Genomic DNA, 57671 nt, shown 5'->3' with positions numbered 1-57671 from the left:
CCGATGGTTCCGTTGGGGAAGGCCTGGCTGGGATCATACTCTTGTTTGATCGCGGTGGGGCCATTGCCATCTCTATTATTGCCGGTATAGGCCTTCCAGTGGACCAGGGTGCCGTCGGAGAAATTGATATTGACCGGACAGGACTGGGGTTGTCCTGCCGATGGCAGCACAGGGATCGTGGCTAAAACCAGCAACCATAAAGTCATTCCCGGCCGGGTCATAGCAGTATTTGGTTATTGCTTATAATATTATGGTAAAGGAAACGAAAAAAATGAGGTCGGGGTCGAGGGGATACCCGCAATTTTTTTTAAATATAAGTTTTTTTGGGTTTGACGTAGCAATGCAGTAGTCCTTCTTTTGGTGGAAGAGGCCCGTCACGATTACTTTGGCGGCTTCTTCATTAACTAACCGAAAACTAAATGCTTGTTGTATGAAAGTAAAGCTTCGACTTCGTGAGCTGCTATTTCTCCCACTCCTCTTTTTGTCCACCCTTGCCGTATTCGGCCAGGAACGGACCATCACCGGTAATATCAGTAACAAATCAACGGGCCAGCCCCTTCCCGGGGCTACCGTGATCGTCAAAGGCACCCGCACGGCCGTCACCACGGACGATGCCGGCAACTTCCGGATCGCGGTTCCCGCCGAGGCTAAAATGCTGGTGATCAGCCATATTGGTATGGTCACGCAGGAACTGGCCATCCCGATGTCCGGAAGCCTTTCGGTTCAGCTGGTCCAATCGGCGGGTTCGCAAATGGATGAGGTCGTCGTGGTGGGCTATGGGACCCAGCGAAAAAGCGTCGTAACGGGAGCCATTTCCAGCGTACACGCTTCCGATCTTGAGAATCAACCGGTGGTTCGGGTCGAGCAGGCTCTCCAGGGTAGGACCTCCGGCCTGACTATTTCCTCGCAGACCGGCGCACCGGGTTCGGCGGCGACGGTTCGGTTGCGGGGTTTCACCTCTTTTGGTAACGGCAAGAACGACCCGCTTTGGGTCATCGACGGGGTTGTTATCGACGCCGGCGGCATCGGCTATCTCAACCAGGACGACATCGAATCGATCGAGGTTTTGAAAGACGCGGCTTCCGCGGCGATCTACGGCACCCGTGCCGCCGCCGGGGTTATTCTCATTACCACCAAGAAAGGAAAGGCGGGCGCTCCGCGGATCAGTTACAACGGCTATTATGGCTGGCAGGAGCCTGCCAAAAAGCTGCACCTGATGGACGCCACGCAGTATGCCACGATGCGCAATCAGGCGGCAACCGCGGCGGGCAATGCGGCGCCTTTCGCCGATCCCAATTCCTTTGGAAAGGGTACGGATTGGCAGAAGACGATCTTCAACTACAAGGCGCCCAAGATGAACCATGAGCTGAGCATCAGCGGCGGCAATGAGAAGAGCACCTATTTCACCTCCTTCGGGTATACCGACATTCAGGGTCAGATCGCGACACCGGTGTCCCGCTACACCCGGATGAACTACCGGATCAACACCAACTTCCGGCCGGCGAAGTGGATCAGCTTTGGGGAGAACCTCGGCTTTGAACACGGCAAGACGAGGGGGCCCGGCGAGATCAACCGTGAGTATGGCGGGGTGATCAGTTCGGCGCTGAACCTCGATCCGATCACTCCGGCAATCGTCTATGACTCGATCGGGCAAAAGCAATTTGTCGCGCAGACGCCGCAGCAGGTAGCTGCCGCCACGCGGTCGCCTCGGGGTTACTACTACGGGATCTCGCCGTATGTCGGCCAGGAAATGAAAAACCCGCTGGCTTCGATACAGAATCGTCGCGGCAATTATAGCTGGGACAACAACCTCGTCGGCAATGCCTATATCGACCTCTCTCCCGTCAAGGGCCTGGTCATCCATTCGAGCCTGGGAACGAAGATGGCGTTCTATGGTTCGGAGAACTTTACCCCCAGCGTATTCTATAATACGTCCACGTCGATCGGGCCGACCTCCCTGTCGCGTAACCAGAACTGGACCATCAACTGGAACGTAGAAAATACTGTTTCTTATAACCGCGGCTTTGGCCGTCACAACGTCACCCTGCTCGGCGGGTGGGGCGAATACAAGGACGGGAATGCCCGTGGTTCGACGGTTGTCTATAATAATGTCGTCGCCACCAATTTTGACAACGCGTCCTTTATCAATGGAGTGCTGCCGACCGACCGTCAGAACAGCACGGCCAGCGATGGCACCGACCACCGCATCAACTCCCTGTTTTCACGGGTGCAATACAACTTCGGCGAAAAATACCTGCTGACGGCCCTGATCCGGCGGGATGGCAGTTCGCGGTTTGGGACGAACAATAAATTCGGTTACTTTCCTTCGGTGTCCGTGGGCTGGGTGCCAACGCTTGAAAACTTCTTCCCGGCATCAAACGTGATCAATACCCTGAAGGTCCGCGGCAGCTATGGGGTGACGGGTAATGACGGGATCGGCGATTTCGCGTATATCCCGACGGTAGGCTCGGGCGGTCAGCGGAACTATCAGTTCGGCGATACCCTGCATATCGGTTATAGTCCCAACGCACCGGCCAACCCGGATCTGAAATGGGAACAGACCTCTCAGCTGGACATCGGTCTGGACGCCGTGCTCTTCAAAACCCTGACCTTTACGGTCGACATCTACAAGAAGAAGACCACGGGTATCCTTCAGACGCCGGCGATCCCCGCCTATGCCGGTTACGGCAGCTTTGCGCAAAACTTCGACGACCTCGAGAACAAGGGGATCGAATTCGAAGCCGGCTACCGGAAAAAGCTGGGTGAGATCACGCTTGGGGTCAACGGGAACATCTCCTTCTATCAGAACAAGGTCACCAGGATCCTTCCCGGGACGACCTTCTTCGAAGACAACAGCGCGAGCTTCCAGACCCTGGGCAATATCACGCGCAGCACGTTGAATCAACCATATCAGCGGTACTTCGGCTACAAGATACTGGGCATCTTCCAGAATCAGGCGGACATCGACTCTTATGTCGGTTCCGACAAGGCCACCAAACTGCAGCCCAAGGCCAAGCCCGGCGATCTCAAATTTGCCAATCTGCAGAACGATAATATCATCGACGGCAATGACCGGACGTATCTCGGCAACCCGAACCCGACCGTCAGTTTCGGTCTGACCATCAACCTGGCCTATAAGCAATTCGACTTTACGATGTTCGGCGGAGGTTCCGGCGGTAACAAGGTCTTCCAGGGACTGCGCAGGCTGGACATCGGTACGGCCAACTATCTCGCGAAATATCAGAATGCCTGGACACCGGGCCATACCAATACCAACCTGCCCCGGATCGTCGATGGCGATCCCAACCAGAACTACTCCAAGATGACGTCGCTTTACCTGGAGAACGGCGACTACTTCAAGCTGCGCACGGTCCAGGTGGGATACAACCTGCCGAAGAGCATGCTGAACCGATGGGGCTGCCAGCGTCTTCGGGTATATGCGCTCGTGGAAAATCTTTTCACGATCACCAGGTACTCGGGATTCGACCCTGAACTCGGGGTGAGCCCGGATGCCGGCGGCGGCGCCCAGTATGGGATCGACCGCGGCGCGTATGTTCCGGCCCGTTCGCTGTTGGTAGGTGTCAATGTTGGATTTTAATCATCACTCCCTCTATAAGTCAAATATATCGTTATATGAAAAAGAACCTGGTATACATTGCAGTGATCGCCCTGGGAACCCAATTGCTGGGGGCCTGCAAGAGAGAACTGAACGTGAACCGACAGGGGCGCATCACGCTCGATTCCTATTATAAAACTCCCGGCGACGCTTACAACGCGCTGGTGTCCATCTATGACCGCTTTGGTTTCCAAACCGGCGGGCTGTACGACAAGTTATCCATCTTCGATGTGGGCAGCGACGATCAAATGGCCGGCGGCGGCAGCCCGACCGACATCAACGACCTGCAGATGATGCAGCTCTATACCTACAGCGCTCAGTCCGGTCCGGAAAGCTATCTGTGGAGCAGGAGCTACAGCGGCATCTACCGGGCCAACGTCCTTCTTGAACAGATCGACGGATGCAAGCTCGACGCCAATACCAAGGCCCGCTATATTGCCGAGACCAGGGCCATGCGCGGCGCCTTTTACTTCGACCTGGTGAACTTCTTCAAGAACGTTCCCCTGCTGACGGGAACTCTTCCCGTCGACAGTCTCTACGATGTCGTACAGGCCGATCCCGCGGCTGTATGGGCCTATGCGGAAAATGACCTGCTGGCCGCCATTCCCAACCTGCCCACTACGCTCACCAATGTAAAATCGGAAGGGGGAAGGCTTACCCAGGGCAGCGCCAAGGCCATGCTCGGCAAAATGTACCTCTATGAAAAGAAGTGGGACCAGGCCGCGCAGATGCTTGCCGATGTCAACGGGACGATGAGCGGAACGACCTTTTCCTCTAAATATGGTTACAAGCTGCTGGCCAACTACGGCGACCTCTGGCTCTCGAAGAACAAATTCAACTCCGAGGCCGTGGTGGAATTTGTACACTCCGCCATCTCCAACGGCGGCTGGGGCGATGCAGGCGCGAGTGACGGCAACCTGATCTGTATTACGACGGGGCCCCGCGGCTATTCGCAAAAGAACGGAACCGCGCCGGATTATTTCTCCGGCTATAGCTTCCTGGTCTTTACCAAGGACTTTGCGCAGAAGGTGATGTATGGCGATCCCCGCTACAATACGACGATTGCCAACCTGGACAGTCTGAAGAGCGCGGGCGCCGCTACATATACCGCCGGCAATAACAACACCGGCTACTTCCTCGGTAAATACATCGGCCGCGTTTCCGATAAGGCAGCGGCGACACCCGAGCTCAACTTCGGACAGGATGAATATGAGATCCGGCTTGCCGATACCTACCTGATGGAAGCCGAAGCGCTGATGAACTCGGGCCAGTCGGTGGCTCCGGCCAGTCGGGCGTACAATCTGTTTAATGCCGTTCGCGCCCGTGTGGGGCTTGGAGCGATTGCCCTTACCCAGGATGCGCTGGAAAAAGAAAGAAGACTGGAATTTGCGGGCGAAGGCCTTCGCTGGCCCGATCTGGTCCGTTGGGGCAAGGCCGGCACCGTCCTTGCTTCAAAGGGCTTCGTCACCGGCCGCCACGAAATTTTCCCGATACCCCAGGGTGAGCTGAACAATACCAAGTTGCTGCAAAGCAAGGAATGGGGTGGGACAAAATAATGGTAATGCGGTATCGTAAGGTTGCTTATCTCACTGGTGTCGTTGCTGTCCTTGTCGTATTTTTCTCCCGGTGCTTCCACGGAAGCACCGGGGGCAGCAACGACTTTCGTGGCCCGCAATATGCAGGATCGCAGGCTTGTGTCAGCTGTCATCAAGCCGTTGTCAATTCCTATTCCCACAACAATCATTTCAAAACCTCGTCACCGGTTGAGGCTGGTTCGCTGAAGAGGATGACCGGTGGTGCGGAAGGGCCGGTCTTTTTTCTTGATTCGACCCGGCTGCGGATCGAGGAACGGAACCATTCGCTTTATCAGCGGCTGGCGCCGGGCGGCCGGGCCGGGAAATTCGATATCGCCTTTGGGTCGGACGTACACGCCCAGACCTATGGCTATTGGAAAGCAGGCAGGCTGTATCAATTGCCGCTTACCTGGTTCAACCCGCTTTCCGCCTGGGTCAACAGTCCGGGATTCCCGGCTTCCCATGCGCGTTTCGACCGCGCGATCACCAGCCGATGCTTTGAATGTCATGCCTCCTATGTTAAAAGGGATTTTGAACAATCGGCGCCGCTGGCCGTCAATGAGGTACTGGACTCCGGCAGCATTATTTATGGCATCGACTGCGAACGGTGTCATGGCCCTGCGCTGGAGCATGTGCGGTTTCACCAGGAGAACCCCACCGTCGAAGCGGCAACTTTTATCACGCGGATCAGCACGCTTACCCGTCAACAGAAGCTGGACCTGTGCTCCACGTGCCATTCCGGGAATGACCGCGAGGCCCGGCGAAGCATTTTTGGTTTTGTTCCCGGGGATACCCTGGCCCATTTTTATTATCCCGGTTTTGGTGAGCCCGTCGCCGAACCCGACGTGCATGGCCAGCAGCTTCAGATGCTTCGGCTAAGCAAGTGCTTTAAGGGATCGGAGCTCACCTGCTTCACCTGCCATTCGGTTCATAACGATGGTGGGGTGGTGGCAGTGGCTGTCGCGCAATGCGTCAATTGTCATCAGGGGTCCGCTCATGCCGTTGCTATCATGAAAGAGACGGAGCAGCGAAAAAGGGATTTCAACCTGACCAGCACCACCTGCATCGACTGTCATATGCCGTTGGTCACCTCGAAAACGATCATCCTCAACAATGGCGCGGGATCAAAAACTATCCCTTACCCGTTGCGGACCCATAAGATTGCGATATACCCATAGATTAATATATTATTTTTGTGCCATTTGCCGGCATGAGAACATTACTTGTCATATCATCCCTGTTACTATCCGTTTGTTCCGTACTGGCACAGAACGGCGTACTGATCCCAGAGATCATCAATTTCTCCAAGAAGGTGTACCAATCGGGTAACCAGAACAGAGGCATCGAACAAGACCCCCGTGGCCTGCTTTATTTTGCCAACGACGATGGTCTTCTCGTTTTTGACGGCACGTACTGGCACACCTATGCGCTGCCCAACCGGAGCATCGTCCGGTCCCTTGTCGTAGACAGCAACCGAATATTCGTCGGCGGTCAGCAGGAGATCGGCTATTTCTATTTTGACGCGAAAGGCGTTCTCACCTATCAGTCGTTGCGGCAGCTGATACCTCCCGGTGAAACGGACTTTACGGATGTGTGGCATGTCGTGCGCTTCCGGCATGACATCTTCTTTCAGTCCAATAAAAGGATATTCCGGTTCCATGACGGCAAGATCACCGCCTTCAGAAGCATCAACTGGTCTTTTCTCGGCGCCTGCCGGGACCTGTTGATTGCCCAGGAGTACGATCACGGCCTGATGTGCTTTATCAACGGCGCCTGGCAGCCGCTGGCGACAAAGGACAATTTTTCAAAAGATAAAGTAGCTGTAAGAAGCCTTACCGGCTTTGGTACGGACAAGATCTTCCTGACTACGGTAAAGGCGGGTGTCTTCCTTATCGATAAAGGGACCGTCACAAAATGGGAAACTCCGGCGATAGCGGCCATTATCCGGGATTTCATCCATTATTCCTGTGCGATCGACACGACGCTGATCGCCATCGCGACCCGCCTGGGGGGATATTATATCATCAATACCCGTGGGGAGATCGTACAGCATGTGACCAAGTTGCAGGGCCTGCAGTCCAATACCATCAATAACGTGTATGCAGACAAGGAAAAAAATCTGTGGCTGGCCCTGAACAACGGGATCGACCTCGTGATCTTCAACAGCCCGATCTCCCATATCACCCCCGACAACGCGAACAAGAGCCCCGGCTATTCCGCCGCCGTGTATCATGACCGGTTATATATCGGCACGGGTATCGGATTGTACAATGTAGCGATCCCCCCGGACTACCATCTGGGTAAGATTGCAGGCAGCTTCATCCCGGTGCCGAACGGCAACGGCATCATCTGGGGGCTATCGGTCGTCAACGGTCAGCTGCTGATGGGCCGGAATGACGGCGCTTATATTGTCGAAAAGGACAGCTGTGTCCCGCTTGACCTGTCCACGGGCTTTTGGTCCTTTCAGCCCCTGACCTCCCAACAACCCTGTCCCCGCATCATCGGAGGAGCCTATAATGGCGTCAACATCTATACCTATCCGGGTAATAAATTTGTCAACCCCCGGCTACATACCTCCTTTGAGTCGGCCAAAAACATCGTTGTAAAAGACAGTGATATCTGGGTGGCGCATCCTTATCAGGGTTTGTACAAGATCAGCTTCAACGACACCGGCGCACCGGTCAGCAAGCATTATAAGGACATCCATCATATCCTGTCTTCCGGTCACAACCATTTGTTCATGATCCGTGGGAAGATCGTACTGGTCACGGGGAACGGGATATTCGAATACGACCCCGTCACCCGGGATTTCAAACCGTCGGCCTTTTTTTCAGCATTATTCGGCTCGCTGCCCATTTCCTATCTGCGGGAAGATGCGCAGGGTAATATCTGGTTCATCGCGGAAAAAAAACCCGGCGTGATCGACATGTCCTCACCCGGTAACCCCGTCATGACCTGGTTTCCCGAACTGAATAACCTGGTGCTGGGTAACGACGAAGAATTCATTTATCCGATCAACAAAGATAATGTGCTGCTGGCGGGGGAGGTCGGCTTTTACCATCTCGATTATGACCGGTACAGGACAACCAGTCACCGGATGAAGGTATTGCTCCGGTCGATCACGGTGACTTACAAAAAGGACAGCGTCCTGTTTGGAGGATATCTTTTTGACAACGGCTGGAATCCGGCCGATAATTATGTCTTCGGCAAGAGGATCGGGCATAAATGGAACTCCATCCATTTTGAATTCTCCACGCCCTATTTCAGTACGACGGTGGAATACAGCTGTCGCCTGGGGGGATACGAAAAAGAGTGGACGCCCTGGTCAAAAAGAACCGAACGCACCTTCACCAACCTGCCGGCCGGAGATTATGTTTTCGAATGTGTCGCGAGGAACAGTTCGGGATTTACTTCCGCCGTCAGTCAGTTTACGTTTACCATCTCCCCGCCCTGGTACAATTCCTATCTTGCCTGGGTGGTCTATGTGCTTGCCGTTATTTGGGGCGTGTACTATTTCTATAAGCGGCAGCAGAAGAAATATCTGGTGCAACATGCCGACCGGCTCCGAAAGCAGCGCGAAAAATTCGGTGAAGAGCAGCGGCGTCTGCAGTACCTCCATCAGCTCGAGATCGAGAAAAATGAAAAGGAGATCATCCGGCTGGAGAATATCCGGCTGGAGGCGGAGGCTGAGCACAACGAGGCGCAGCTGGCCTCCAATACCATGAACCTCCTGCAAAAAAGAGAGTTGCTCAATAAGATCAAGGACGAAATAATAAAAGCGCAGGAGGAGGCGGAGCCGGATCGCCGGGCAAAGAATATCCGGCGGATCATCAAGATCATCAACGACGAGCTCGAAGTGGCGGACGACTGGCAGCGGTTTTCGGTATACTTCGACAAGGCCAACAACGACTTCCTCAAGACCCTGAAGGAGACGTTTCCGCTGCTGACGCCGACGGATCTCAAGCTCTGTGCCTATCTCCGGCTAAACCTTTCCACGAAAGCCATCGCCGATCTCCTGAACCTTTCCACCAGGGGCGTGGAAAGCAGCAGATACCGGCTGCGGAAGAAACTCGACCTGGCAGGGGAGGTTTCGCTCGCCGATTTCCTGAGTTCCGTAGGTTCAAAAATAAAAAGCAATCAATCGTGAGAAAACGAATTTTTGGTTTCAGTGTCATTTTGTTGTTTATGATGGTTCGGTTGGGGGCTCAGCCGATGGCGGCGGCCGGCGCGGACGTACAGCCGCTGAGCGGGATATTGACCGCCAGGGGTAAGCTGATCGTCGACGGCAACGAGCGTTCGGTCATCCTGCGGGGCATGGGTCTTGGCGGATGGATGCTCCAGGAAAGCTATATGTTCCGGTTGAGCGGACTCGGGCCGCAATTCCGGATCCGGCAGAAGATCGCCGATCTCGTGGGTGAGCAGCAGGCCGCCCGGTTTTACGACGGTTGGCTGAAAAATCACACGACGAAGGCCGACATCGATTCCCTTGCCGCCTGGGGCTTCAATTCGATAAGGCTGCCCATGCATTACCGGCTGTATACGCTTTCGGTGGATGAGGAGCCGGTAGCCGGTAAAAATACCTGGCTGCAAAAAGGGTTCGAGCTCACCGACAGCCTGCTCGCCTGGTGCAGAGCCGATCACCTGTACCTGATCCTCGATCTTCATGCCGCGCCCGGCGGGCAGGGCAATGACCTCAACATTTCCGACCGCGATCCGGACAAGCCGTCTTTGTGGCAGAGTTCCGCCTGCCGGGAGAAGACCGTCGCCTTGTGGCGAAAGCTGGCCCAACGGTACGCCGGGGATCCGGCAATCGGCGGGTATGATATCCTCAACGAGCCCAACTGGGGCTTCGAAGACCCCAAAGATATCCGCGGCACGCGGGAAACGGGCAACCAGCCTTTGCGGCAGCTCATGATGGAGATTTCTGCCGCTATCCGGGAAGTGGATCCCGCGCATCTGATCATCATCGAAGGCAATGGTTTCGGCAACAACTACAATGGGATCTTCCCGCTTTGGGACAGTAATATGGTTGTCAGCTTTCATAAATACGGCAACTTCAATACGGCCGCCAGTATCCGGAAATATCTCGACCTGCAGGATAAATATCAGATGCCGCTCTGGCTCGGCGAATCCGGCGAGAATTCCAATACCTGGTTTACCGAAGCCATCGGCCTTGTTGAATCCTACAACATCGGCTGGTGCTGGTGGCAGCAGAAAAAGATGGGGATCAACAACCCGTTGGAGATCCGCGCCTCGCCTTCCTACCAGATGCTGCTGGACTACTGGCTGAAGAATGGCCGCAAGCCGGGCGCGGAAGAAGCCCGGGTCGCGCTGAAGGAATGGCTGGAGAATATCCGGATCGGCCGCAATGTTTATCATAAGGATGTGACGGACGCGATGTTCCGCCAGGTGGGCTCGGTATCGACGCTGCCGTTTGTTCCGCATCGGATCGGCAATGGAGCGAGTATTAAAGCGGTTGACTATGACCTGGGCCGGTGCGGGTATGCCTATCAGGACAATGACACCGCCCGCTATCAATATGCGTCGCCACCGCAGCCGTCCGCGGGTAACCGGGGGTGGATGTATCGGAATGACGGAGTGGATATCGCGGCGGGTGATGCCGGGGATTATTATGTGTTCGATACGGAGGATGGGGAATGGTTGCAATATACGGTCGATGTTGTCGAGCCGGGCGTTTATACGCTTGTCTTTACCATGGCCACGGGTTCCGACAGCAGCCGATTCACGGTAATGTGCGATGGCCGGCCGTTGGCGGCGCCGGTTGCGGTTGGCAATACGGGAGGGCCTGCCAGCTGGCGGAATTTCGAAATAAAGAACATCCGCTTGCGCAAGGGAGAGTGCCGGCTGAGGGTGGTGGTGGAGAAAGGAGGGTTCAACTTCAGCCGGATGGAATTCCGGCGCTGAGTAGCGGCCTTGAAATTCTCCATTTTCGATAGGTCCCGCCGCCCGGCCGGACATTAGCTTTGTGGCTATTAAACAATAATCGAAAACATGAAAAATGCGGATTTTACTACCACCATCCTGGTAGACCAATCACCAACGGAAGTCTTTAATGGCGTCACCGATCCCCGGGGTTGGTGGTCGGAAGAAATAAAAGGCCCCACCGGGCAGGTTAATGACGAGTTCGACTACCACTACAGGGACGTACATTCCTGCAAAATGAGACTGATCGAGGTTGTTCCCGGTCAGAAAGTGGTATGGCTGGTGCTGGACAACTATTTCAAGTTTACAAAAGACAAAAGGGAGTGGCTGGATACGAAAGTCATTTTTGAGATCTCTAAAAAGGGTGCCAAAACACAACTTGCCTTTACCCATCTGGGGTTGGTTCCGGAATATGAATGTTATGAGATTTGCGAAGGTGCATGGACAAAATATGTCCAGCAAAGCTTGTATAGCCTGATCACCACGGGCAAGGGGCAACCCAATCCAAAAGAATAAAAAAAACCCCCGGCATTCCGGGGGCATTTTTTTTGTGGTTATGGTTTATCCCACCACACGCGGCCGTTGAGATCATCTTTCCCGCCAAAACCGGCTTGCGCCTGTACGGCGGCCTTGTAATTGTTGGTGTTGATGTTCGGTTCGCTGCTGGGATATCCCTGTCTCCTGGGAATGGGAATATTGTTATTGTTGGGTGCCGGGGTGAGCACAGGGTAACCCGTACGTCGCCATTCCGCCCAAGCTTCATAGCCGTTCATATAAAGGTGGACCCATCGCTGGTAGGCGATCTGTTTGAGGGCATTTGCGGGATCGTAGGCGATTTCCGGCCGGGCCAGGTAGGCGCCGAGACCCGTGGTGTCGCCTTCGTCGGCAGGATCGTAGGAGGTCTTTTCCACGTCATCCACCACGCCGCCTTTAAAGCTGTTCCGCACCCATTGACGGACGGAGGCTTCGATGGCGGCCTTGTATTTCAGCGCCGCATCGCCGTCGCCGCCGGGCAGCCAGCCCAGTTTATCGGCCTCGGCCTGTGCGAGCAGGAGTTCGGCATAGGTGGAGATAAAACAGGGGGCGTTCTGGGCCCGGACATGTTCGCCCATCCAGGAGACCTTGGATGTGGAGACCTTGGCGATGGCGTCACCGTCCAGGCCGTAGGGCACACCCGCGTAGGCGCCAGTCGAGGAGGCGGGATCTGCGAATATGGGCAGGCGTGGGTCCTGGAGGGGGTTCATATAATCGGTTAGCGTCTGGCTGATCCAGTACCACTGCCGGTTCTGGACATCCGCGACATAGTACCAGTAGTTTTGGTTGACGGGGTCGGCCAGGTGGACATAGACGGCATTGTCGCTGTTATCCGTAAAAACGCCGCCTGCTATTGCATCCGCAAACTCCGTCTTGCCGGTGGCCGGATCGATCTTCGAGAGGCGCAGCGCCATCAGCGCCCGCAGGGAATTGGCGAATTTTTTCCATTGCCCCATGTCCCCGCCGTACAGCAGATCACCGCCCACACCGGCGCCGTCGTCTATCTGCGCGGCGGCTTCTTTCAATTCTTTCAGCAGACCGGCATAAATATCCTTCTGTGCGTCGTATTTGGGCGCGAGATTTCCGTTGCCCTTCAGCGCGTCCGAATAGGGGATATCGCCCCAGCGGTCCGTCATCTGCCAGAAGAACCAGGCCCGTAAGATCCGGGCGGCAGCCAGCTGGTTGTTTTTTGAGCCCTCGTTACTATTAAAGGTCTTGTTGGCGAGTATCGTCTGGAGGTTTTCCAGCGGGCCGGCATAGATGCCGGAGAAATCGAAGTTGACGGTAATATACCGGGAGTCGTCGGTATAGGGTTTCTCCGCCCATTGCTGCGTGTACATCGCCCCGGAGATGCCTTCGATGACGACGGGCATATAGCTGATGGCGGAGGTGAGCAACTGGGTATTGGAGGCGGCGGTAGGGCTATTGGGACTGACGTTGATACCGGCGGCGAATTTTTTACATCCCGGTGCAGCTACCGATGCTATCAATGCTGCTATGATGACGAATTTTGTTTGCATGGTAGTGGTTTTTAAAAGGAGATAGTCAGGTTTAGGCCGTAGGAGCGGGCTGTGGCCAGCTGACCGGTCTCCAGCCAGTTGAGCGAGGACGAGCCGGTAGCCAGTTCGGCGGGGTTGACGCCCTTCGGCGCTTTCTGCCAGATCATCCAGGGATTACGGGCGATGAACGCGATGTTCAGGCTTTGGAAGGGGAAGGAGGGAATGGCAGTTTTTGAGAAGGTATATCCCAGTCTTGCTTCCCGCAGGCGGATATAGCTGGCGTCCTCTGTCCAGGGATCGTAGATCTTGGAGCCAAGCACATTCCGGTAGTAGGCCCTTGCCGCCACGTAGGCCGTGACGGGCTTTCCGGTGACCGAAGAGATGCCCGAGATCTTAACGCCTCCGCCGGTGGCCGGATCGTCCCGGACATTCTTGCCTTTATCATTGGTTGCCGCTGTCTCGGCCGCCTGGCCGCTCTTTACGGCCAGCATCTTTGTCCAGCTGAGGAATTTGCCGCCGCTTTGGAAATCGATGGTCGCCGACAGGTCGAAGTTCATGCAGGTGATCGTGTTCACCCAGCCGCCGGTATACTTCGGCAGCACGTTGCCCAGCTTGTGGCCCGACTCGTACATCGGCAGGTTGCTGCCGTCGAGCAGGATCTGCCCTGTTTTGGGGTCCCGTTGATAGCCGTTGCCCACGATGGTGCCGAAGGCCTCGCCTTCATTTGCCAGGAGGAACATGTCCACGCTGGCGTAGCGGTTGTAGTCCAGTTGGTAGGAGTGAAGTCCGGGATACAATGAAATGATCTTGCTCGTGTTGTGACTGACATTGAAAGTGCTGGTCCAGCTGAAATGCTTCGTAAGCACGGGGGTGCCGCCGACCGTCAGTTCGATGCCATGGTTTTCGATGTTTCCGGCATTGATGACAGAGGTCGTATAACCGCTGGTTCCCGACACATCGAGGGGCAGGACGGCATTCTTGTTGTTTTGGCGGTAGAGGGTGGCGCTTAGATTCAGGCGGTTCTGGAAGAATTTCAGATCGAGGCCGGCCTCGTAGGAGGTACCGAGTGAAGGCTTCAGATTGGGATTGTTCAGGGTATCCGGCACATCCATGGGGAAGGTGCTGCCATAGGGCTGGCCCAGGTTATAGTAGCCGGTGGTCAGGTAAGGGGCGATGTCCGCGCCGGCCTGTGCAAAGCTGAGGCGGGCCTTTGCAAAGGATAAGGGCTGCCATCGCAGCAGTTCGCTGAATACGACGCTGGCGGATACGGAGGGATACAGATATGAGTTGTTGTTTTGCGGCAGCGTGGAGGAGATATCATTCCGCAGGCTGGCATCCAGGAAATAGGTATTCTTATACCCGAGCGTTGCCGACCCGTAGGCGCTTCTGACCTCTTTTCTTCGTTCGTAGTTGACCACGGCGGGTCGTTCCAGGGAGTTGGCGATATTATAAAACCCGGGGGTGACGAAACCGCCCGACGTCTCTTCCTGAAGATAATCATACCGCTGGGTAAGGATATTGCCGCCGAGGTTGGCGTTCAGGGAGAAGTCACCGAATCCCTTGTTGTATTGGGCGAGGAACTCATAGTTCATTTCTTTTGACTGGTATTTGCCGATCCAGAATGCCGGGGTGCCCCTTCCCCCAGGTGCATTACGGCCATCCAGGTTTTGGGTAAAGCCGTCTTGTCTTACGAAACCGCTGACCGACAGGCCGGACAAGGGGGTCCAGCGGAGTCCGACGTCTCCAAAGAACCGGTCGCGCGAGTCATGGGCCGGATTCTCATAGGCGTCGAAGTAGGGGTTGTTCCAGTCGATGGGTGTCGCATCATCGTATACGCCCTCCGAATTGGGATCATTTACATTCCATTGGTAAAAAGTGCCATCCGGATATTTATACTGCTTCAGCTTCTGCATATCCAGGTTTCGTTCAAACCACTGGTACATGTTGCGGGACCCCAGGGCCTGATACCCCTGTGAAGGGCGTTGCCCTTTGTTCTGCGCATAGTTCAGATCGGTGGTCGCCACCAGGGTGGGCGTGATGTTCAGCGATCCGCTGAAGGAGAGATTATTTCTTTTGAGGTAGGTATTCGGTTCGATGCCTTTGATGTCGGTATTGTTGTACGAGAGCCGGAAGGTGGTGTTCTGGCCGCCGCCCGTCATCGACACGCTGTTGTTCAGGGTGCGCCCGGTGACAAAATACTCTTTGATGTTGTTGGGATGCGGCACAAAGGGGGTCGCCTTGCCGAAGTCCGGGTCTGCCCGGTAAAAGCTATACTGTTGCCGTACCGGGGTGCCGTCCATTTTCGGGCCCCAGCTTTCGTCCCAGGTGCCATCGACATATTTGGTGTCGACGCCATTGATGGTGACGGTTTCGAAGTTGAGCGTGGAGCCGGCGCCATAAATATTTTGCAGGGGCATAAAATTGCCTGCTTTTTCTACCGAGGCGGCGGAACTGAAGGTCACGGTCGGCTTGCTGTTCTTACTGCCTTTTTTTGTGGTGATCAGGATGACGCCAAACTGTCCCCGCAGGCCATAGAGGGCGGATGCCGCCGGTCCTTTCAGGACGTTTACGGACTCGATGTCTTCGGGGTTGATATCCTGTGCCAGGTTACCGTAGTCCCGGCCGTTCTTGTCGGCGTAGTTGGTGTTGGTGATGGGGATATTGTCAACGACGACCAGGGGCTCCCCGTCACCGGTGACGGAGTTGACACCGCGGATCTGGATTTTTTGTGTTCCGCCCATGCTGGCTGATGAGGACCCGGAGACCTGTACGCCGGCGATCTTCCCGCCCAGGGAACCCAGGACGTTTTGCTCTTTGGCGACGGTAAGACTGGCGCCGCTGATCTGTTGGGTGGAGTAGCCTACGGATCGTTGCTTCCGGGTGATGCCGAGGGCGGTGACGACGACCTCGTCCATCTTGCCGCTGCCTTCCTTGAGGACGAAGTCAAGGTTGCCGACTTCGTTGTCGCGGATGGCGATGTCTTTCACCGTTGCTTCATAGCCGACCGCGGAGATCCTTACTTTATAGCTGCCGGCCTTCAGGCCCGTGATCGTGAACATGCCGTTGTTGTCCGCGGCGACGGCCCTGTTGGGGCCCTGGATGGTAATCGTCGCGCCCGGCACGGGTTCCCCTTTATCGTTCGTCACCCTGCCTTTGACGCCGCCGTCGAATGGGGTGGGGCCTTGCACTTCGGGCTTTGGGGCAGTCCTGACCTTTTTGATGATGATATTGCTGTTCACCTGTTCGTATCCCAGGCCGGTGTTGAGCAGCAGCATATCCAGCGCGCGGGCGACGGAGATATCGGTGCCCTCGCAGCTGACATCCTTATAGGCTGCGATGTCGCTCGTCTTGTAGGTAAAAGGCAGGCTGGTAAGCGCCTCGACCCGGCGTAATGCCTGTTTGAGAGAGACGTTTTTCAGTTGTATGGACACGGTCATTTTATTCAGATCCTGGCCGCGGCTATCCCTCGCCAACAGTAATCCGCCTGAAAGGAGCAACATACCCAGGAAAAATGCACGCATAAGCATATTTTGTTGAGTTTGGTTTTATTGGATGATATACCAGCCGTCGGATTGCCGGAGCATCGTGTCCGTCAGTTTGCACAATACCTGCAAGGCCTGTTCGATCCCTATTTCCCGTCTGAAGGAAGTCGACACCTTGAGCGTCTTTATTGCCTCGTTACGGATCGCGATCTTTACATTGTACAGCCTTTCGAGGTCGGCGATGATATCCTCCATTGCCTCGTCGTCGTAGGACATTTTGCCCTGTTGCCATGCGGCCACCTCAGCCGGCGCGATCTTTTTTTCCTCGACGGTATTGAACCGGCTGTTGACCTTTATCTGCTGGCCTTTGACAAGGGTCGCCAGGGGTATATTGTTATAGCTGACCTTTACTTTTCCGGTGCTCACCGAGACGATGATGTGCTGGCGGTCGGGATAGGCCTTTATATTAAAGGAGGTACCCAGCACGGTGGTGGCGATGTTCCCGGTGTGGATCACAAAGGGGACCTGGTCGGCGTGCCGGACGTCGAAGTAGGCTTCGCCGGAGAGGGTGACCTCTCTTTTGTTCTTTGTGAAATGTTCGGGGAATTCCAGGGTGCTGGACGCGTTGAGCCACACCTGGGTACTGTCGGGCAGGAGCAGGTATTTGTATTCCGAGGCTTCCGTTGTCTTTTTTTTGACGGTGGCGGTGAGGACCGCTACCGGGTGGTGTTTGAACCTGCCCAGCCAGAGGACGGGGGTGGCGGCGATCACCAGCAGGAGGGTGGCGACCACCAGCGGTCTGCGGGTTCGGTTGCGGGGTTGCGGAATTTTTGCCGGGACCTTGGCCTTTTCGTTGAGGACGAGCGTTCCATGCTCATTTACATAGGTTTGTATGGCCGGGGTGGATGGCGTCTCCGCGTATACCTGTTTGATCAGGCTTCTGAGTGTCTCGTCGTGAGTGGAGGCGCGGACATAGGAAAAAAGCTCTTCCAGCTCCTGGCGGGAGCATTTATTCTCGAGATATTGCCGGAAAAGGTATCGTACTCTTTCTTCCACTATAAGGAATGACGAAGCTGCGAAGAGGTATTCCTATCGGGTGGGAAAATTTTTTTTACAGGAAGAAGAACCTGGCGTTTCGGGCGACGAAGTTGCGGATGGACTGGAGGGCTGCGGAGAGCTGGTTTTTGACGGTATGGCGGGAGATGGACAGCTCTTCGGCGATGCGGGCGTGGTCGAGGCCTTCTTTCTTGTGGAGGCAGTAGATGCGGCGGCGCTGGGGCGGCAGGTGGTCGATGGCCTGCTGGATGATCCGGTTGTATTCTTTTGCTTCGAGCCATTCATCCGTCTCGTTGCGGGCCTGGGAGATATTGTTCCAAATGGCTTCTTTCAGCCGGTTGTCGGCGGCGGCCTTGCGGAGGAAGTCGATGACCTTGTTCTCCATGACGCGGTAGAGCCAGGCTTCCATATTGTGGATATCCTGCAGGTGATGGCGGTGTTCCCAGAGTTTGAGGAACACGTCCTGGATGATGTCTTTGACGTGTTGTTCGGATTTGACCAGGCAGAGGGCGAGGGTGTACAGCCTGTGCTCATGCTGTTGGAAGACGTCTGCGAAGAGGACTTCCAGGGCATGCTCGTCGCCGTTGCCGGCGGGGGGATGCAGGTAGCTGGTCATGATTAAAAATAATGAAAAATTAAGATTCCGAAAACGGGAGTTATCCCCGAGACCGGACCAGCACCTTTTTTCGCAGCCATTCCCGGACGGGTGCGTCGTAAAGGCGCAGATAGCCGTAAGCGAGGGTGACGCTGGCGGCGACGACTCCGGCGCCGACGACCCATGCTTTTGGCCCGAAGGGGATCTTATTCCGGGTGATCCATGCCGTATAGGTATAGATAATTGGATAATGGCTGATGTATAAGGGATAGGAGATGTCACCGAGAAATTTACAGAAGCGGGCGGACCGGGGGTGATGGATGACGCCGCCCGCGCCCATGGAGACGATGACGGGGAAGACCCCGATGACGATGACCGCCTCATACAGCCCGTTCATCCATAAGGAATGTTCGTCGCCGATCCTCGGGATGCTGAGCACGACGATCATGATGAGGCTGCACCAGCCGAATGCATGCGGTATCCGGATGAGCTTGCCGATACGGCAAAGCAGGACCCCCGCGCAAAAAGGGTAGAGCACGCGGGTAAAGCCGATGAACAGCTGGTCGCCGGTCAGGGACCAGCCGCCGATCAGGTCGCCCTCGTTGCCGAACAGCAGGTAGCCCGCGAGCAGGGCGGCTGCCAGGACAACGACGACGGACAGCAGGGTCCTGGAAAAACGGCGAAGGAGGGTGGCGTATAATATATTGGCGATATACTCATAAAACAGCGACCAGGCGGGGCCGTCGAGGGGATGCATCTCCTGCCAGCCGCGGATATCCATGGAGACGGGAACGGGCAGAAGTGTGGCGCCAATGATCATCAGCAGCAATACCTTCCAAACCGGGGTGCCTGCCACCAATGGAAACATCGGGCTTGCCTGAAAATAGAACAGCAGCGCCCCCACCACCGATCCAATGACCACCATCGGCTGCAACCGCACCAGGCGGCGTTTATAAAACTCCCACTGGGTCATCTTTGACCAACGATCGTCATAGGCATAAGCGACGACAAACCCCGACAGGGCGAAGAAGAAATCGACGGCAAGATAAGCGTGGTTGATCATCAGCTTGAAGCGACTGCCGTCGTCGAAGACTTCGTTGGTGTGCATCAGAACGACCATCACGGCGGCAACGCCACGCAGGCCGTCCAATATAGGGTAATGTTGTTTGGTGTCCAGGTTAGGGGATGATGACAAGCTCATTCTATAAATATAGTGGAATTTATTTATGGTGTGATTTAACGGTTTATAACGGGAAAAACTTCTGAGGCTGTTTATTTGTCCTTGCTCCGGCGGTTAATGGCATGTTTTTAGTTAAGTGACGGCAAAGCCGGATATAATGGCGACATTATATCAATTTCAAAAAACGTCCAATAATGAAAACATGGAATCCAGTATTACCCGTATGTGGGCTTATGCTGCTCGTTAATGCCTGTACAAAACAACAAGACCTCACCACCACACAAGATCCCAACACTTCAGCAGTCAAAGATGTAACTACCGCGTCCACCTCTTCGGTCTCCACAAGGATCGAGGCGGAGGACTATACCACCATGAGCGGTATTGAAGTGGAGGACTGCCGCGAAGGCGGAAAAGATGTTGGTTACATTTCGGTGGGAGATTGGATGGACTACACCATTAATGTAAACACAACAGGAAGCCACACGATCAGCTTTAGGGTTGCGGGACCCAAAAGCACGTTACAAGTTCAAAAACCCGATGGAACCGTACTGGCCAACGTCACCCTGCCGGGCACTACAAGCGGCCAGGTGTACACCACGGTCTCGAGTACGGTGCAGTTGAGCGCAGGCAAGCAAATCATCCGGATCTATGCGAACTCTGCCGCCTGGAATTTTAACTGGTGGGAGTATTCGGATGCCGCCGGGAGCATTGTAAAGCCGGACAGCACCACGACCAACACCGGGCAGAATCTGACGCTTTACTCTGCTTTTGAAAGCACCGCCGACTTCAGCAAGTGGAGCGAGGAGATCTGCCGGCCGACGGCGCTTACCATCAGCAGCGAGATCCCGGCGAGGAAAGGAAAGACCTCCGCCCGCTTCGAATTTGCGAAGAGCGACGTAACCAGTTATAATGGTTATGTACGCGCGGAGATCCACCAGGACAGTCCGCCGGATGCGGAAAACTGGTATGGCTTCAGCAGCTATCTGCCGACTGATTTTGTCAAAGACCCGATGGCAGAGAAGATTGCCCAATGGCATGAGATCCCTGACTGGGACCTTGGTGAGAACTGGCGTTCACCGCCCATTTCCCTCGGCATTCAAAATGACCGGTACACCCTGCAGATCCTATGGGCAGCGGCGAAGGTCAACACCAATGACACGAAGGACGGTGAAAAGGATATCGACCTGGGACCGGTGGACAAGGGCAAATGGAATGACTTTGTATTTCACATCAAGTTCTCCTACAAATCGGATGGCATCCTGGAGATCTACAAGAACAAGGTGAAAATATTCAGTCTCTATGGGCCCAACTCATTTAACGATGAGAACTATCCTTATTTCAAGGTTGGCATTTACAAATGGACCTGGAACGGCTGGGCCAGCTATTCTCCCGAAAGTAAACGTGTATTGTATGTAGACGAGGTTAGGATCGGCAACTCTAAGTCTAACCTCAATGAGGTATCACCACAATAAGAACAAGGAATTTAATTATATCCGGCATCGAGAAGGGCCCTGACGAGTTACCGTCGGGGCTTTTTTATTCCCTGGGCAAAACTGGGCAATAACGACGGGATTTAAGTTTTTACTTTTAGTTCCCGTTCACATCTACCTCACCACCTCCAAAATCCTATCTATCTCCCTTCCGACATTCAATATTCCTTCCTCGATTCCTGTCTCAAAACACGAAGCATGGAACAACTTCTACGCCGTAGAAAGGGACTTTACGGTCTCTTCATCGCCTTGATGCTGGCCTTTCTCCCTGTAAGCCTGAGAAGCCAGATCAGCTTTACCAACAGTCTGTTGAGCAACGCCACCGTGGCAAACCCGACCTCGCTGCAGTTTGGGCCCGACGGGCGATTATACGTGGCCCAGGCGAACGGCTTCATCAAAATATTCACGGTGGTGAAGAACGGGACTAACAGTTATTCGGTAACGGCAACGGAAACTGTCACCCTGATCAACAGCATTCCCAATCATAACGACGACGGCAGCCTGGCGCCTTCGGTCACTACGCGGCAGGTGACCGGCATCCTGGTAGTCGGCACCGCCGCGCAACCGATGATCTATGTAAGCTCGAGCGACAGCCGCGTCGGGGGGCCCGATGGCGACCTGAACCTGGATACCAATTCGGGTATCGTTTCCCTGCTTACCTGGACCGGCAGTGCCTGGACAAAACTGGATCTTATCCGGGGTTTGCCCAGGTCGGAGGAGAATCACTCGGTGAACGGCATGCAGCTGGATGCCTCCACGAACACCCTGCTGCTGTGCGTGGGTGGGATCACCAATGCCGGCTCGCCCTCGATCAATTTCGCCTATACCTGCGAATATGCCCTTTCGGCCGCAATTCTGTCTATCGACCTGAATGCCGTCAACGCCCTTCCCACGCAGGGGAGCGGCAATTCCGCTTTTAAATACGATCTGCCGACGGTTGACGACCCTACCCGCAGTAATGTGGGCAGCGCCGATGTGAACGACCCTTTTGGCGGCAATGACGGCCTGAACATGGCCAGGATCGTCCCGGGCGGGCCCGTGCAGATCTTTTCTCCGGGTTATCGTAATGCCTATGACATCCTGATCACCAAGACTCCCGGGAAAGCCGGAAGGATCTATACCATCGACAATGGCGCCAACCCCGGCTGGGGTGGTTACCCGGAAAACGAGGGGCCGGGCGGCAATGTGACCAATAATTATGTAACCGGGGAGCCTGGTTCTACGGGGCCGGGTATCAACGAAGCCCAGGTGGACAACCTCGACGGCCTGCATTTTATCGGCAATATCGGCACCTATGTGAAGGGAAGTTATTATGGCGGCCACCCTGACCCGATACGGGCCAATCCCAACGGCGCGGGGTTATATACCAATAATGGGACGACGGGGGTATTCAGAACGAGTAAGACCGGCGCCAATCCCCTGCCGGCGGATTGGCCGCCCGTGGCTGCGGCCCACGCGGTGGAAGGCGACTTCCTGATGCCGGGCAGCAGTGCTTCGCCTTCGCTCCTGACTTTTACCAATTCCACCAACGGCCTGGCCGAATATACGGCCTCCAATTTCAACAATGCGATGAAAGGGAACCTGTTGTCCGTGGACTATGGCGGCAATATGTGGTTGATCAAACTGTCGGCTGATGGAACGACCTCGATCAATAACAAGAATGCGAGCACCAAGTTGATCCAGGATGCGCCGCTGGCCGCGAATTTCGGCCAGGTGCCGCTCGATGTCATCGCCCAGGGCGATACCGGTCCGTTTCCGGGGACCCTCTGGGTTGCTGTTTACCAGAGCAATACCATCCAGGTTTTCGAGCCGCAGGACGGTGTCACCTGCACAGGACAGAATAACAACCAGGATGACGATAATGACGGCTATACGAATGCCGACGAGATCGCCAATGGCACGAATCCCTGCTCGGCCTCGAGCAAGCCTCCGGACTTTGACCAGGACCATGTGTCCGACCTCAATGATCCGGACGATGACAATGACGGCATCAACGACAATGTCGATCTTTTCCCGATCGACGCCAAGAATGGCACCGGAACCTTTATGCCTGTGCTGTATCCCATGTTCAGTAACCAGCCCGGAACCGGGTTCTTTGGGTTGGGTTTCACCGGACTGATGAGCAATAAGCAGGCTGCGAATGATTATCTGAAAACCTTCGATCCGAATAACCTGGTGGCAGGCGGCGCAGCCGGTGTCTTGTCGGTCGTCGCCGTTTCGGCCAAAGATGCGCTGGGAACCACGAACAACCAGGAAAATGCCTTCCAGTTTGGGGTCAACACCAGCAGTGGTGTACCCTTTACGGTGAATAGCCGGATGCTTGGGCCCTTCTTCAACAATCAAACGCCGGCGGGCGGCCAGTCCCAGGGCATTTATGTCGGTACGGGTGATCAGAGCAATTATCTCAAGATCACGCTCAATGCCAATGGCGGGGCCGGCGGCATCCAGGTGGTGACAGAGAATACCGATGTGCCGGTGACCAATCAATATGCGCTTTCGGCAGGTCTGAGCAGTATATCGACCATTGATCTTTACCTGTCTGTCAACCCGGTAGCCGGGACGGTACAGCCGGCGTATGCGATCAACGGCGGGACGAAGGTCAATCTGGGTTCGCCCATTACGGTAAGCGGCGCCCTGCTGAATGTGCTGCGCGGATCGGCGGCCACGGCGGTGGGCATTATTTCCACTTCGGTAAATGCAACACCCTTTACGGCCAGCTGGGACTATCTCAATGTCATCGCCGACACGGTCAGTAGTACCTGGGTGACGGTGGCGCCTTCCCATACGCCGAAATGGGTTGGGTACAGCATCATGTACGACAATAAAATGTGGGTGTTCTCGGGCTTCGATAGCTCGAATCTGGAAACGACACCCCATGTGGAGATGTATAATCCGGCAACGAATGTCTGGACCAACCAGGCGGACATGCCGTTCCCGGTGACCCACGCGGGCATCACCGTGGATGGTTCGACGGTATATGTGGCCGGCGGCTTCCTGGATGGAAACGTGGGTGGCGCCAATTCCAATAAGCTGCAGATCTTCAATATGGCCACCAACGTCTGGAGCCAGGGTCCGGTCCTTCCCGCCGTGATGGGCGGCAATGCCCTCGTCCGTGTGGGCCGCAAGCTCCATGCCTTTGGCGGCCTGCTGGCTGACCGTCAGACGGGTAACACGGCGCATTATGTGCTCGATCTCACCAATATTGCCGCGGGATGGACGAATGCCGCACCGACCCCATTGCCGCGTTGTCACTTCTCCTCCTCCTTCGTGGCCGGCAAAATTTATACAATCGGTGGCCAGGAAGGTCATGACGGCGCCTACCATGATGTGAACTATGTACAAGTATACGATCCGTCTACGGATACATGGGCCCAGTTGGCCAATATGCCCATTGTTCGCTCGCATATCGAACCGTCGACCTTTGTCATGGAAGGAAAGATCTACTTTGTCGGCGGACGAAGCGGCGCCGATAACAATATTCTCGGGACCGTCACCTCGTACGATCCCGCCACCGGCACCTTTGCCGATGATGTTCCCCTCCCCACCGGTGTGACCCTCTTTGGCTGTGCGGCCGAAGCCATCGGCGCCGAACTCTTCGTTGCCAACGGCGGGCTGAATAACTGTTGCGCACCGCAAACGACTACGCGCAAACGGGGGATTACCCGGATCCCGAATATGAAGATCGGTTTCCTGCCGACCACGCTCAACCTGACGGTCGCTGCCAGCAGCACGACCAGCAAGAAGGTGCTGCTCTGGACCTTAAGTGGGAATCCTTCCTTCACGATCGCGGCGCTCCCCGCCTGGCTGACCGTAGTGCCCTCTTCCGGCACGATCGACCTGCTGGGTGGTACGGAAATAACGATCACGGCCAATTCCAGTGGGCTGGCGGCCGGCAATTATAGCGCTACGGTGACTGCCAGCGCGGCTGGCTATCCGGATGCCACCTTACAGGTGAATCTGACGGTAACGGCCGCGAACCAGAAAGTGCTGTACCTGTATGGCAGTGTGCCGCCGGGCGAGGTGGATATGAAGCTGGCCGACACCGGCCCCACCGGGATGTCGCAATTCGCAACGGCGCTCCAGCAGGTGGGCTTCACGTGCACAGAGGCGCTCGATGCCAGTGTAACCCTGAATGCAGCGACCCTCAGCCCCTACAAGGTACTGATCCTGGGCTCGAACAACAGGAGGTTTACAGCCGCCGAACAGGCAGCCGTAGCCACCTGGGTGAATGCAGGCGGCGGCCTCGTGGCCTGGTCCGATGCAGCCTTTGACTGGGTAGACGGCGGCGTCAACAGTTATGGCGGTCAACTTAGCGACAACGATCTTACGCAACAGTTCGGCATGAAGTTCCTGCACGATAACGGGTCCAATGTGTTTACCCTGAACCAATGGGCCGTGAATCATTATATCAATAATTTCAACAAGAACGGCGGTCTTTCCATAAGAGCGGAAGGGGTAAGTCCCGTACGCACCACGGCTCCCGCGACCATTGTGGCTAACATGCCGGCGGGTTCTGTACTCAATTCCCTGGATGGCTCGCTCACCGCGGCGGATGCGGTGCTGTCGGTGGCCAAGCCCGGTTCGGGAAGAGTGGCCAGTTTCTGCGATCGCAACACCTTCTGGAATGCGGGAGATGGTACAACGATAACCGAGGTGGACAACAAGGTCTTTGCCCAACGACTGATCTTATGGGCCTCGGGTGTTCCCGATACCCAGCCTTCCAATGGGGCTGTTTACCGGATCAATGCGGGTGGACCGGGTCTCACCAACTCGATCGGGACCTTTGCCGCGGACAATTTCTTCTCCCCGGCGCCCGGCTTCACTTTCTCTACCACCGCGGCCATTGCGGGCACAACCGATGATGCGATGTACCAGACGGAACGCTCTTCGACCACGAGCAATGGGGTGTTCAGCTATGCCTTCCCCGTCACCAACGGTACCTATAAGGTGGTGCTGCATTTTGCGGAAATATACTGGACGGCAGCCGGCCAGCGCAAGTTTGACGTGAGCATCGAAGGCGTCAAGGTGCTTGATAACTTCGATATCTTCCAGAAGGTGGGCGCGAATACAGCGGACATCGAGAATTTCACCACGACGGTAACCGACGGCACGTTGAACATCAACTTTACCGCCGCGGTCAGTGAGGGTGGGGTAGACCAGCCCAAGGTATCGGCCATCGAGATCCTCAACACTACGGCTGCCAACCAGGCGCCGGTCGCTAATGCAGGGCTGGATACCACCATTGTCCTTCCGGCCAGCACCGCTATCTTACGCGGCAGCGGCACCGATGCGGATGGAACGGTCACCGGCTACAACTGGACAAAGGTTTCGGGCAGCGGCACCATCGCCTCGCCGACCAGCGCCACGACCAATGTCACCGGGCTGACTCAGGGCACTTCGGTCTTCCAACTGGTGGTCACCGATAACCAGGGCGCGACCAGTGCAGCCGACCAGGTGATCGTCACCGTAAATGCAGCCGGTACGACGACTATGTACCGGATCAATGCGGGGGGACCGGCCATCACCAATTCGATCGGGACCTTTGCTGCGGATAATTTCTTCTCTCCGGCACCCGGCTTTATTTTCTCTACGACCTCGGCTATTGCGGGCACCACCGATGATGCGATGTACCAGACGGAACGCTCGGCGACCACCGATAACGGAACCTTCAGTTATGCCTTCCCCGTCAACAACGGCAATTATAAAGTGGTGCTGCATTTTGCAGAGATCTACTGGACGGCAGTCGGCCAGCGCAAGTTTGACGTGAGCATCGAAGGCGTCAAGGTGCTTGATAACTTCGATATCTTCCAGAAGGTGGGCGCGAATACAGCGGACATCGAGAATTTCACCACGACGGTAACTGACGGCACGTTGAACATCAACTTTACCGCTGCGGTCAGTGAAGGTGGGGTGGACCGGCCCAAGATATCGGCCATCGAGATCCTGCCACAAAGCGGCAGTGCATTGCTTGCCGCTGCGTTCGATTCGCTGAATCAATCGTTACAGGCGCCGGCAACAGACACGGCCAGGGTATATCCCAACCCAAGCAGGGATGGTTGGTTCAAGGTAATGACGACCATGCAGTTCCATGCCGATGCCGAATTTATTCTGATGTCCTCGTCCGGGGCCACTTTAAAACGAGGCAAATTACCGCCCCAGGTACCGGGAACCGCCATGTGGTTGGATTTCTCAAGGGAAATGCGGGCTTCGGGCGTATACTATTTACGGCTGATGGATAAAAATCGATTGACGGTTCTCAAGCTTATGCGGGAATAACAGTGAAAAACCAGAATCACATATCCATGCCTGTTCTGTTCTGTATTGCTTTCCTTCTGCTGTTACCCTCAGCCAAACGGAAAGGCATGGATGTTGATGTCCTGCTGCTGGAATCGACCTTCGAAGATGCGGGGGATCTTGATAAATGGACCAAGGAGATCTGCCGGCCGGATGCGCTGCGCATCAGCACGGAGACGGCGCGAAAAGGGAGATCGTCGGCCCGGTTCGAATTCATGAAATCGGATGTGACCAACTATAATGGCTATGTCCGGGCCGAGTTGCGGCTGGGCAGCGAAACGGACAACGAACGATGGTATGGCTTCAGCAATTATCTGCCGGCGGATTTTGTAGCAGACCCGATGGCGGAAAAGCTTGCACAGTGGCATGATGTGCCTGACTGGGACCTGGGAGAGAACTGGCGCTCGCCGCCTATTTCCCTGGGTATCGAGAATGACCGGTATTACGTTCAGATCCTGTGGGCAGCCGCCCCGGTGAATACGAATGACAGTAAGGATGGCGAAAAAAAGGTGGATCTTGGGCCGGTTGATAAAGATAAGTGGAACGACTGGGTCTTCCACATCAGGTTCTCTTACCGGGCGGACGGTGTTTTGGAAATATGGAAGAATAAGCGGAAGATATTCAGTTATTATGGCCCCAATTCCTTTAATGACCGATACCTTCCCTACTTTAAAATAGGAATTTACAAATGGGGCTGGAAGGGGTGGGCGCAGTATTCGCCGGAAGAAAAGCGCGTTGTGTTCTATGACGAGGTGAGGATCGGTGACAGTCATGCCAACCTGGAACTGGTTTCCCCAAAATAGCAAAGGCCAGAATTTCTTCTGGCCTTTTTGTTGCACCCGTTTTCATCCTGAGAAAAGAGTTTTCCGGTGATGCGGTTTTCCGGTCGTCCGGTTTTCCGGTGATGCGGTTTCCTGATCAGCCGATCTCCCGGTCGATGCGATCCAGTATCCGGGAGTCGATCTCCATATCAAATTTCCGGGCAAAGAGTTTGTCCCGGCCCTTCTCCATGACTTCGTCAAAATTGCTCGTCTTCAGGAGCAAGGGGCTGAGGTTGTCGGGGGGCCAGCTGACGTAGGTTACTTCTTCGCTTATGCATGCCTTGTCGAGTCGGGAGTGTATTATGCTTTGAAAGAATATCTCATCCGGCGCAAATGTATAGAGGTGATAGGACAGGTAGTCGGGATGGTCGTGGATGAAACCGTCGATAAAATGAAGGGTCTCTACCGGCAGCGCCCACCACTGGCTTCCTTTATAAGGCTGGATGTAGGAGGGAAACCGTCTTTTCCGCAGGGTTTTCGGCAACAGCTCCAGGCAGGAAGCGATACTTTTTCGTTTTGCCAGGTAAACAAAGGATTGAAAGTTGGCATTCCCATAGAACTCTTTATCGAAGACAGAGGGGAAGACCAGGATATCATTCCTGGTGTGCGACAGGTTGATCTTATACCGGTTGATGCGTCTGCACCCCTGTTCCGGGCATTCGGAAGGCAAAATGGGGTAGCCCTGGATGAAGTTGACGCCAGATTGCCGGGTAAGGCGCTCGTCGATGCAGGAACTGCTTTTTATAGGGTAGTCCTGCCCGCTCAGGAGCACACAATAGCCATTTCGCCGGTCGGCTATGATCTGGCGCATGGCATTCAGCGTTGCCTGCACCATGCTGAAATCCGCCCATACAGCGGTGATCCTTTGTTTGCCCGAGAGGAAAAAGACGTTGCAAAGATGGCCCAGTGCTTTCCGGAAAGGGGTGATGTCGGCATCTTTGTCGATGTGCAGATAAAAGCGGGCTTCTTTTGTGTTCAGTTTTTCGAGCAGTCTTGCCAGTTGGTAGGGTCCCTTATGTGCAAGGATGATATAATTTATCTCCATATCTTCGACAGGTTGTTTCGCATAAAGTAAAGGACGGGTCGGTTATACTGATCCATGGCCCTCAGCAGCATTCGTTGCACCCTTTTGTAGCGGATGTTGTGCTGCTGCATATATTGTTTCATCCAGTTCAGGAAATATTTTCTCACGACATGATAGCTGCCTTCTTTTCGCACCCATTGCACACAGGAGCCGGTTCGCTGTCTGTACCTGTTGTTACACTGTGAGGAGATGTAGACGGTTTCATTAAGGTAGAATTTCATGAGAAAGGCCTGGTCTTCATATAGCTGGTATTTTCCTTTGAACCCGGCTTCAAAACCGCCGAGTCTTACCAGGGCGTCCTTTTTGACCATGATGGCGGAAGGACAGGGCGCGGTTACCCTTGCCAGCGGGTACAGGGTCTCTGCCAATTCGGGTGGTTTGAAACTTCGGTCTCTTTCCCTGCCGACCTGCAGAATGATATCTTGCCGGGACGGGATATCCCAGCTATACCAGTAGTCGGAGGCTTCCAGCAACATGGCTGTGCCGGGATGAGCCCGCATGATCGCGACCTGATTGAGCAATTTTGAAGGCCCCCATACGTCATCGGCATCCAGGAAGGCCACCAATTCTCCCGTAGCCTTTGAAATGCCGAGGTTGCGGCTTGCCGCCGTTGACTTGTTGGTATGTCCTTCGTGCTCTAAATAGATTATTTTTCCTTTGTGGTCTTCTGCATATCTCCGGGCGATATCGGTGCTCTTGTCGGAGGAACCGTCGTCGATGAGGATCAGTTCCCAGCTGGGGTATTCCTGGTTTATTACACTTTCGACGGCTTCGGCCAGAAACCGTTCTTCATTGAGGAACGCCGTGATAACGGATACAACGGGTGTTGAGGATGTATGCATGTGTGAGGATTATCTTGTTTTGAACCAATGCAGCAGCTGTCTTTCGAAGTCCTCGCCGTTCCAGTTGATTATCTGGAACCGGCCCAGGCGAAACGGGTCAGACCGTCTGGTAACGGCTTTTTCAGAAGTCGTGAAAGCGGCGGCGAGCTTTTCTTTTTGTACCACGGCAAGGGTGGTATCGTCATAATCGCCGTAGGGATAGGCGAGGATATTCCGGGCATGATCCCCAACGTCCAGCAGGGCAAGCCGGTTATCGACGATCTCGCGTGCCTGGGTTTCCGCGGAATGGGACGGCAATGAGACATGTGTCACGGTATGCAAGCCTGCATCGAATAACCGGTTGCTGACGAGATCGTTCAGCTGAAACGTAGACATGGGGACGTTAAAGTGGTCCAAATTATTCAATTCGCCGGTCCAGGATCTTATCCTGTTGAGGGTGAGTTGCAACTGGGCATCGGGTAACGGCTTCAGGCAGCGCCACAGGATCAGGTAGAGCTCACAGCGTTTTGTGGGTGGGTCGTCCGGGGCGATCCATACCTGGTGCTTCTGACGGACCGTTTCATTCAGAATGGCGTCTTCTTCCAGGGCATATTCTATCAATCTATTATCGATGACCATGGAGAAGATGGGCGGAAGCAGTTCGGCATCGAGCAGGGCTACCTGCAGCTGATCCCACCAGAACAGGTGGTACCGGTTGATAAACCGGGTAGGGATAAAGAACGTGGCCGGGCACTGATATTTCTCCAGGAGGGGCTTTGCGTTGAAGAAATTATCGCTATACCCGTCGTCAAAGGTGATACAAACGCAGTTGGATGCCACATATCCATCCCTGATCTGCTCGACCAGGTCATTGACGGCGATAACGTGAAACCGCTTGCGCAATACCTGTAAATGCTGTTCGAAACAGGCAGGCTGCACGGCCAGCTGCCAGGGGTCTGACGGCAGATTGGCTACACGATGGTACATCAGCACCAGCGCCTTGTGCTGGAAATAACCCTTGAACCGCCTGGCCCATTTTCGAAGCAGCGTCATTATTTGATTGCCAATGCGGTGATGATGAGCTGGTATTGCGGGTCATTGTGGTCCACCTGTTTCTTTGCTATTTCCGGCAGGCCCATTGCATATAAGAACGCCGTGGCGGCCAGCACATTTCCGAAGGATTGTACCCTGAACCGGGCGGGCTCGAAGGCTTCGGACAGCATCCGCTGGATGGAGGCGGTGGTAAACGACCACATCCAGTATTTCCCCCATTCGCCATGATGGATATGACTTATTCCGGGTACGGTAAGCAACAGGGCCCCGCCCGGTTTCAATATCCGGTAACAGTTGGCCAATGCCCCTTTATAATCGTAGATAAGGTGCAGGGTTTGCGTAAGGATGATGCAATCAAAACTATCGGAAGGCAAATGCGGTGCATCGCTGAGGTCGCCGACAAAAGTGGCTTTTGGGTTAGTACTGTCGATATGCAGGATATCGCTTTTTGTCAGGCGTGATCCACTGTAACGGAGGGTATATTCATTATCGCCGATCTCGAGCACTCTTCCTTTCACATGCGCGGATGAGGCGGCAAGAAAATTCTCGATATAGTACCTGTCCACCGGACCGCCGCGGTCATACCCGAAGTCGGTGCTAAACGGCGTCACCCGGTTCAGGTCGCCCAAATTTATTTTTTCCATGGGCGCCGTGCGGTTATCGGATCCTTTAAAAAGGAATTTTTTAAGCCGTTTTTTTGATTTTTGCAGTAGCATAACTGTTTTTGATTTTAGATATTTAGCGTATGGCAGGGGGTGATGGCGAAAGGCGATCGAATGTTCAACGAGCATTTTTTTTGTCAGGGGCCAGGTAGGCTTATGCGGAAGCGTGGCGAGCATTTTCAGGCTATAGTAGCTTTTCCAATTGTGGATCCCCGTGTTGAAACTTTTCTTTTCGGCGGTCGTTTTGAGGAGGGTTTTCTGCCTGTTCAATACCAGCAGGGTATATTTGAACATCTTGTAGATATCGCCGGACATATTTGAGTCGTGAAAGCGGTAAACGGCGATGAGATCCATATGATGACAGACGGGATACTTCCGGGTCACATGCAGGTATAGGTCGTAATCCTCGGATGCTTTCAATTTTGTATCAAAACGGAACTCGTTGAAAACCCATTTCTGATACATCACGGCGGCATGCATGCCGATATAATTCCGCCGGAGCATGACATTGTAATAATTTTCATTTATCCTTTCACTTTTCTCTTCCCGGTAATGTTCTGCCTCATTGAGGATGATATGTCCGCCCGAAACAAAGGCAGCCCGGCTGTTTTTCTGCAGGAACGATACATTGGTGGAGAGGGCGTTATCCACCAGCCAGTCATCGGCATCAAGGAAAACAAAATAGTCTCCGGTGCTGTGATCGATGCCGGTATTGCGGGCGGCCGAGAGTCCCGCGTTGCGCTGGTAGATGTATTTGACAGGTTCGCCGCCGGAATACCTGGCGCATACCACTTCTTTCGTACAATCTGTCGAACCATCGTCCACCACGACGATCTCTACGTTCTTGTGATTTTGGGATAGTACGCTGTCGATGGCGTCGGGCAGGTATTTTCCATGGTTATAACAGGGGATGACCACCGAAATGAGGTCCTTCGGCCGGTTGTCGGTAAGAGTTGCCATAATCAGAAGGGGCTTGTCTGTGAAGGTTTGTTTTTGTTCCTGACGAAAAAGAGTATGCCGGAAAAGATGCCATGTAACTGGATGAGGATCATTTTACGTTCGTCGGGCTGGAAAAATCGTTTGATCAGTAAGGGCATACAACTTTTGAAGATCATCCGGTACAGGTACCTGCGGTAGCCGGCTTCCCTGATCTGCGACTGTTGGATCAGCGCAGCGGCTGCATGTCCCCGCATATAGCTGAACACCTGCCGTTTCAGGGCGTTGACCTCCTTCCGGTGTTCATGAAATCCGATGGCCCTGGGGTTGTAATAGATCGAATACTCTCTGGCAAGGATCCGGTACCACAGTTCGGAGTCTTCACTGCAACCTGCGGCGCCGGCACCCAGCCGTTCGTCGAAAAACCCGGCGGTGTTGAAAACCGATCTTCTGAATGCCATATTGGCCCCGGCGCCGATATTCCATACCCTTGGACCGGTGGCCAGGCCGGCGTTGAAATAGGTTTTGTCGTATAGCTTATCGCAATACCCGCGGTTGAAGCTGTATTGCTTTTCAAACAGTTGCTGGCTTTCCGTATTGAGCGAGGAGGCGATGACCAGTCCGGTCATGGCGCCTACCTGTGGCGTGGCAAAGGATTCCTGCACATAATAGACCCAGAGGGGGTGGAGTACGACGTCATCATCGGTGAAGGCGATGACCGGGGATGCGGCCAGGCGGACACCGGCATTCCGGGCAATGCTCAATCCGGGGCGCAGTTCTTTATGGTAAATAACGCCTGGAAACTGCTTTACCACACTGTAGGTGCTGTCATCGGTCGGGGCGTTGTCTACCACGATCACCTCGCTTGGCAGGCAGGATTGGGCAAATAACGAGTGCAGGCAGCGGTGCAGGTCCCGGCTCCTGTTGCGGGTGCAGATGATCACCGACACATCGGCGATCTCCGGCAGCTGTCTGTCGGTGTAGCCGGCAAACAGGCGGTTCATGGCCTCGTTGAATGCGGCGTAGTTTCTTTGCAAAAACAGCGGATAAAGGGTCCCGGCCTCGACGTCCGACTTTTTTTGATAGAAGTCGATGGCGGCCGCTATGGCTTCCCAGATCCTTTTTTGCCAGCCTTCGCCGTCATGTCTTTCGTGTTGCTCGATGAACAGATGGCCGAGCGGGATCTTCTTCCACCAGTAGGAGCAGTAATACCGCATGCTGTTCTCCGGAGCGGCCGGTTCGGCCTGGTGCCATTCGTCCAGTTGGATGCGCCTGATTATATATGGATTGGCGTTGGTCATAACAGGTGGCGGCGGGTATCCAATGCACCGTGGCCGTTGTTTGAAACGTTACCATTTCGTAAAGTAAACGGGAAATGCGGCCGCACCGCCCCGACCCATTTGTCGTACCAGTGGATGTTTTCCCGGTGATCTTCCACGTCAAAATGAAGGCATTCCTCGTATTCGAATATGGTCCGGGAGGTATCCTTCAAAAAGAACAGGGAGAAATAGTAGGACCCGTCGTTGAGGAATCTTCCCGGGATGGTGCATTCGCCTTCGACGACCCCCTCGTTGAAATCGCCGGAGACCGAGGGCACGTCGAAAATGCAATCGCCGGCCAGTGAAAAGAGCACCAGGTTGGCGGAGAGGTGGATCTGGTTATTGAAGTTGTGGAAGCGAAACCTGACCGTAAGCGGTGTCCGGATATCGATCGGCGCCATAGGGTTGGGCAGGTGCGGGATCAGTTCAACGGACAATATTCGCAGCCAATCGTTGCCAGGCGCTTCCCGGGGAGAGCCCCATTCTCTTTTCCACATTTTCTTTTGAAAAGCGCCCAGGTACCTGTTTACCACCATCTGGGTTTCGCCCATGGCGTGGATCGAACCCTTCTGCAGCCAGATGGCCTTTGAGCAAAGGTTATTCACGGCCTGCAGATTATGGCTTACAAACAGGATCGTCCGGCCTTTCTGATGGGAGACGTCCTTCATTTTACCCATACATTTCTTTTGAAACTCGGCATCGCCAACGGCCAGCACTTCATCGACGATCAGGATGTCGGGCTCCAGATGGGCAGCCACGCCAAAGGCAAGCCGGACATACATGCCTGAGGAGTACCTTTTTACCGGCGTGTCTAAAAACTGCTCGATGCCTGAAAACTCCACGATCTCGTCGAACTTCTTCTTGATCTCCGTTTTTTTCATACCCAGCATAGAGCCGCTGATAAAGATGTTCTCCCGGCCGGACAGGTCGGCATGAAAACCGGTGCCGATCTCGAGCAGGCTGCTGATCTTGCCACGGCCTCTCACGAAACCTTCCGTGGGGCGGGTGATCTTCGACAACACCTTCAAAAGGGTCGATTTACCCGCGCCATTCCGGCCGATGATGCCGCATACTTCCCCTTCTTTGATATCAAAGGTCACATTCCGCAGGGCCCATAGATGGTCCTTGCCTGCAAAGGCATTTTCGCCGGTTTCCCGCAGCCTGGCCGGAGAGTCGGAATTCTTCCGGAAGATCCCCCGCAGCCAGTTATTCAAGTCGCGCTTGAATGTTCCGCTGCCAATGGTGCCCAGCCGGTATAATTTCGACAGGTTCTCAATCTGGATCATTGTGTCTGACATATGCTATGTATTGGGTTAAATCACGTCTACCAACCTGTCGGCTGTCTTATTGAATAATAACATTCCTCCCGCGAGCAGCACCACCATGAACAAGCCACTGTATAGGACCTGATCCGCGGTAAATTGTCCTTTGCCAAGCAGGGCGTAACGATACAACTCGAATTGTGCCGAAAGCGGGTTGAGATTCATCAGCCATTTCAGTTTACCCGGGACGATCGACATGGGATAGAAGATGGGGCAGACGAACAGCAACAGGCGCAGAATGACCTGCAGTAATCCCAGGAAGTCGCGGTATTTGGCGGTGAATATCGAAAACACCAGGCCGGCACCCAGCGAAATGCCTGCCGTAGTGATGATCACGGGTATGGCCAATAACAGCGTATTTACCGGGATCACCACCTTTCCCGCCAGGTAATAATAGGTGAGCGCGATAAAGAACAGCACCAGCTGTATCAGGAAACGCAGTCCGCTGAGCAAAACAACCGAGAGGGGCACGATGATCCGCGGAAAATAGACCTTGTTAAAGACCAGTACGTTTTGGGTAAAAGTGATGGAGGTGCCGAGGAAGATATCCGAGAACAGGTTCCACAGCGTGATGCCGGCCAGGTAGTACAACAGGGGTGGGACGCCTTCGGTGGGCACGCCGATTATCTTATGGAAGATGAGCAGCGATGTGAACACCGTCAGGATCGGCTGCAGCAGCACCCAGAAGGGCCCCAGCAGGGTTTGCTGGTACGAGGACAGAAACTCTTTTCTTACCAGGCTGAAAAGAAGATCTTTATACAGGTACAGTTCCTTAAAACTGGTTCCCAGCCAGGACGTTTTTTTGTTGATCTCCCATTCCAGTTTTACTTTTTCTTCTGCCATAGCGAGGTGTTTTTTATGGATTACGAATCAGTTTTGTGAAATGCAGCCAGTACAGCTTCATGACCCAATAGATGGTCTTTATGTCGGCATTCATCTTCAGGGCGCCGCTGGCCTGCACAAAGGCCGCGTTTGGATTGTGTAAATAGATGCGGTTGGAGGCTTTGGCATAGGCCCGGGAGAAATTCTTAACGGCAATCTTCTTCAGCAATTTTCTTTTTTCCTCTGGCAGGTAATTCTGCACGATCTCGATGACCGTGGTGATATCCCGGATATTCTGGCCGGTGCTCAACGAATTGCTGGTGATGCTGGCGCTGTGTCCCTGACCACCACGGTACAGTGCCAGGCAGGCGGGGGAATAGGCAACGGGATAATGGGCCGCGATGCGGGTCCACATTTCCCAGTCTTCGCCATAGTGCACGGCAAAAAAGCTTCCGAGGTGTTCATATACGCTTCTTTTTACCACCATACAGGCCGCCTGCAGCAATTGCTTCTGCGCTATCTGTAAGAGGAAGTCGCCGATGATCCCGGGTTCATTCAGCAGCTGTTTTCCCGGCGGGGTAATTACATTTTCATCGTTGATATAGGCGTATCGGGTAAAGGCGGCGCCCGCCTTTGGGAACCGGATAAACATCGTCTCCACTTCCTTATAGAAACCTTCGAACACAAGATCGTCGCCATGCAGAAGATGAACGAGATGGCCTTTCGACCGATTGAGACAGGTTTCGAAATTCCTGAGGCTGCCCTGGTTCTTTTCCTGCTGGAAAAACCCGATCCGGCCTTTCCCTATTTTCTGTACCATCGCGCCGACATCACCGTCCGTGCTACTGTCATCCACTACTTCAATTTGCATTTTTTCGGGTCCCGGGTCCTGGATCAGTACAGACTCCAGGGTCTGCGGAAGCCACTCCATGCAATTGTAGGTTGGGATCAAAACCGACCATAGCGGGCGTTTTTCCAAGGGCGCCACAGGGGTGATCGCTGGCGGGGAAGAGGGTATGCGATTGTTCATCAGAAAGCATTTTTTTGGCCGCTGATCAGGCTTGCCATTGTCATGAAGATGATCTTGACATCCAGCCATTGGTTCCAGTTCTCCATGTACCAGATATCATGTTCCACTCTTTCCTGCAATTGTTGCAACGTTTTGATCTCACCCCGTTGTCCATTGATCTGGGCCCAGCCGGTAATGCCGGGTTTCAGGAACTGGCGGACCATGTATTTATCGATCATTTTTGAATAATCGGTTGTGTGTTTGAGCATATGCGGGCGGGGCCCTACGACGCTCATATCGCCTTTTAGTACGTTGAGGAATTGCGGAAACTCGTCGAGACTCGAACGGCGCAGAAACTTTCCCAACCTGGTAAACCGCGTGTCGTACCGGTCGGCCTGTTTTATGTCCGCATCGCCGTTTATCTTCATGCTCCTGAACTTCAGGCAGTAGAAGTCCTTTCTATCCCTTCCCGTGCGCTTCTGCCTGAAGAATACGGGCCCCCGCGATTCGAGGCTGATCAGCAATGCCAGGATGGGGATAAGCCAGGACAGGATCAATACGGTGACCAGCAGGCTGAAAATGATGTCGAACAATCTTTTCCGGAAGCGGTTGGTCACCTCGCCCAATGGCTCCTGTCTTAAGGAAAGTACCGGAATATCCTTTAAATAATTGATGTAGTAATTCCTTTTGACAAAGTGGCTGAGGTCGGGGATCAGGCGGAAATGGATACAGGCTTTGTCGGCTTCCAGCATCAGTCGATAGATGCCTGTATTCTGTTCGGGGGCGATGGTGGAATAGATCTCGTTCACCTCATACTGGCGGGAGGCCTGGATGGAGTTGTTCACCGAATCGATGATCGGGTAATTGGTCAGCTCGTGGACATTCTCCGCCTCTTCGCAAAATCCGACAATTTCGGTATCCATCTCCTCTTCTTCCAGATAGGAAGCAAGCTTTTTGGCCATGTGGTTATAGCCGATGATGATCACTTTCCGCGACACATGGCTATGATACCGCCAAAAACTTCGGGCATAGAGAAGAAAGAACCGGTTCAAGATCAGCAAGACGCCATAACCCATCATCGCGGTGGCGATGAATACCCGCGACAGGATGATCTGACGGGTAAAAAAGAGGTAGAGCATCACCAGGATCAGCCAGTAGCACCACGCATGCATCGAGCGCCTGGCGAACGCCTCGAAGTGGAAGACATCTTTTATGCCGTATACGTTAACAACCCAGGTTACGATGATCCAGCTTATATTCAGCCCGGCCCAGAAGACCCAGTATGCCATGCCGGATCGTTCATTGATGGCTTTGAAGAACAGTTCGCACAGGACCATCGATGAATTCAACATCGTGAGGTCGAGAACTAATATACCTACACTGATCAGTTGCAGGAAGGGCTTGCTCATATCGGTGAAATTTCCTGGGCGGTGAAATGGCTAACTGCGGGCAAAAACCTTGTTAAAAAGACCGACGAGTTTGCGGCTTTCATAATCCCATGAAAGCTCGTTTACGACCTTGTAGTAGCCGTACTCCCCCTTGCGTATCCGGTCCTCCGGATGGTCGAGCAGCCAGATTATCTTATCGGCGAAATCTTCGGTGCTTGTATTGCTTGCATATAAGGACGCCTGTTCCGCGGAAAAACGGCCTTCCTTAAGATCATATTGAACGATGGGTTTTTTCAGGGCCATATATTCCATGATCTTGTTCATCGTCGACAGGTTGTTCATTTCGGTCGGCCGGTCGGGGTTCACGCAAACATCCGCCGTGCTGAGGATGTCCACCATCGTGGCATCGTCCACCCGGCCGTAGTAATCGATATAATCCTGCAGGCCCATCGCACCGGTGAGCTGCTTTATCTTCTCCAGTTCGGTCCCGCTGCCTACGATGGCAAACTGAACGTCCCGGCGTCTGTCCACGATCAATTTTATCGAATCCAGCAGCAGGTCCAGTCCTTCCTGCGCGCCGATGACCCCTACATAGCCGACCATATAGTCCCGGCCTTTTTTGTATTTTATGTTGCCGGTCGTAGGCTTCAGCCGGCTGAGTTTCGGGCCGCTGCGCACCACGGTTATTTTTTCGGGTTTCATTTTTCCTCTGTTGATCGCAATATCCCTGTAAGATTCATTGGTGGCGATGCTGTAATTGGCGGTGGCAAAGGTCAGCCGCTCGAGCCCGATCATTAACCGGTAAAAAAGGTCCTTTCTGCCGAACTTGGCGAGGTACAGTTCGGGATTGATGTCGTGGTGATCGAAAATGAATTTCACGCCGAAAGGCTTAAAGGCCAGGGCTACCAGGAATATCAGGTCGGGGGGATTGCAGCCGTGAATAACATGAAACCTCCTTTTAAAGAAGATCTTCCAGGCCAGCACCAATTCCCAGAAGAGCGCGCCCGAATATTCCTGCAAATACCCCAGTGCGCCATTCCCCTCCATCGGAAGGGGATGCCGGTAGATGTCGATCCCATTGATGGATTCGAAAGGCTTTGTATACCCCTTCATTTTGGGACAGATGACGGACACCTTGGCGCCGTTTTCGGCAAGCGTGTTGGCTTCCTCCCATACCCGCCGGTCGAAGGGGACAGGCAGATTTTCTACGATTATCAGTATGTGTTTTCCTTGTAACATGGCTTACCAGTTGATGCCGACATAATTTCGCCTCGACCGGATCGGGTCGGGCAGCCGCACCATGTCGATGATCATGGCGGGGGATTCGGTTTCCAGCAATACGTCTATATATTCGGATTCCCGGTTGCTTACTATGATGACGTCGACGTCGTCGATCAGTTCGCCCAGCTGGTTCACCATCAGTTTGTACAGATGGGGAATGTGCACATCGATGTACTCCCGGTTGGCACCGCTTAATTTGGAAAGTTGGACGTTCTTGTCGTAGATCTTGATATCATAGCCTTTTCCGATCAGGGTTTCGGCGATGGTTACGGCGGGCGAGCTTCGCAGGTCGTCAGTTCCGGCTTTAAAGCTGATGCCCAGGAAGGCGATCCTTCTTTTCCCGGTTTGCTGGATCAGCTCGATCGCCCGGTTGATCTGAAGATCGTTTGTCTTGTCGATATTCTCGATAACCGGCACGCGGACATAGAGGTCGTGGGCCAGGGTTTGGAGCCCTTTGAGATCCTTTGGCAAACACGAGCCGCCATAGGCAAAGCCGGGCTTGAAGTAGCAGGGTGAGATGTTTAGTTCGGTATCGGTGCAGAAGATCTCCATCACCTTGTAGGCGTCTATTTTCATTGCCGAACAGATGTTGCCGATCTCGTTGGCAAAGGCAATTTTCAAGGCATGGTACGAATTGTTCACATACTTCATGATCTCGGCCACCCGGATATCGGTGACGATGATTTCCCCCGGAAGATGTTTGTACAGCGAGGCGGCGATCAACGCGGCTTCCTTATTCGAGGCGCCAATCAGGGTAAAGGGTGGGTGATTATAGTCGAATACGGCTGTGCCCTCGCGAAGAAACTCCGGATTGGACACCACCGAAAAGTCGACATTGTGCTTTTTTTGAGAGATATCCTCCACTATGCCGGCAAATTTCTCCACCGTTCCCGGAAGGACTGTCGAGCGGATGGCAATCACGTGAAAGGTCTTCTTTTCTTTCATCACCTGCCCGAAGTGATTGGCCACCTGAAAGATGTACGACAGGTTCAGGTGCCCGTTCTCGCCCGACGGGGTGCCTACGGCAATTATGGAAATATCCGTGTTCTTTATGGCGTAGGCGAAATCGGTGGTGGCGACGATCCTGTTCCGGGATCGTTCTTCCTGGATGATAATATCGATGTCTTTTTCTATGATGGTGGGAAGCCCGTTGTTGATCTGCCGGACCTTTGTTTCGTTGACATCGACGCCGATCACGTTATGTCCGTTTCTGGCCAGACAGCCAAGGCTTACACATCCCACGTAACCCAGGCCGAAAATACTGATATTCATAAGCTTGTTTTTTCAACGATTTTAGGAAAACGCCAGCTCAGTTCTTAGTTGCAGGGAGCTGGTGCAAGGCATGGCGCCGATGATCACCGGCGAGGGTATTTTTTTGTAAAATCTGTCCGAGTACCAACCCAGGTGGGGGTTCAAAGATCCTTTTACAACCGACCATTGCATCTGGCTGTCCAGTTGCATCACGACCTTCCTGTCTGCAAATGAGATCACCGAGTGATGGCCGTCGAGCTTACAGTCCACGGCGGGATGCAGATGAAAGGGCATTTCGAGACCAATTGGTTTGCCGCCTTTTGCTTCGATATAGTCCGTAATGACTATTTTATCATCGGCCTTCAGGAATTCGAGTCTTCTTGTATGCTGAATGTGGCATTTTTTGTACCCGGTGTGCGTGGCCATTACATGGTCATAATCAGCCGACAGGCTATAATCCTTTACGAGGACCTTATAATGGTTGAGCCATAGGGTAGGGCCTACAAAGTCGGCCTGGTCCATTCCACGGATGCCGATGGTATTGTGCGCCCGGGTGCTGACGAAATAGTGTCGCCATTCGGCATCGGTGTGATAACAATAGGTGCCCGGATCGATGAGAAAGGGGTGCCCGTCGAGATATACTACAAAGGAAAGTACATCGGCATGTGCGTGTGCGGCGATGGACAAATAGCCCAGCGGGGCGGCATCGAAGTGGCAGTAGATCTCTCTGCCCGGAGCGGTTTGTTTCCTGAAGATGAAATGGCCTTCATCGGGGTAGAACTTCGAAGACCTTACCGTTTCCGTTCCGTTGCTTTTTGCCGATGCGGCCTGCGCTTTGATGCCAAACAACAGCCGGTTCTTCTGATCGGCTTCCGGTCCGCCGCGCCAATAGTCCGGATCGTTGAAATAGATGGCGCCCGCCTGTAAAAGGGAGATAAAATTGTTATCGTGAAGGTCTTCATTGAGCAGGAAGACCCGGCCGTCATCTTCGTCGCCATATTTCGGGAACTGTCCGTTAATGGTCAATAAATGACCGATATAGCTTAGAATGGACCTGAACCGGTCCCGGAACGCGGTCGAGAAGGCGTTGGTGGTATTGTCCCCGGTAACCAGGGCGATCAGCAGGAAATCGGTGATGAATTGGATGTACTCCGCCGCCTCTTCCCGGTTGATGCCGTTGGCCGAGTGTTGCTGGACGATCTCCCTTTCCAGCCCGCGTTTTGCATAGTCTTTCCAGTCATTGCTTTCGGTAAAGGTCCATTTGCTGGCAGCTACGAACAAACCGGCGTATTCGGCGATGAGGTGGTTATTTGCCGATGAATGCAGGGAGGGGTGTGCATAGGAGAATTTACAATGCTGGTAAATGGAAGGAACCCAGGTGTCGTTCACGAATGCTCTGAAGAATGTATTCCGGTGGGCGATCTCCTCCACGCGTAAAATTTCCCAGGTAAGGAACCAGTTGATCAGCCTGATATTGATCTCGATATTGCTGTACCAGTTGATCCCGACCAGGTAGGGGTTCTTTTCGACCCAGTCGCTCACCAGGCGCATGATCAGGGTAAGATAATGAACGTCTCTGGTCTTCCTGTACAAGAGGGCAAGACGGGGGAGGAAGAGCATTCTATTCAGTTCCCAGACATGTTTTGCGCTGCCGGAGGTTCCCGTGCGGATATCGATGTCTTTTGCATACTTTACCGGGAAGCGGCACTTGTTGAGTACGTCGAAGGACCAGTCCCTGATCTCGGCTGGATGCACCGGTATACCGAAGATATCGATATGCTCTGTCGCGGAAAAGAGCTCGTCGGTAAGCGGCAGTATCGCTGCAACGGTGGTAAAGTCAACGGCTGCGCTGTGTACACCCATTTCCCTTTTCAGGGTTATGGATTGTCGCCGCTGGGCGGCCCGATACACCAGTTCGGGCAGGGTCATCGACCTGAGTCTTTGTAAATGCCAGGAGTTCATGATAACAGTGAGGAATATACCGATGCGAGCTGTGGTTCGACGGACCCGGGATAATAGTCTTCGATCAGTTGCATGGAGCCCGCGCCGTGCCGTTTTATATTCTCCGGATCGTTGATGTAGTACAATATCGCATCGAGCAGGGCTCCCTGGTCGCCGGGGCGATGGAGCCAGCCGTTGAGACCGGGTTGGACGATCTCGGGGATTCCGCCGACGGTCGTCGAGATGACCGGTGTCCCATAGCTCATGGCCTCGAGCACCGCCACCGGCGAGCCTTCATAATAGGAAGGCAGAACGAATACATCGGAAAACTCCAACAGGTGGGCTTTTTCACTGCCGGTGACCCACCCTTTAAACTCGACCATCTCGCCGAGACCGGCTGTTTCGATCATTTTGATCAATTGCCCGGTCTGGCCGTTGCCGCCTATGAACAATTTGATCCGGTTGGATAACTCTGCCCGATGGTCTTTCAGCACCTGTAGCAGGTCGAAGATCCCTTTATTGGGATGGATCATCCCCAGGAACAGAAAATAGACCAATCCGTTCTTTGTACCGGCGTGGAGGCTGCCGCCGGGCTGGTGGGGTGTCACGATGTTGTTGATCTTGTGAACCTGGGTCAACTGAAAAGATGTCTCAAAATAGGTTTTCCATGAACCGGAGACCACCAGGGTTACATCATTCAGTTTTAAGAAAAACCGGATCAGCCTTTTTACGAGGACATTGCTGTTATCATAGAAGCGACCGAAATTTCCCGAATGAATGTGATTGATCGTCTTTTTGCGAAAGATCCCCTTTGCGATACAGGCAACGATCAACTTCCGGTAAAAGCTGCCCTGCTTGGAGGAGTGGATGTGCACCACTTTTATATCCGGGTGTGTTGACAGGAAGCCGATCAGTCTTCCCAGTTGCCTGATGAAATACAACGCTTTTAAGAGGTTATTTTTTAGTGGCTTATGGCTCGCTATGAAATTGAATTCCTCGTAAAGGGCTTTGTGCACGGCTATTACGGCGCCAATGCCCCCTCTGTGATCCCGGTAGTCGGGGCCCACCAGCAACACATGCCCTGCTATCGACTTTGCTATCATGAGGTTACTCTGTTCAGGCGGGAATAATGATGCAGGTATTCGAAGGCGGTGCGGTGGATCGAGTATCTGCCGACCGCCAGTTCGTGGGAGGCCTCACAGCGCTGTTGCATCTTGCCTTCCTGCATCGCGGCTATCACTTTCCGGATGGTGCCGGCCAGATCGTCTTCGTCGCCGGACCTGAACAGATAGCCGCCGGGCATCCCGCTCAGGATCTCCGCCGGACCGGCATGATCGGAAGCAATTACCGGCAAGCCAGCCGCAATGCCCTCCAGCACGGTCAAACCAAACCCCTCCGACAACGACGGCTGGATGAGGATATGGTAAGAAGAAAGCCGCTCGTAGATCCATTCCCGGCTTCTTTCCCCTAAGAAAGATACATGCCCGTTTAGTTTTAAGGATTTGGCCAGGGATTGCAGATAGGGGAGAGAGGGGCCCGAACCAATCAGATCGAGATAGATATTGTCCCGCTTTTCGGTAACGATCAATTTGTGCAGCGCCTTTAGCAGTATATGCTGCCCCTTTGTCTCATGGATCATTCTGCCTACCTGCACGATCCTGACCGGCATACTTGTTTCGAACCCGTAATCCATTTTCGGAAAGATATCGGCGAAGTTGATGCCGTTCAGCACGACGGGCGACCGGATGCCGACCCTCGCCCGGATATCGTTTGATACGGCGTTTGATATGGAATACACCTTTCTATATTTTTTCAAATGCGTCGTGACCGCCTTCAGGCAATGGATCGTAAGCACGGTCCTTTTCCGCCAGATCGGCAGTAAGCCGATGATATTTTGATTATGACAGTGGATGACCGTAGGCCGGATCTTGAGCAGGAGGCCCCAAAGCCTGACCAGGAACGACAGCGATTTTTTATCCCCTTCTTTCCGGTGTAAAGAATAGAAATGGACGTTCTGATTGATCCTGGCCACCAGGTCCATACTATATTTCTTATTGATGAGTATGATGGTGACATCTGCCATGGACGCCTGTTCATTGGCAATGTCGATCAGCATGTTCTCCGAGCCACCCGACTCAAGGGTAAATATCAAGTGAACGATCCTTTCCATGATCTATGTTTTAAGGCCGACCAGGCAATAATCAATTTCCTGATCAAAAGAGGGGGAATGAGCAAGATGAGTGAACCGGCCAGTTTTATCATTGGCCTGTCGCTATATTTAAGCATCCGGTAGCTGTCCTTTTTTCTGTTACAGGCCACTCCGAGCATTACCGTAGCCAGCAGCTTATTTGATAACGCTTTTGAATGAAAGAGCAGCAGGTCTTTATGGTGCAGCGCATAATACGACTGCTTCGACTCGAATTTTGCCGTTATGATGGCAATATCCTGCAAGCGGGAGGCGTGGGTAAGGCTGTCCGGCCGGTCTCTTTCCCGTTCGGCCGCTATAAAGGTCGCCAGCAGCTGAGGGGTGGTTGCTTTAAAAACACGGAGCCAGTTGAGATATTCATACATCCGGAATTTTTCAAAGAAGAGGGTTCTTTTCATGATATCGGCGGCCACCACATGGGTGAAATCGCCGACGATCGTTCCTTTGATCCAGTCTTCATAGTGGATATGCCTGCATTGAACGGCATTCCTGCACTCTTCCAGCCGGTCGGAGACCCAAAATAAATAATGATGATAGTGCGGGTTTGAATTTATCGTCTCACAAATGCGGCTGAGGCAGCCGTCCACCAGCTTGTCATCGCTGTCCAGGAACAGGATAAATTTTCCCGAGGCTCGTTCGATGCCGCGGTTCCGGGTGTAATTGACGCCCAAATTGGCGGGATTGCTGATCACGATCATGTCCGGGTAGCGTGCCTGCAGCTTGTCGAGCAACTCAGCGGTCCGGTCGGAGGAGCCGTCGTCGACGACGATCAGCTCCATGCCGGCAAATTGTTGCTGCATGACGCTTTCGATGCAGGCGGTCAACGAGTCCGCCCTGTTATATGTGGGGATCACTACACTGATCACGGCGCGGCATGTTGTTTATGAAAGAGGATGTTATATAGTGTTTGAAAACTTCTTTTGAGAAACCAGCGGGCATACGTAAAAGGCATTCGCAGCAAGGACCACAGCTCGCCGGTATTTATTCCCGTCCGGCTGGGAAGGATGGATCGAACGGGCACCCATTTTCCAAAACTCAGGATATGGTTGAGCCTGTATCTAAAGGCAAATGGCAGGACGTGCAGGAGGAGTTTATCGAACATATGGTAACGCAGTTGGACAGCGGTTCGTTCGCGGCGTTGTACGCGGCGGTTGCTGCTCAACTTGTGGCCGGCATGCTCCAGATAGTAGCCCAGGACGGAAGCCGCTTTGGCCAGGGGGAGCCGGCGGATCACCCGCAATTGAAACTCATAGTCGGACACCAGGCGAAACTGCTCGTCAAAATATCCTAATTCTTTATGGATCGTCTTTCGCCACATGGGAAAACAGCCGATAATGTGTCGCCGGAATGCTTCTTTTATACAGCGGTCATACTCCGGGTATTGATATAATTTATCCGCATTGGGGCCATAGGTACGGGTGCCATAAAAGTCGCCATAGGAGAGGGCTGCATTAGTTTGTTCCAGGGCGTTTTTTTGAGCGAGCAAGGAGTCGGGTGTCCGGATATCGTCTACGTTCCACACGGCGAGATATTCGCCTGATGCCGCGTCGATTGCCCGATTCCAGGAGGCGTACAGTCCCTCCCTTTTTACAACGATGTGAACGAGATTAATGCGCGGTTGCGTGAAATTATTGATCATATCCAACTCTTCAGCGGTGGGGTCATTGTGAACGAGGATGAGCTCGCACTCGTCAATATTTTTTATCCTGGAGTAATGCAACAGGAAATCCTGCAGGAAGGCGGTGCATCTGTACAGGGATGTAATTACCGAGATGTGGATACCGGGCATAATTTTCCGGGGTTGACGCGATGTACCGTTAATCTGAAATAATAAGCTGCATACAACATGGTCATGCACATGGTAAAGGGCATGGCGATGACACTGCCGTAGAGGGAGGATATAAACAGGCTGACGATGTAAAAGATGCCCGTCTGCATATATGGATTACGTCTTTGCATGAAGAATTCCTTTAAGAGTGTCAGGTGAAGGAAAATAAAGATCAGTGATCCCACGATGCCAAGCTGCAGGAGCATACTTGCCCAAACGATATCGATGTTGGCGATCTGGGAGATATTCCCATCCTCATCCGGGGCACCCACATAAAACCGCAGGTTTCTTGCTTTTTTGGAGTCATCGGTCATCAGGCCAATTCCAAAGAAGACGCGGGTCTGGTTTTTCGATACAAAGTCCAGCCGTTCCATAAAAAGCATTTCTCTGAACTCTGTGGTCGACAGATCGCTCAAGGACACGTTTTGAAATTGTTCGGTCTGCCGGTTCAGGGACGTTTTTCCGATGTCTTCGAGTCCTTTTGAGAGGCGGTTGTTCAGAAAGCTATCCGCGCCGATCAGTATTCCAATGGAGAGGGTGCAATAGATGATCGCGTTACCCAGCCTGAGCTTGTTATTGAAGATCAGGTACAGGAAAAAGGAAAACAGCACGGCGATCATCAGATTCCTGTGCTGGGTGAGCAGCACGGCCAGCACATTGATGCCCAGCAGGATCTTCCGGAACCGGATGTGGAAGGTATGTTGCGGGTAGAAAAGAAAGAACAGTACGGGGCAGATAAATACCGGTACATTATAATACCGGGATACAATTCCCAATTGCAGGTCTTCGTCAAGGTCCGACACGACCTTATTGAGGATACCCACGTGCAGCAGCGGTTGAAGGCAATACAAAACGGAAGCGATGGATGTGGCATATACCACCCCTTTCCATATTTTTTCGAAATCCGCCGGCTGCAGCGGAAGGAAAAGGAACAGGCTGATAAAGAAGATGAAATTGCGAAATACCCTGAGCGCTACGCTGACCTCGATCTCTTTCACGAAAATGCTGTACAACAACAGCACCACCAGGAACGAGCAATACAGCACCAGTATTCTGAAATGCTTCCATGCAAATAACCCGGCGAGGATCTGGGGTTTGATCAGGACGATGATGCCGGTGAAGAGAAGTACCCAGTCATAGGCTTTCCGGACTCCCAGCGGCGGCATCGCCATCCATTGCACGGGGATAATCTGAAATCCCGCCGTTGCCAGGAAGAACAATAGAAATGCCGCCAGCCACGCTCTGCCACTTAAATAACAATAAATGGCAGGCAACAGGAAACACAGTCCTATCATAGGCTGGGTTTTTAGTTGTTGTAAAATGGGAAAGGCAAAACGTCGGCATACTTTTTTACCAGCTGTTGCAAGGATGCTACCGCCTTTTTGCCGATGGCCTCCCAATTCAGGTCATTTTTATAGTGGTCGAAGGCCTGCCAGCAGAAGGCTTCGTACAGCTCTTCGTCATGCCACAGCGTGGCGATCCTTTTGGCGACCTCCTCCACGAATTCTTTCTTGCTGAGGCAATAGCCTGTTACCTTATCGATGACAACCGACGGACAACCGCCCACATCGGTGGTAATGACCGGCAACCCATAGGAGGCGGCCTCAGAAAAAACCACGGGCGTACAATCCGCGAGGGTAGGGAGGAGGAAGAAAGCGGCATTTTCATATAAGCTGCGCAATTGCCTTACCCCTGCCGGTTTGTCTTTGGAAATAAATGGGTAGTAAATAACAAAAGGAGGCAGCGAAATCCCAGGCGGTACCCGGAATCCCGCCATCGTGATCGTGGCCGGCATACCCAGATCATTCAACCGGGCGATCGTTTCAATGGCTATAGCTGCCCCCTTTCTGTCCCAATCGACCCCGAGGAAGAGAAAATTCTTTTGACGTGCCTTTTTTCGGCGATTGATCAGCATTTGCATATCTGCCGGTGATAGGGCGGACTCCAAATTTGGTCCGAAGCCCAGCTGCCTGATCTTTGCCGGATTTGCTTTATACCCGGTTACGGCGCTTTTCCTGGCCCATTCAGATGTATAAAAGATGAGATCGGCATTGTGAATGGCCTTTTCTTCAGCTTTATTCCCTTCCAGGAGGCTTTGAGGCCACAATTTATCCTTATCGGCATATAACCGCATGAGACCGTCGTAGGTGGCATCCGTGTAGAAAGCGATGGGCTTGTCGGACCGTAGAAAGCTGACGGGAAGGGACCCTGCCGCGAAAATGAGATCATATTGCCGGCCGGCCAGAAGCCGGGACGCCTTATCGGCCATTTTTTGTAAGTAGCTGTTATCCCGTTCGGGCTGCTGGATCTTGCGCCAGCACAGCCTGATCAGCCGGCGTCTGATGCGTTGCGCCAGGGAGAATTTAACCGAACAATCGATCCTGATCAGCTGGATACCCTGCTGCTCCAGGCTTTTGGCCAGATAGTAGCCAAGTCCGGACCAGTTGCGGACATCCGTGGAATCATAGTTTGTCAAAAAAGCTACGCGCATAGATACGGCATTACGAAGGCGAGAGCCGTGCAGACCGGTTGTAATAACCCTTCTGCATCGATGTGTATCTTTTCAATATGTGATTTGTGCACATGGGCGTGCAGGGAATAGCCCAGTGAAGGCAGGAGTACTTTTACATAGTTGTATTGCACTTCCACCACCTTTCCTTCCCGTTCGATCAGGGGTCCATAGATGACCTTTACGTCATCGTTTACATTGACCTCGATCTTTTCGAGGCTTACGTTGGAATAATCATTTAGGAATTTCTTCAACGACTCTATTTCCGAGTCCCGGATGACGGCGGGTTTGCCCAACCAGTGAACGAGGTTCAAAACACCATCGGTCTCTTTGATCATTATATGTTCCGATTCTTGTGCACGAACGAATACATAAGAGGCGATCAGGGGTTCGTCAATGACCTTTTTCCGGTCGGACCACCGCCGTTCCACCCTGTTGAGCGGACAATAATTCTCCACGTTTTTGCTGTTAAATAACTTTGCTACCTTTTTTTCCCACCTGGGCCTGGTGTACACGGCCAGCCAATGTTTCTCACAATGCATAAAAAAAGTGTTGATGAATTAACTGGAATTGTTTACAGCGATGCTCAAACGCGGTTCTTTTGGATCGTCAGGTTTTCTTTTTTTGCTTTTGTTTCCTTGTAAACATAGCCATAGCCATAACCATACCCATAGTGATACTTGCCAAAACCCCTTGGGCGGATATCATTGAATACAAGGGCGATGTTCATCAACTGGTGGTTCTGGTCGAGTCTTTGGATAAACACTTTCGGCGTATATTTATGTCTGACTACATATAATGTGATATCGCATTGAGAAGACAATATGTAAGCATCGGTTATTGAACTGGTGGGTGCCGTGTCGATGATGACATAGTCGAAGGCGTCGCTTAAATAATCGACCAGGTTGTTTATCCGGCCATTTTCAAGCAGTTCGGAAAAGTGATTGTCGGGGAGTTTCCCAGCCGGGAGCACGAACAGCCTGTCGAGTTTACTATATGGCTTGATGATGCTTTCCAGATGGCATTTATCCTGTAAATAATCGGCGATGCCGGGGTAGGAGGGGATATTCAGTTTGTTGCTGATGTTCGGATTGTTGATATCCAGTTCCAGCAGGGCCACCGATTTTCCGGTGAGTGCGAAGGTCATGCCAAGGTTCAGGGCAATAAAGCTCTTCCCTTCCCCGGCTATTGTAGACGTTACTAATATCTTCCGGTAATTCGTCTTGTTCTTATTGAGTGAAAGGGACACCCGAAGTTGCCTGAATTGTTCGGCGATAAATGTTCTTGCATTCTTTCCGATGACGATGGGGGTAACGGACTTATTATGCATGATCTCGCCGATGACGGGATGGATGGTCAGGTTTTCGATCTCGTGTCTGAACAATATCTTGCTGCTGAAGGTTTCCTTGACGGTGATGATTGCCATGCCGACAAGGATAGGAATGGCAAACGCGAGCAGATATATTCTTTTTGACTTTGGACTAACCGGATGGTCCGTGGACTCTGCATTGTCAACAATGGTTGTACCGGGGATGGATGCGGCGTAGGAGAGCGCCAGGTCCTCGCGTTTTTCCAGCAGGAATGTATAAATACCGCTGATGATGGATCGTTGCCGGTTGATATCTACCAGTTGCTTTTCCCGTTGCGGAATATTCCGGATGGCTGAGGAATAGGTGTCGTTGGTGGAACGGAGGTTTTGCTTCCGGGCCTGCAGCGTTTTGCGCTGGCTCCGGATGTTCTCTAGAATGCTGGGTTGGATCTTCTTTATCTGGCTGTTTATCGCAAGCAGGGCGGTCGACTTCGGCCCTTCCGTATTTTTCAGCTTTTCATATTCCAATTCCGCATTATACAGTAAATTCAGCAGGTTTGACAGAATGGGATCGTCGACTCCAAGGGTTCCCGGGACGATCCCGGCCTTATTGTCCTTTTTGAGAACGTAGTCTTCGACCTGGTCCAGAACGGCCAGTTGCATGCTGATCTCACTTATCTTCTGATCGTTGTCGCTCACATTCTTCAGGAACAGCCCGCCTTCCGCGCCTATATCGATGGAACCCGTACTTTCTTTGTATGACTGGATCTGGTGTTCGATGGAATCGAGGTCCTTCGACACATGTTCCAGCCGCTGCTTTACGAAAAACAGGGTATTGGAGGCAAGGGTATTCTTGTTGTAGACCATCGCCTTATTATAGGCGGCCATTAATCCGTTGAGGATGTCTTCGCCCCGTTTGGGGACGGCGTCTTTCAGCAGCAACTCCAGGATCGTGGAGGATTTGCTGATGGAGGTCACCTCCAGGTGGTCCTTTATGTCCCAGACGACCGCGGAGGGATAAAACAGTGAAAAATAGTATTGATCGCTGTAGCTGCCGTCATGGCGGGGGTTGATTTTGAACCGGAGGCTGTCGGCGCCAACCTTTACCCAGGTATTGAGGGGGTAGCTGGCGCTACCGATCGTCACCTTTTGCAAGGTCCGGTTGAACTTGAAAAAGGTCTTTTCGGCGCCGGACAGATCATCGGGAGTTTTCGCTTCTATTCTCACCGGGGAGCTGACATAGGCGGGCAGGTCCCTGAACCGGCCCTCGGTAAAGACCTGGGCATACAGGTCAAGTTCTTTTACGACAGTGGACAACAGGGTTTTTGAAGAGATGACCTCGCTTTCATTCTCGATCAGCTTGGCGGCGTTGACCATCGTCATGAATTCGATGCCTTTGGAGTCTTCGGCCCCCTTGGTCTCGTCCTTTATCAATATTCTGGCAGAGGCCTCGAAAAGGGGCGTACTTAGCTCCAGGTAAAGCCAGGCCCCGGCCAATGACAGTAACAGAAGGATCAGAAAGTAGGGCCAGTAAACAACGTATCTTAACCATAACTGGTTAAGCTCCAATTTCTCCGGTTTTCCTTCCGCTTCTACTGAATGAATGTGCATACTCAAAAGTTAGCGTGAGAGAATGTCGAGAGCGATGACGGCAAAAGACAGGGCGCTGAACACGATGGGTATTAGATTCTGGGCCCTGGTGGCGCTGGAAACCTTTGCGCCGTTTGGTTCTATATATACTACGTCATTCGTCTTAAGGTAATAATAGGGCGAGTTCAGCAGATCGCTCGAGTTCAGGTTTATCCTGACTGTCACTTTCTTCTTGTTCTCCTCCCGGATCAGCAGCACATTATCCCTTCTTCCATAGATGGTCATGTCGCCGGCCATGCCGATGGCCTCCAGCAGGGATATTCTGGCATTGGGGATATTGAACACTGCGGGCCGCGCCACTTCGCCCAGTACGGTCACTTTAAAGTTCAAATGTCTTACCGTAACGAGCGGCTGCTTCAGTGATCCCTCTTCCAGCAGGACGCTGGTGAGCCATTCTTCCAGTTCCACGGGGGTGAGGTCCACTACCCTGATCTTGCCCAGTCGCGGGAATTTTATAAAGCCATCGGGACCGACCAGGTACCCGCTTACGGGGGAAATGGCGCTGTTATAACTTAAGGAGGTGAAGCCGACGGTATTGGGAATATTGTATTCGCTCGAAGCCTGGGGGCTCAGGCTGGTTACCGTAATGCTAAGAAGATCGTTGATCTCGATCATCGGCTTTGGGGCCTGATTGGAAGAGATGATCTCTGCGGGCCCCTGATTGGAGAAATAGGCCGTTTTTTTTGACGAAATGCAGGAAACGCCAAAGACAGTCACGATCAACAAAGGTAACATGCGGGTCATCATCATTGCAACGGGTTTTAGTCATTACGAATTGGAAACGGCTGCGCCAATCTCAGTTACATGCTGTACTGCGGCAGTTATAGTTCGTTATGCACGATTGATCTTCTGAACCGTTTGTGGTGGAGGTGACCCCGGATGTCTTACCATGGAATATTGAATTCTCGTGGGAGGGTGGATGATCCTGCAGACAAGGTATTGCGGATCCGCGAAAATAAAATTATGAAAGAGGTGTTTCAGATACTTATGTAACAAGTAGGCATTCAAGTTAGGTTTAGGTGAATTACTGAATATGTGTATGAAAGTAGAAACTAAAATGTTAATAAAAATGCCCAGTTTTGCCCACGGAGGCGTTTCCCGCGCCGATCCGCGGTTCCGGGGTCTTTGGGGAGTTTCGACAAACCCGGCTTTTCCCTTATGCAATTGGCGCGCCACTTCACTTTCCTGTGCTTTCATCAATTTTATATCTATGGTTACATAGTAGAAATACTATTAAAAAGATTTATATTTGTTTATCAGACCTTATCCTGCTACACCGTTCTACCGCCAAACTTTATCCTGCACAGTCAATCCGCGTTGCTTACTTCTTTTGCTTATTTCCATTGCTTACTTGTCCGGACATTTTATGGTTCTACTCAAGGCGATCCTCACCTTAATGAATAAAGCAGTTCCTTCAACAAAAGCTTATCGTTATGGAGTCCGAACACATACATCAGTTGAAGCTTTACATAGAAAGGATGCTTGGTCGAAGGGTCTTATCCTCTACCGATTGCCGTTATCTTTTTCACCATATCACACAGCAGCTCAATTTGACGCTTAGCTTCAATACGCTAAGACGATTTTTCAATTTGATGGACACCAAACATGCGCAGTCCGTTTACACATTGAACATACTCGCCGCTTATTGTGGTTTCGCCTCTTTTGATGATTTTGTGACGACTGTCAAGCGGAAACCTTTGAAAAGTAAGGAGCAGCAGAATACAGACCTTTTATTTTACGTGGTATCGCTTTTCAAAGAGACCGAAGTATCGGATGAGAATGATTTTACTTTTTTCTATTTTGTCAGACATACGATCACCTTTCTGGAATTTCATCCCGGACTGATCGATCAGTTTCAGCGGGAGATCGCCAAGACGAACAACGGACAGCTTTATTATTTCGAGCAGTTTATCCATACCGACCGGCTGAATGCTTTTTACGGGGATGGTTTACGGTTTTATCTGTATGAAAAGAAGAACCCGGAGGCGCAGATCTTCGGCAATTACCTGCTTTGTCTGCGGTATTGGCTGGTCATGGACGATAAGAACATGGAAAAGCATTGTCAGGCGGTGCTCCGGCATGATCTGAATAAAAACGGCTCACCCGCCACGGTTGCCCGCTACTTTGCCACGCAGCTGATCCAGGCAACTACGGCCGGTACCGACCCCGAGCTGATCCTGATCAGGGCGCGACAGTTCTATGCTACGGTAGCCATTGCCCTGGATAACTATGTATCGGTGTTCCGGTTCTATGGCACCATGGCCCATATCCTCGTGTTGACAAAGCAATATGAGGAGGCGCTTTTTTATATCGATGAATTCCTTAAATACAAGAAGAAGTACGTGTTGCCGCCGGCCGAGAACAGCCTGGCCGATTCGATCCATCTTTTCAAGTCCATCGCCCTGGTGCGTTCGGGTGAGAAGGCGACGGGGCGGGAATGGCTGGAATCCCTTGACCCCTGCAATTTTTACTTTTTGTCGAAGCAGTACCTTACGATCTTGTATCTGTCGATAAAGCAGGGACTGAAGAAGAGCCGATCGGAGGAAAAGCAGATACAATGCCTGGTGAAGAGTACCGGGTTTGCGAGGTTGCTGGAGTTGTGACCATTTGCCTTGCGACCGGCGAGACCTTAGCGGGCCCAGACATGCCATCGGGGCTACTCCGATCGTAAGCTCTTTACAGGATTTGCGATTGCGGCTTTTATGGCCTGGAAGCTGATCGTGGCGAGCGCAATGATTATCGCAAGAAGTCCGCCGGCGACAAATAACCACCAATCGATATTGATACGATAGGCATAATCCTGCAACCACTGGTGCATGTAATACCAGGCGATGGGTGTCGCGATGGCGAAGGCAATGGCGATCAGCAGGATAAATTCCTTTGAGAACAAATAAACGATATTTCCTGTGGTAGCGCCGAGTACTTTACGGATGCCCACTTCTTTTATTCGCTGCACTGCCATGAAGGAGGCTAGTCCATACAATCCAAGGCAGCTAAGGAATATCGCGATGCCTGCAAAGATCTTATACAGCTGCGCCAGCTGATTCTCCTGTTTGTAAAAGCTGTCGATCTTGTCATCGAGGAATCTATATTCATAGACAAAATTGGGGAATGTATGCTCCCATATTGTCCTGACGGATTCCAGCGTGGAGGAAATGTTTGTCGTCGCCAATTTTATTGCTGCTTGATTGTACATCACCATGTCGGTCGTGATGACCAACGGCGCCACCTTATCGTGTAGAGATCTGTCATTGAAATCTTTCAGTACACCGACAATTTTTGCCTGCATCTGATCACCCCAGAGGCTTATCTCCTTGTTCAAGATGTCTTCGGGATTTTTGAGTCCCAGGTTCTTCACAAAGGACTCGTTTACTATAAACTCACTCACCATGTTGGATTGCTGCAAATTTCTTCCGGCTAGCAGCGGTAATTTAAAGGTCCGGACATATTCGTTGTCGGCGAATTTGAGAATTGCTTTAAAATCCGCGTCTTTTGCGGCGTGGTTAAATTTGAATGTGCTCCACATATCATTGGCGTCTTCGACCGGGGTGTTGGAGCTGAAGCTTACCGCCTGTACGCCGTTTACCGACAATAGCTGTTTCTTTAGATAGTCCAGCCTGCTGAGCCGAAGGCTGTCCGTACGGAACGGGACATTTATAATTGCATCTTTGTCGAAGCCCAGCGGTTGATTCATGAAATAGTCCATTTGCTTTACGATGATGAATGTTCCGATGATCAGTGCCTGGGCAATCACGAATTGAAACACCACCAATCCTCTTCGCAAGGACATCCCCTTTCCGGCATTTGCCGTGCCTTTGCTCTTTAACGCATTAACAGGATTGAAGCGTGACAGAACGACGGAAGGATAAAAGCCGGCGAATGCGGTTACAACAGCCGTTACCCCCAATAGAAACAGAATGATCGAAGGGTCGTTCAAGATGTGGGAAGAGAGCGAAAGTTCTAAGAGATTGTTTACAGAAGGTACTGTAAGTGTTGTAATCAGGGTTGCAAGCAGTACAGCGATGGCGACGATCAGGAATGTCTCGATGATGAACTGGATCTGTAATTGTGATTTGTTGCTCCCCAGCACTTTTCTTACGCCAACCTCCTTTGCGCGGTTGACAGCCTGGGCGGTCGAGAGATTGATAAAGTTTATGCAGGCGATCAGCAGAATGAATGCCGCGATCAGCCACAAGACATTCAGCAATTGGCGGCTGATGGTTTTGTTGCTATAGTTGCCTGTTTGCGTATCATAATGCACCGCGCTTAGCGGTTGGATAATATGACTGTCCTTATCGTCGGGGGATTCCACCTTCCGGGAGAATGCACTTAGCTGCCGGTTTAGATTGCCGGCGGAAATATTCGATGGCAGCAGAACGTAACAGCCAAATCCTGAGTTTGTCCGGTCCTCCCAGTCGGTGGATCTTGCCATCATGCTACCGGTAAAGCCCGTTCCATACGCCACGACCAGTTTTAGCTGAAAGTCCGTGTTTACGGGGATGGTCGCGAGGATGCCTGAAACTTTCAGTCTTTCCGTGCCGTGCTCGAAGATATAGCCACCTGTTTCCAGTTTAATGGTTTTACCCATTGCCGTTTTCCAGTCACCGAAATATTTTTCTGCGATCTCTTTTGTGAGCAATACGTTGTTCGGGTCTTTTAAGGAGGCATACGAGCCCGCGAGCAACGGGAAATCAAACATGGTAAAGAAGGAAGGTCCGGTAAAGAATACGCCCCGCTGTTCTTTAAATGTTTTTACCGTCGTTCCGTTATTATCGGGGATCAGCAGCTGGTCATCCTGGCTCGCGAAGATCGGAGCTACCTGTTCGATTTGGGGAAAAGCCGTTTTCAATGCCCGGGGCAATGGGAAGGGGATGTCTTTTCCATATGAAACCGATGCTGCACCTGCGTGATGATATTCGGTCAGGACCCGATAGATCCGGTCTTTTTTTGCGTGAAAAGTGTCGAAGCCGGTTTGAAATTGTATGATGATAAAGATCATCATGCAGACGGCGATCCCAACGGCCAGTCCGGCGATGTTGATGATCGTGTAATTCCTGTTACGGATCAAACTTCTGAATGCGGTTTTGAAATAGTTTCTAAGCATGCTGATCTCTTTTATAACCGGGGCCTCATGGATATTTGAGGTTTCTAAGACCATGCCATTTTCCGTATTGGCTGATAATCATACATATAGGG

General features: G+C 52.8%; 38 protein-coding genes (1 of these 38 running past the window's edge). 10 read left to right on the top strand and 28 right to left on the bottom strand.

Annotated features, from left to right (window positions below; genetic code table 11):
• Positions 1 to 206 carry the 5' end (the start) of a hypothetical protein gene (locus VGM48_RS08850; protein WP_331578144.1) on the bottom strand. 1720 nt of this gene lie to the left of the window's left edge, so only the first 206 of its 1926 coding nucleotides appear in the window; it begins with the start codon at positions 204 to 206; the stop codon falls past the left edge of the window.
• Positions 207 to 430: 224 nt separating this feature from the next.
• Between VGM48_RS08850 and VGM48_RS08845 the strand changes: the two genes are divergently transcribed.
• The 6 genes from VGM48_RS08845 to VGM48_RS08820 all read left to right on the top strand — a co-directional run bounded on the left by VGM48_RS08845 (position 431) and on the right by VGM48_RS08820 (position 11649).
• The gene (locus VGM48_RS08845; protein WP_331578142.1) at positions 431 to 3598 is read left to right on the top strand and encodes a TonB-dependent receptor; all 3168 of its coding nucleotides are present in this window, start codon (positions 431 to 433) and stop codon (positions 3596 to 3598) included.
• 35 nt (positions 3599 to 3633) lie between these two features.
• Positions 3634 to 5172: a RagB/SusD family nutrient uptake outer membrane protein gene (locus tag VGM48_RS08840; RefSeq protein ID WP_331578140.1), complete on the top strand. Its 1539-nt coding sequence runs from the start codon at positions 3634 to 3636 to the stop codon at positions 5170 to 5172.
• A 5-nt stretch (positions 5173 to 5177) separates the two neighbouring features.
• Entirely contained in the window at positions 5178 to 6368 is a 1191-nt protein-coding gene (locus VGM48_RS08835) for a cytochrome c3 family protein (protein ID WP_331578138.1), read from the top strand.
• 32 nt (positions 6369 to 6400) lie between these two features.
• Entirely contained in the window at positions 6401 to 9337 is a 2937-nt protein-coding gene (locus tag VGM48_RS08830) for a triple tyrosine motif-containing protein (RefSeq protein ID WP_331578136.1), read from the top strand.
• Positions 9334 to 11115 (top strand): cellulase family glycosylhydrolase, encoded by a 1782-nt coding sequence (locus tag VGM48_RS08825; protein ID WP_331578134.1) that lies wholly within the window; start codon positions 9334 to 9336, stop codon positions 11113 to 11115. Before VGM48_RS08830 ends, VGM48_RS08825 begins: the two co-directional genes overlap by 4 nt.
• An 87-nt stretch (positions 11116 to 11202) precedes the next feature.
• On the top strand, positions 11203 to 11649 hold the full coding sequence (locus VGM48_RS08820; protein ID WP_331578132.1) for an SRPBCC domain-containing protein: 447 nt from the start codon (positions 11203 to 11205) through the stop codon (positions 11647 to 11649).
• Between the two features lie 38 nt (positions 11650 to 11687).
• Here the strand turns inward: VGM48_RS08820 and VGM48_RS08815 are convergent, their stop codons facing one another.
• The 5 genes from VGM48_RS08815 to VGM48_RS08795 are packed head-to-tail and all read right to left on the bottom strand — an operon-like array spanning position 11688 to position 19500.
• Positions 11688 to 13187, bottom strand: a complete 1500-nt coding sequence (locus tag VGM48_RS08815) for a SusD/RagB family nutrient-binding outer membrane lipoprotein (RefSeq protein WP_331578131.1) — start codon at positions 13185 to 13187, stop codon at positions 11688 to 11690.
• Between the two features lie 11 nt (positions 13188 to 13198).
• On the bottom strand, positions 13199 to 16687 hold the full coding sequence (locus VGM48_RS08810) for a SusC/RagA family TonB-linked outer membrane protein (protein ID WP_331578129.1): 3489 nt from the start codon (positions 16685 to 16687) through the stop codon (positions 13199 to 13201).
• A 24-nt stretch (positions 16688 to 16711) separates the two neighbouring features.
• Entirely contained in the window at positions 16712 to 17704 is a 993-nt protein-coding gene (locus tag VGM48_RS08805) for a FecR family protein (RefSeq protein ID WP_331578127.1), read from the bottom strand.
• Between the two features lie 55 nt (positions 17705 to 17759).
• Positions 17760 to 18320: an RNA polymerase sigma-70 factor gene (locus VGM48_RS08800; protein WP_331578125.1), complete on the bottom strand. Its 561-nt coding sequence runs from the start codon at positions 18318 to 18320 to the stop codon at positions 17760 to 17762.
• 40 nt (positions 18321 to 18360) lie between these two features.
• A complete protein-coding gene (locus VGM48_RS08795) occupies positions 18361 to 19500 on the bottom strand; it encodes an acyltransferase (RefSeq protein WP_331578123.1) in 1140 nt (379 codons plus the stop codon).
• 212 nt (positions 19501 to 19712) lie between these two features.
• Here VGM48_RS08795 and VGM48_RS08790 point away from each other — a divergent pair, with 212 nt between their 5' ends.
• The 3 genes from VGM48_RS08790 (at position 19713) to VGM48_RS08780 (ending at position 28066) form a co-directional block, all read left to right on the top strand.
• Positions 19713 to 20951: a heparin lyase I family protein gene (locus VGM48_RS08790; protein ID WP_331578121.1), complete on the top strand. Its 1239-nt coding sequence runs from the start codon at positions 19713 to 19715 to the stop codon at positions 20949 to 20951.
• Positions 20952 to 21167: 216 nt separating this feature from the next.
• A complete protein-coding gene (locus VGM48_RS08785; protein ID WP_331578119.1) occupies positions 21168 to 27245 on the top strand; it encodes a malectin domain-containing carbohydrate-binding protein in 6078 nt (2025 codons plus the stop codon).
• A gap of 86 nt (positions 27246 to 27331) precedes the next feature.
• Positions 27332 to 28066 carry a polysaccharide lyase gene (locus VGM48_RS08780; protein WP_331578117.1) on the top strand — a complete coding sequence of 245 codons (735 nt, stop codon included), beginning with the start codon at positions 27332 to 27334 and terminating at the stop codon, positions 28064 to 28066.
• A 115-nt stretch (positions 28067 to 28181) separates the two neighbouring features.
• Here VGM48_RS08780 and VGM48_RS08775 read toward each other — a convergent pair whose 3' ends face one another.
• Genes VGM48_RS08775 through VGM48_RS08675 form a run of 21 tightly spaced genes read right to left on the bottom strand, consistent with a single transcriptional unit; the run spans position 28182 to position 53225 of the window.
• Positions 28182 to 29129, bottom strand: a complete 948-nt coding sequence (locus tag VGM48_RS08775) for a beta-1,6-N-acetylglucosaminyltransferase (RefSeq protein WP_331578115.1) — start codon at positions 29127 to 29129, stop codon at positions 28182 to 28184.
• Complete coding sequence (locus VGM48_RS08770) at positions 29120 to 30010, bottom strand: glycosyltransferase family A protein (protein WP_331578113.1); 891 nt, start codon at positions 30008 to 30010, stop codon at positions 29120 to 29122. The genes VGM48_RS08775 and VGM48_RS08770 overlap by 10 nt, the downstream gene beginning before the upstream one ends.
• A 9-nt stretch (positions 30011 to 30019) precedes the next feature.
• Positions 30020 to 31042: a polysaccharide deacetylase family protein gene (locus VGM48_RS08765; RefSeq protein ID WP_331578111.1), complete on the bottom strand. Its 1023-nt coding sequence runs from the start codon at positions 31040 to 31042 to the stop codon at positions 30020 to 30022.
• Positions 31042 to 32664 carry a glycosyltransferase gene (locus VGM48_RS08760; protein ID WP_331578109.1) on the bottom strand — a complete coding sequence of 541 codons (1623 nt, stop codon included), beginning with the start codon at positions 32662 to 32664 and terminating at the stop codon, positions 31042 to 31044. Before VGM48_RS08760 ends, VGM48_RS08765 begins: the two co-directional genes overlap by 1 nt.
• A gap of 2 nt (positions 32665 to 32666) precedes the next feature.
• Positions 32667 to 33941 carry a glycosyltransferase gene (locus VGM48_RS08755; RefSeq protein ID WP_331578107.1) on the bottom strand — a complete coding sequence of 425 codons (1275 nt, stop codon included), beginning with the start codon at positions 33939 to 33941 and terminating at the stop codon, positions 32667 to 32669.
• The gene (locus VGM48_RS08750) at positions 33938 to 35257 is read right to left on the bottom strand and encodes an ABC transporter ATP-binding protein (protein ID WP_331578105.1); all 1320 of its coding nucleotides are present in this window, start codon (positions 35255 to 35257) and stop codon (positions 33938 to 33940) included. Before VGM48_RS08750 ends, VGM48_RS08755 begins: the two co-directional genes overlap by 4 nt.
• A gap of 15 nt (positions 35258 to 35272) precedes the next feature.
• On the bottom strand, positions 35273 to 36124 hold the full coding sequence (locus VGM48_RS08745; RefSeq protein WP_331578103.1) for an ABC transporter permease: 852 nt from the start codon (positions 36122 to 36124) through the stop codon (positions 35273 to 35275).
• Between the two features lie 13 nt (positions 36125 to 36137).
• Positions 36138 to 37133, bottom strand: coding sequence for a glycosyltransferase family 2 protein (locus tag VGM48_RS08740; protein WP_331578101.1), 996 nt, complete (start codon positions 37131 to 37133; stop codon positions 36138 to 36140).
• Complete coding sequence (locus VGM48_RS08735; RefSeq protein ID WP_331578099.1) at positions 37133 to 38521, bottom strand: undecaprenyl-phosphate glucose phosphotransferase; 1389 nt, start codon at positions 38519 to 38521, stop codon at positions 37133 to 37135. The genes VGM48_RS08740 and VGM48_RS08735 overlap by 1 nt, the downstream gene beginning before the upstream one ends.
• A 30-nt stretch (positions 38522 to 38551) precedes the next feature.
• Positions 38552 to 39739: a glycosyltransferase family 4 protein gene (locus VGM48_RS08730; protein ID WP_331578097.1), complete on the bottom strand. Its 1188-nt coding sequence runs from the start codon at positions 39737 to 39739 to the stop codon at positions 38552 to 38554.
• A 3-nt stretch (positions 39740 to 39742) separates the two neighbouring features.
• Entirely contained in the window at positions 39743 to 41053 is a 1311-nt protein-coding gene (locus tag VGM48_RS08725) for a nucleotide sugar dehydrogenase (RefSeq protein WP_331578095.1), read from the bottom strand.
• 21 nt (positions 41054 to 41074) lie between these two features.
• Entirely contained in the window at positions 41075 to 42994 is a 1920-nt protein-coding gene (locus VGM48_RS08720) for an alginate lyase family protein (protein WP_331578093.1), read from the bottom strand.
• Positions 42991 to 44076: a glycosyltransferase family 4 protein gene (locus VGM48_RS08715; protein ID WP_331578091.1), complete on the bottom strand. Its 1086-nt coding sequence runs from the start codon at positions 44074 to 44076 to the stop codon at positions 42991 to 42993. The genes VGM48_RS08720 and VGM48_RS08715 overlap by 4 nt, the downstream gene beginning before the upstream one ends.
• A complete protein-coding gene (locus VGM48_RS08710) occupies positions 44073 to 45143 on the bottom strand; it encodes a glycosyltransferase (RefSeq protein ID WP_331578089.1) in 1071 nt (356 codons plus the stop codon). Before VGM48_RS08710 ends, VGM48_RS08715 begins: the two co-directional genes overlap by 4 nt.
• Positions 45122 to 46045: a glycosyltransferase family A protein gene (locus VGM48_RS08705; protein WP_331578087.1), complete on the bottom strand. Its 924-nt coding sequence runs from the start codon at positions 46043 to 46045 to the stop codon at positions 45122 to 45124. The genes VGM48_RS08710 and VGM48_RS08705 overlap by 22 nt, the downstream gene beginning before the upstream one ends.
• Entirely contained in the window at positions 46042 to 46968 is a 927-nt protein-coding gene (locus VGM48_RS08700; protein WP_331578085.1) for a glycosyltransferase, read from the bottom strand. Before VGM48_RS08700 ends, VGM48_RS08705 begins: the two co-directional genes overlap by 4 nt.
• Positions 46944 to 48302 carry a hypothetical protein gene (locus VGM48_RS08695; RefSeq protein ID WP_331578083.1) on the bottom strand — a complete coding sequence of 453 codons (1359 nt, stop codon included), beginning with the start codon at positions 48300 to 48302 and terminating at the stop codon, positions 46944 to 46946. The genes VGM48_RS08700 and VGM48_RS08695 overlap by 25 nt, the downstream gene beginning before the upstream one ends.
• Before the next feature lie 11 nt (positions 48303 to 48313).
• Positions 48314 to 49498, bottom strand: coding sequence for a glycosyltransferase family 4 protein (locus VGM48_RS08690; protein ID WP_331578081.1), 1185 nt, complete (start codon positions 49496 to 49498; stop codon positions 48314 to 48316).
• Entirely contained in the window at positions 49489 to 50058 is a 570-nt protein-coding gene (locus VGM48_RS08685) for a UpxY family transcription antiterminator (RefSeq protein ID WP_331578079.1), read from the bottom strand. Before VGM48_RS08685 ends, VGM48_RS08690 begins: the two co-directional genes overlap by 10 nt.
• Positions 50059 to 50102: 44 nt before the next feature.
• Positions 50103 to 52436, bottom strand: coding sequence for a GumC family protein (locus VGM48_RS08680; protein WP_331578077.1), 2334 nt, complete (start codon positions 52434 to 52436; stop codon positions 50103 to 50105).
• Between the two features lie 9 nt (positions 52437 to 52445).
• Entirely contained in the window at positions 52446 to 53225 is a 780-nt protein-coding gene (locus VGM48_RS08675; protein WP_331578075.1) for a polysaccharide biosynthesis/export family protein, read from the bottom strand.
• Between the two features lie 947 nt (positions 53226 to 54172).
• On the opposite strand from VGM48_RS08675, the gene VGM48_RS08670 reads away from it, so the two are divergent.
• Positions 54173 to 55078 carry a hypothetical protein gene (locus tag VGM48_RS08670; RefSeq protein ID WP_331578073.1) on the top strand — a complete coding sequence of 302 codons (906 nt, stop codon included), beginning with the start codon at positions 54173 to 54175 and terminating at the stop codon, positions 55076 to 55078.
• A gap of 53 nt (positions 55079 to 55131) precedes the next feature.
• On the opposite strand, the gene VGM48_RS08665 is transcribed toward VGM48_RS08670, so the two are convergent.
• Positions 55132 to 57579: an ABC transporter permease gene (locus VGM48_RS08665; RefSeq protein WP_331578071.1), complete on the bottom strand. Its 2448-nt coding sequence runs from the start codon at positions 57577 to 57579 to the stop codon at positions 55132 to 55134.
• Positions 57580 to 57671: the final 92 nt, after the last annotated feature.

It is taken from the genome of Puia sp., assembly GCF_036500295.1.
In the GTDB taxonomy this organism is placed as follows: domain Bacteria; phylum Bacteroidota; class Bacteroidia; order Chitinophagales; family Chitinophagaceae; genus Puia.
Note: the sequence above shows the minus strand (reverse complement) of the source record. Positions and strands in the feature narration are given on the sequence as shown.

Bases quoted from the DNA above. Each gene is read 5' to 3' on its own strand.
- VGM48_RS08845 (WP_331578142.1), top strand. From the start codon at position 431: ATGAAAGTAAAGCTTCGACTTCGTGAGCTGCTATTTCTCCCACTCCTC.
- VGM48_RS08840 (WP_331578140.1), top strand. From the start codon at position 3,634: ATGAAAAAGAACCTGGTATACATTGCAGTGATCGCCCTGGGAACCCAA.
- VGM48_RS08835 (WP_331578138.1), top strand. From the start codon at position 5,178: ATGCGGTATCGTAAGGTTGCTTATCTCACTGGTGTCGTTGCTGTCCTT.
- VGM48_RS08830 (WP_331578136.1), top strand. From the start codon at position 6,401: ATGAGAACATTACTTGTCATATCATCCCTGTTACTATCCGTTTGTTCC.
- VGM48_RS08820 (WP_331578132.1), top strand. From the start codon at position 11,203: ATGAAAAATGCGGATTTTACTACCACCATCCTGGTAGACCAATCACCA.
- VGM48_RS08815 (WP_331578131.1), bottom strand. From the start codon at position 13,187: ATGCAAACAAAATTCGTCATCATAGCAGCATTGATAGCATCGGTAGCT.
- VGM48_RS08810 (WP_331578129.1), bottom strand. From the start codon at position 16,687: ATGCGTGCATTTTTCCTGGGTATGTTGCTCCTTTCAGGCGGATTACTG.
- VGM48_RS08800 (WP_331578125.1), bottom strand. From the start codon at position 18,320: ATGACCAGCTACCTGCATCCCCCCGCCGGCAACGGCGACGAGCATGCC.
- VGM48_RS08795 (WP_331578123.1), bottom strand. From the start codon at position 19,500: ATGAGCTTGTCATCATCCCCTAACCTGGACACCAAACAACATTACCCT.
- VGM48_RS08790 (WP_331578121.1), top strand. From the start codon at position 19,713: ATGCTGCTCGTTAATGCCTGTACAAAACAACAAGACCTCACCACCACA.
- VGM48_RS08785 (WP_331578119.1), top strand. From the start codon at position 21,168: ATGGAACAACTTCTACGCCGTAGAAAGGGACTTTACGGTCTCTTCATC.
- VGM48_RS08780 (WP_331578117.1), top strand. From the start codon at position 27,332: ATGGATGTTGATGTCCTGCTGCTGGAATCGACCTTCGAAGATGCGGGG.
- VGM48_RS08775 (WP_331578115.1), bottom strand. From the start codon at position 29,129: ATGGAGATAAATTATATCATCCTTGCACATAAGGGACCCTACCAACTG.
- VGM48_RS08770 (WP_331578113.1), bottom strand. From the start codon at position 30,010: ATGCATACATCCTCAACACCCGTTGTATCCGTTATCACGGCGTTCCTC.
- VGM48_RS08765 (WP_331578111.1), bottom strand. From the start codon at position 31,042: ATGACGCTGCTTCGAAAATGGGCCAGGCGGTTCAAGGGTTATTTCCAG.
- VGM48_RS08760 (WP_331578109.1), bottom strand. From the start codon at position 32,664: ATGGCAACTCTTACCGACAACCGGCCGAAGGACCTCATTTCGGTGGTC.
- VGM48_RS08755 (WP_331578107.1), bottom strand. From the start codon at position 33,941: ATGACCAACGCCAATCCATATATAATCAGGCGCATCCAACTGGACGAA.
- VGM48_RS08750 (WP_331578105.1), bottom strand. From the start codon at position 35,257: ATGTCAGACACAATGATCCAGATTGAGAACCTGTCGAAATTATACCGG.
- VGM48_RS08745 (WP_331578103.1), bottom strand. From the start codon at position 36,124: ATGGCAGAAGAAAAAGTAAAACTGGAATGGGAGATCAACAAAAAAACG.
- VGM48_RS08740 (WP_331578101.1), bottom strand. From the start codon at position 37,133: ATGAACAATCGCATACCCTCTTCCCCGCCAGCGATCACCCCTGTGGCG.
- VGM48_RS08735 (WP_331578099.1), bottom strand. From the start codon at position 38,521: ATGAGCAAGCCCTTCCTGCAACTGATCAGTGTAGGTATATTAGTTCTC.
- VGM48_RS08730 (WP_331578097.1), bottom strand. From the start codon at position 39,739: ATGTTACAAGGAAAACACATACTGATAATCGTAGAAAATCTGCCTGTC.
- VGM48_RS08725 (WP_331578095.1), bottom strand. From the start codon at position 41,053: ATGAATATCAGTATTTTCGGCCTGGGTTACGTGGGATGTGTAAGCCTT.
- VGM48_RS08720 (WP_331578093.1), bottom strand. From the start codon at position 42,994: ATGAACTCCTGGCATTTACAAAGACTCAGGTCGATGACCCTGCCCGAA.
- VGM48_RS08715 (WP_331578091.1), bottom strand. From the start codon at position 44,076: ATGATAGCAAAGTCGATAGCAGGGCATGTGTTGCTGGTGGGCCCCGAC.
- VGM48_RS08710 (WP_331578089.1), bottom strand. From the start codon at position 45,143: ATGGAAAGGATCGTTCACTTGATATTTACCCTTGAGTCGGGTGGCTCG.
- VGM48_RS08700 (WP_331578085.1), bottom strand. From the start codon at position 46,968: ATGCCCGGTATCCACATCTCGGTAATTACATCCCTGTACAGATGCACC.
- VGM48_RS08695 (WP_331578083.1), bottom strand. From the start codon at position 48,302: ATGATAGGACTGTGTTTCCTGTTGCCTGCCATTTATTGTTATTTAAGT.
- VGM48_RS08690 (WP_331578081.1), bottom strand. From the start codon at position 49,498: ATGCGCGTAGCTTTTTTGACAAACTATGATTCCACGGATGTCCGCAAC.
- VGM48_RS08685 (WP_331578079.1), bottom strand. From the start codon at position 50,058: ATGCATTGTGAGAAACATTGGCTGGCCGTGTACACCAGGCCCAGGTGG.
- VGM48_RS08680 (WP_331578077.1), bottom strand. From the start codon at position 52,436: ATGCACATTCATTCAGTAGAAGCGGAAGGAAAACCGGAGAAATTGGAG.
- VGM48_RS08675 (WP_331578075.1), bottom strand. From the start codon at position 53,225: ATGATGATGACCCGCATGTTACCTTTGTTGATCGTGACTGTCTTTGGC.
- VGM48_RS08665 (WP_331578071.1), bottom strand. From the start codon at position 57,579: ATGCTTAGAAACTATTTCAAAACCGCATTCAGAAGTTTGATCCGTAAC.